66 protein-coding genes (1 of these 66 running past the window's edge) are annotated in these 54527 nt (G+C 70.9%); 54 read left to right on the top strand and 12 right to left on the bottom strand.

Annotated elements, in window-relative coordinates:
- From ACYVOM_RS33760 to ACYVOM_RS33705, 12 genes are all read left to right on the top strand, one after another.
- Positions 1 to 362: the 3' end of a hypothetical protein gene (locus tag ACYVOM_RS33760; RefSeq protein ID WP_460307639.1), read on the top strand. Its footprint begins 481 nt before the window's first position; only the last 362 of its 843 coding nucleotides appear in the window; the start codon falls outside the window, past its left edge; it ends in the stop codon at positions 360 to 362.
- Positions 363 to 397: 35 nt separating this feature from the next.
- Positions 398 to 559: a hypothetical protein gene (locus tag ACYVOM_RS33755; RefSeq protein WP_460307638.1), complete on the top strand. Its 162-nt coding sequence runs from the start codon at positions 398 to 400 to the stop codon at positions 557 to 559.
- Between the two features lie 2 nt (positions 560 to 561).
- The gene (locus ACYVOM_RS33750) at positions 562 to 717 is read left to right on the top strand and encodes a hypothetical protein (protein ID WP_460307637.1); all 156 of its coding nucleotides are present in this window, start codon (positions 562 to 564) and stop codon (positions 715 to 717) included.
- A 63-nt stretch (positions 718 to 780) separates the two neighbouring features.
- Positions 781 to 1425: a helix-turn-helix domain-containing protein gene (locus ACYVOM_RS33745; RefSeq protein ID WP_460307636.1), complete on the top strand. Its 645-nt coding sequence runs from the start codon at positions 781 to 783 to the stop codon at positions 1423 to 1425.
- Positions 1419 to 1964: a hypothetical protein gene (locus ACYVOM_RS33740; RefSeq protein ID WP_460307635.1), complete on the top strand. Its 546-nt coding sequence runs from the start codon at positions 1419 to 1421 to the stop codon at positions 1962 to 1964. Before ACYVOM_RS33745 ends, ACYVOM_RS33740 begins: the two co-directional genes overlap by 7 nt.
- A complete protein-coding gene (locus tag ACYVOM_RS33735) occupies positions 1955 to 2077 on the top strand; it encodes a hypothetical protein (protein WP_460307634.1) in 123 nt (40 codons plus the stop codon). The genes ACYVOM_RS33740 and ACYVOM_RS33735 overlap by 10 nt, the downstream gene beginning before the upstream one ends.
- Positions 2078 to 2154: 77 nt before the next feature.
- Positions 2155 to 2760: a hypothetical protein gene (locus ACYVOM_RS33730; RefSeq protein ID WP_460307633.1), complete on the top strand. Its 606-nt coding sequence runs from the start codon at positions 2155 to 2157 to the stop codon at positions 2758 to 2760.
- A gap of 227 nt (positions 2761 to 2987) precedes the next feature.
- The gene (locus tag ACYVOM_RS33725) at positions 2988 to 3470 is read left to right on the top strand and encodes a helix-turn-helix domain-containing protein (protein ID WP_460307632.1); all 483 of its coding nucleotides are present in this window, start codon (positions 2988 to 2990) and stop codon (positions 3468 to 3470) included.
- Positions 3471 to 3609: 139 nt separating this feature from the next.
- On the top strand, positions 3610 to 4095 hold the full coding sequence (locus ACYVOM_RS33720) for a hypothetical protein (RefSeq protein WP_460307631.1): 486 nt from the start codon (positions 3610 to 3612) through the stop codon (positions 4093 to 4095).
- Positions 4096 to 4213: 118 nt separating this feature from the next.
- Positions 4214 to 4594, top strand: coding sequence for a hypothetical protein (locus ACYVOM_RS33715; protein ID WP_460307630.1), 381 nt, complete (start codon positions 4214 to 4216; stop codon positions 4592 to 4594).
- Positions 4595 to 4660: 66 nt separating this feature from the next.
- On the top strand, positions 4661 to 4795 hold the full coding sequence (locus ACYVOM_RS33710) for a hypothetical protein (RefSeq protein ID WP_460307629.1): 135 nt from the start codon (positions 4661 to 4663) through the stop codon (positions 4793 to 4795).
- A 110-nt stretch (positions 4796 to 4905) separates the two neighbouring features.
- A complete protein-coding gene (locus tag ACYVOM_RS33705; protein WP_460307628.1) occupies positions 4906 to 5595 on the top strand; it encodes a hypothetical protein in 690 nt (229 codons plus the stop codon).
- Between the two features lie 7 nt (positions 5596 to 5602).
- Here ACYVOM_RS33705 and ACYVOM_RS33700 read toward each other — a convergent pair whose 3' ends face one another.
- Together ACYVOM_RS33700 and ACYVOM_RS33695 are read right to left on the bottom strand one after the other, a co-directional pair.
- Positions 5603 to 6661, bottom strand: coding sequence for a hypothetical protein (locus ACYVOM_RS33700; protein ID WP_460307627.1), 1059 nt, complete (start codon positions 6659 to 6661; stop codon positions 5603 to 5605).
- Complete coding sequence (locus ACYVOM_RS33695; RefSeq protein WP_460307626.1) at positions 6661 to 7752, bottom strand: tyrosine-type recombinase/integrase; 1092 nt, start codon at positions 7750 to 7752, stop codon at positions 6661 to 6663. The genes ACYVOM_RS33700 and ACYVOM_RS33695 overlap by 1 nt, the downstream gene beginning before the upstream one ends.
- Positions 7753 to 7980: 228 nt before the next feature.
- On the opposite strand from ACYVOM_RS33695, the gene ACYVOM_RS33690 reads away from it, so the two are divergent.
- The 9 genes from ACYVOM_RS33690 (at position 7981) to ACYVOM_RS33650 (ending at position 15333) form a co-directional block, all read left to right on the top strand.
- Positions 7981 to 8529, top strand: coding sequence for a hypothetical protein (locus ACYVOM_RS33690; protein ID WP_460307625.1), 549 nt, complete (start codon positions 7981 to 7983; stop codon positions 8527 to 8529).
- Positions 8530 to 8531: 2 nt separating this feature from the next.
- Complete coding sequence (locus tag ACYVOM_RS33685) at positions 8532 to 9074, top strand: hypothetical protein (RefSeq protein ID WP_460307624.1); 543 nt, start codon at positions 8532 to 8534, stop codon at positions 9072 to 9074.
- A gap of 151 nt (positions 9075 to 9225) precedes the next feature.
- The gene (locus ACYVOM_RS33680; RefSeq protein WP_460307623.1) at positions 9226 to 9687 is read left to right on the top strand and encodes a hypothetical protein; all 462 of its coding nucleotides are present in this window, start codon (positions 9226 to 9228) and stop codon (positions 9685 to 9687) included.
- A 17-nt stretch (positions 9688 to 9704) separates the two neighbouring features.
- Complete coding sequence (locus tag ACYVOM_RS33675; RefSeq protein ID WP_460307622.1) at positions 9705 to 11444, top strand: hypothetical protein; 1740 nt, start codon at positions 9705 to 9707, stop codon at positions 11442 to 11444.
- 274 nt (positions 11445 to 11718) lie between these two features.
- Positions 11719 to 12066: a hypothetical protein gene (locus ACYVOM_RS33670; protein ID WP_460307621.1), complete on the top strand. Its 348-nt coding sequence runs from the start codon at positions 11719 to 11721 to the stop codon at positions 12064 to 12066.
- 54 nt (positions 12067 to 12120) lie between these two features.
- On the top strand, positions 12121 to 12327 hold the full coding sequence (locus tag ACYVOM_RS33665) for a hypothetical protein (RefSeq protein WP_460307620.1): 207 nt from the start codon (positions 12121 to 12123) through the stop codon (positions 12325 to 12327).
- 13 nt (positions 12328 to 12340) lie between these two features.
- Positions 12341 to 14302 carry a phage portal protein gene (locus ACYVOM_RS33660; protein ID WP_460307619.1) on the top strand — a complete coding sequence of 654 codons (1962 nt, stop codon included), beginning with the start codon at positions 12341 to 12343 and terminating at the stop codon, positions 14300 to 14302.
- 62 nt (positions 14303 to 14364) lie between these two features.
- Positions 14365 to 14787, top strand: a complete 423-nt coding sequence (locus ACYVOM_RS33655) for a hypothetical protein (protein ID WP_460307618.1) — start codon at positions 14365 to 14367, stop codon at positions 14785 to 14787.
- Between the two features lie 12 nt (positions 14788 to 14799).
- Positions 14800 to 15333: an IPT/TIG domain-containing protein gene (locus ACYVOM_RS33650; RefSeq protein ID WP_460307617.1), complete on the top strand. Its 534-nt coding sequence runs from the start codon at positions 14800 to 14802 to the stop codon at positions 15331 to 15333.
- 53 nt (positions 15334 to 15386) lie between these two features.
- On the opposite strand, the gene ACYVOM_RS33645 is transcribed toward ACYVOM_RS33650, so the two are convergent.
- The 3 genes from ACYVOM_RS33645 to mihF all read right to left on the bottom strand — a co-directional run bounded on the left by ACYVOM_RS33645 (position 15387) and on the right by mihF (position 17168).
- Positions 15387 to 15848 (bottom strand): hypothetical protein, encoded by a 462-nt coding sequence (locus ACYVOM_RS33645; protein WP_460307616.1) that lies wholly within the window; start codon positions 15846 to 15848, stop codon positions 15387 to 15389.
- A complete protein-coding gene (locus tag ACYVOM_RS33640; RefSeq protein ID WP_460307615.1) occupies positions 15848 to 16771 on the bottom strand; it encodes a phosphatase domain-containing protein in 924 nt (307 codons plus the stop codon). The genes ACYVOM_RS33645 and ACYVOM_RS33640 overlap by 1 nt, the downstream gene beginning before the upstream one ends.
- A gap of 76 nt (positions 16772 to 16847) precedes the next feature.
- Complete coding sequence (mihF, locus tag ACYVOM_RS33635; RefSeq protein WP_460307614.1) at positions 16848 to 17168, bottom strand: integration host factor, actinobacterial type; 321 nt, start codon at positions 17166 to 17168, stop codon at positions 16848 to 16850.
- 362 nt (positions 17169 to 17530) lie between these two features.
- Between mihF and ACYVOM_RS33630 the strand changes: the two genes are divergently transcribed.
- From ACYVOM_RS33630 to ACYVOM_RS33605, 6 genes are all read left to right on the top strand, one after another.
- On the top strand, positions 17531 to 25936 hold the full coding sequence (locus ACYVOM_RS33630; protein WP_460307613.1) for a hypothetical protein: 8406 nt from the start codon (positions 17531 to 17533) through the stop codon (positions 25934 to 25936).
- Entirely contained in the window at positions 25933 to 26139 is a 207-nt protein-coding gene (locus tag ACYVOM_RS33625; RefSeq protein WP_460307612.1) for a ribosome modulation factor, read from the top strand. Before ACYVOM_RS33630 ends, ACYVOM_RS33625 begins: the two co-directional genes overlap by 4 nt.
- The gene (locus ACYVOM_RS33620) at positions 26136 to 26426 is read left to right on the top strand and encodes a hypothetical protein (protein ID WP_460307611.1); all 291 of its coding nucleotides are present in this window, start codon (positions 26136 to 26138) and stop codon (positions 26424 to 26426) included. The genes ACYVOM_RS33625 and ACYVOM_RS33620 overlap by 4 nt, the downstream gene beginning before the upstream one ends.
- Positions 26427 to 26591: 165 nt before the next feature.
- Positions 26592 to 28442, top strand: a complete 1851-nt coding sequence (locus ACYVOM_RS33615; protein ID WP_460307610.1) for a 2'-5' RNA ligase family protein — start codon at positions 26592 to 26594, stop codon at positions 28440 to 28442.
- Positions 28439 to 29011 carry an XF1762 family protein gene (locus tag ACYVOM_RS33610; protein ID WP_460307609.1) on the top strand — a complete coding sequence of 191 codons (573 nt, stop codon included), beginning with the start codon at positions 28439 to 28441 and terminating at the stop codon, positions 29009 to 29011. Before ACYVOM_RS33615 ends, ACYVOM_RS33610 begins: the two co-directional genes overlap by 4 nt.
- A gap of 167 nt (positions 29012 to 29178) precedes the next feature.
- The gene (locus ACYVOM_RS33605) at positions 29179 to 30513 is read left to right on the top strand and encodes a phage major capsid protein (protein ID WP_460307608.1); all 1335 of its coding nucleotides are present in this window, start codon (positions 29179 to 29181) and stop codon (positions 30511 to 30513) included.
- Between the two features lie 151 nt (positions 30514 to 30664).
- On the opposite strand, the gene ACYVOM_RS33600 is transcribed toward ACYVOM_RS33605, so the two are convergent.
- Entirely contained in the window at positions 30665 to 30928 is a 264-nt protein-coding gene (locus ACYVOM_RS33600) for a hypothetical protein (RefSeq protein WP_460307607.1), read from the bottom strand.
- Positions 30929 to 31093: 165 nt separating this feature from the next.
- Here ACYVOM_RS33600 and ACYVOM_RS33595 point away from each other — a divergent pair, with 165 nt between their 5' ends.
- The 8 genes from ACYVOM_RS33595 to ACYVOM_RS33560 all read left to right on the top strand — a co-directional run bounded on the left by ACYVOM_RS33595 (position 31094) and on the right by ACYVOM_RS33560 (position 35133).
- The gene (locus ACYVOM_RS33595; RefSeq protein ID WP_460307606.1) at positions 31094 to 31624 is read left to right on the top strand and encodes a hypothetical protein; all 531 of its coding nucleotides are present in this window, start codon (positions 31094 to 31096) and stop codon (positions 31622 to 31624) included.
- Positions 31625 to 31852: 228 nt separating this feature from the next.
- On the top strand, positions 31853 to 32494 hold the full coding sequence (locus ACYVOM_RS33590; protein WP_460307605.1) for a hypothetical protein: 642 nt from the start codon (positions 31853 to 31855) through the stop codon (positions 32492 to 32494).
- A gap of 15 nt (positions 32495 to 32509) precedes the next feature.
- The gene (locus ACYVOM_RS33585; protein ID WP_460307604.1) at positions 32510 to 32869 is read left to right on the top strand and encodes a hypothetical protein; all 360 of its coding nucleotides are present in this window, start codon (positions 32510 to 32512) and stop codon (positions 32867 to 32869) included.
- An 88-nt stretch (positions 32870 to 32957) separates the two neighbouring features.
- The gene (locus ACYVOM_RS33580; RefSeq protein WP_460307603.1) at positions 32958 to 33251 is read left to right on the top strand and encodes a hypothetical protein; all 294 of its coding nucleotides are present in this window, start codon (positions 32958 to 32960) and stop codon (positions 33249 to 33251) included.
- A gap of 86 nt (positions 33252 to 33337) precedes the next feature.
- Positions 33338 to 33874, top strand: coding sequence for a hypothetical protein (locus ACYVOM_RS33575; RefSeq protein WP_460307602.1), 537 nt, complete (start codon positions 33338 to 33340; stop codon positions 33872 to 33874).
- A 124-nt stretch (positions 33875 to 33998) separates the two neighbouring features.
- The gene (locus ACYVOM_RS33570) at positions 33999 to 34262 is read left to right on the top strand and encodes a hypothetical protein (RefSeq protein WP_460307601.1); all 264 of its coding nucleotides are present in this window, start codon (positions 33999 to 34001) and stop codon (positions 34260 to 34262) included.
- Positions 34263 to 34342: 80 nt separating this feature from the next.
- Complete coding sequence (locus ACYVOM_RS33565) at positions 34343 to 34651, top strand: hypothetical protein (protein ID WP_460307600.1); 309 nt, start codon at positions 34343 to 34345, stop codon at positions 34649 to 34651.
- Between the two features lie 89 nt (positions 34652 to 34740).
- Complete coding sequence (locus ACYVOM_RS33560; protein ID WP_460307599.1) at positions 34741 to 35133, top strand: hypothetical protein; 393 nt, start codon at positions 34741 to 34743, stop codon at positions 35131 to 35133.
- Between the two features lie 50 nt (positions 35134 to 35183).
- On the opposite strand, the gene ACYVOM_RS33555 is transcribed toward ACYVOM_RS33560, so the two are convergent.
- Positions 35184 to 35480 (bottom strand): 4a-hydroxytetrahydrobiopterin dehydratase, encoded by a 297-nt coding sequence (locus ACYVOM_RS33555; RefSeq protein ID WP_460307598.1) that lies wholly within the window; start codon positions 35478 to 35480, stop codon positions 35184 to 35186.
- 11 nt (positions 35481 to 35491) lie between these two features.
- Positions 35492 to 36874: a hypothetical protein gene (locus tag ACYVOM_RS33550; RefSeq protein WP_460307597.1), complete on the bottom strand. Its 1383-nt coding sequence runs from the start codon at positions 36872 to 36874 to the stop codon at positions 35492 to 35494.
- A gap of 273 nt (positions 36875 to 37147) precedes the next feature.
- Between ACYVOM_RS33550 and ACYVOM_RS33545 the strand changes: the two genes are divergently transcribed.
- The 9 genes from ACYVOM_RS33545 (at position 37148) to ACYVOM_RS33505 (ending at position 44424) form a co-directional block, all read left to right on the top strand.
- Positions 37148 to 37399 carry a hypothetical protein gene (locus ACYVOM_RS33545; RefSeq protein ID WP_460307596.1) on the top strand — a complete coding sequence of 84 codons (252 nt, stop codon included), beginning with the start codon at positions 37148 to 37150 and terminating at the stop codon, positions 37397 to 37399.
- Between the two features lie 44 nt (positions 37400 to 37443).
- Positions 37444 to 37749 carry a hypothetical protein gene (locus ACYVOM_RS33540; RefSeq protein WP_460307595.1) on the top strand — a complete coding sequence of 102 codons (306 nt, stop codon included), beginning with the start codon at positions 37444 to 37446 and terminating at the stop codon, positions 37747 to 37749.
- A 192-nt stretch (positions 37750 to 37941) separates the two neighbouring features.
- Positions 37942 to 38961 (top strand): hypothetical protein, encoded by a 1020-nt coding sequence (locus ACYVOM_RS33535; RefSeq protein WP_460307594.1) that lies wholly within the window; start codon positions 37942 to 37944, stop codon positions 38959 to 38961.
- Positions 38958 to 39857: a lactate/malate family dehydrogenase gene (locus ACYVOM_RS33530; RefSeq protein WP_460307593.1), complete on the top strand. Its 900-nt coding sequence runs from the start codon at positions 38958 to 38960 to the stop codon at positions 39855 to 39857. The genes ACYVOM_RS33535 and ACYVOM_RS33530 overlap by 4 nt, the downstream gene beginning before the upstream one ends.
- Positions 39854 to 40954 carry a hypothetical protein gene (locus ACYVOM_RS33525; protein ID WP_460307592.1) on the top strand — a complete coding sequence of 367 codons (1101 nt, stop codon included), beginning with the start codon at positions 39854 to 39856 and terminating at the stop codon, positions 40952 to 40954. Before ACYVOM_RS33530 ends, ACYVOM_RS33525 begins: the two co-directional genes overlap by 4 nt.
- 75 nt (positions 40955 to 41029) lie before the next feature.
- The gene (locus tag ACYVOM_RS33520; protein ID WP_460307591.1) at positions 41030 to 41446 is read left to right on the top strand and encodes a hypothetical protein; all 417 of its coding nucleotides are present in this window, start codon (positions 41030 to 41032) and stop codon (positions 41444 to 41446) included.
- Positions 41443 to 41862 (top strand): hypothetical protein, encoded by a 420-nt coding sequence (locus ACYVOM_RS33515; RefSeq protein WP_460307590.1) that lies wholly within the window; start codon positions 41443 to 41445, stop codon positions 41860 to 41862. Before ACYVOM_RS33520 ends, ACYVOM_RS33515 begins: the two co-directional genes overlap by 4 nt.
- Before the next feature lie 11 nt (positions 41863 to 41873).
- A complete protein-coding gene (locus ACYVOM_RS33510) occupies positions 41874 to 42974 on the top strand; it encodes a hypothetical protein (RefSeq protein WP_460307589.1) in 1101 nt (366 codons plus the stop codon).
- Between the two features lie 22 nt (positions 42975 to 42996).
- Complete coding sequence (locus ACYVOM_RS33505) at positions 42997 to 44424, top strand: hypothetical protein (RefSeq protein WP_460307588.1); 1428 nt, start codon at positions 42997 to 42999, stop codon at positions 44422 to 44424.
- Positions 44425 to 44490: 66 nt separating this feature from the next.
- On the opposite strand, the gene ACYVOM_RS33500 is transcribed toward ACYVOM_RS33505, so the two are convergent.
- Entirely contained in the window at positions 44491 to 44769 is a 279-nt protein-coding gene (locus ACYVOM_RS33500; protein WP_460307587.1) for a hypothetical protein, read from the bottom strand.
- Positions 44770 to 44999: 230 nt separating this feature from the next.
- Between ACYVOM_RS33500 and ACYVOM_RS33495 the strand changes: the two genes are divergently transcribed.
- The 10 genes from ACYVOM_RS33495 to ACYVOM_RS33450 all read left to right on the top strand — a co-directional run bounded on the left by ACYVOM_RS33495 (position 45000) and on the right by ACYVOM_RS33450 (position 50621).
- Complete coding sequence (locus tag ACYVOM_RS33495; protein ID WP_460307586.1) at positions 45000 to 45527, top strand: hypothetical protein; 528 nt, start codon at positions 45000 to 45002, stop codon at positions 45525 to 45527.
- A 69-nt stretch (positions 45528 to 45596) separates the two neighbouring features.
- Entirely contained in the window at positions 45597 to 46040 is a 444-nt protein-coding gene (locus ACYVOM_RS33490) for a hypothetical protein (protein WP_460307585.1), read from the top strand.
- Between the two features lie 75 nt (positions 46041 to 46115).
- Positions 46116 to 46388 carry a hypothetical protein gene (locus tag ACYVOM_RS33485; protein ID WP_460307584.1) on the top strand — a complete coding sequence of 91 codons (273 nt, stop codon included), beginning with the start codon at positions 46116 to 46118 and terminating at the stop codon, positions 46386 to 46388.
- Positions 46385 to 46735, top strand: coding sequence for a hypothetical protein (locus ACYVOM_RS33480; protein WP_460307583.1), 351 nt, complete (start codon positions 46385 to 46387; stop codon positions 46733 to 46735). Before ACYVOM_RS33485 ends, ACYVOM_RS33480 begins: the two co-directional genes overlap by 4 nt.
- Before the next feature lie 125 nt (positions 46736 to 46860).
- Positions 46861 to 47187 (top strand): hypothetical protein, encoded by a 327-nt coding sequence (locus ACYVOM_RS33475; protein ID WP_460307582.1) that lies wholly within the window; start codon positions 46861 to 46863, stop codon positions 47185 to 47187.
- Between the two features lie 78 nt (positions 47188 to 47265).
- On the top strand, positions 47266 to 47559 hold the full coding sequence (locus tag ACYVOM_RS33470; protein ID WP_460307581.1) for a hypothetical protein: 294 nt from the start codon (positions 47266 to 47268) through the stop codon (positions 47557 to 47559).
- A 293-nt stretch (positions 47560 to 47852) separates the two neighbouring features.
- On the top strand, positions 47853 to 48029 hold the full coding sequence (locus ACYVOM_RS33465) for a hypothetical protein (protein WP_460307580.1): 177 nt from the start codon (positions 47853 to 47855) through the stop codon (positions 48027 to 48029).
- Positions 48030 to 48262: 233 nt separating this feature from the next.
- Entirely contained in the window at positions 48263 to 49750 is a 1488-nt protein-coding gene (locus ACYVOM_RS33460; protein WP_460307579.1) for a hypothetical protein, read from the top strand.
- Between the two features lie 51 nt (positions 49751 to 49801).
- Positions 49802 to 50176, top strand: a complete 375-nt coding sequence (locus ACYVOM_RS33455; RefSeq protein WP_460307578.1) for a hypothetical protein — start codon at positions 49802 to 49804, stop codon at positions 50174 to 50176.
- Between the two features lie 64 nt (positions 50177 to 50240).
- A complete protein-coding gene (locus ACYVOM_RS33450; RefSeq protein WP_460307577.1) occupies positions 50241 to 50621 on the top strand; it encodes a hypothetical protein in 381 nt (126 codons plus the stop codon).
- A 35-nt stretch (positions 50622 to 50656) separates the two neighbouring features.
- Here the strand turns inward: ACYVOM_RS33450 and ACYVOM_RS33445 are convergent, their stop codons facing one another.
- The 3 genes from ACYVOM_RS33445 to ACYVOM_RS33435 all read right to left on the bottom strand — a co-directional run bounded on the left by ACYVOM_RS33445 (position 50657) and on the right by ACYVOM_RS33435 (position 53728).
- Complete coding sequence (locus ACYVOM_RS33445) at positions 50657 to 51352, bottom strand: hypothetical protein (protein WP_460307576.1); 696 nt, start codon at positions 51350 to 51352, stop codon at positions 50657 to 50659.
- A 100-nt stretch (positions 51353 to 51452) separates the two neighbouring features.
- Entirely contained in the window at positions 51453 to 52292 is an 840-nt protein-coding gene (locus tag ACYVOM_RS33440) for a ParA family protein (protein WP_460307575.1), read from the bottom strand.
- Positions 52293 to 52348: 56 nt separating this feature from the next.
- Positions 52349 to 53728, bottom strand: coding sequence for a ParB/RepB/Spo0J family partition protein (locus ACYVOM_RS33435; RefSeq protein WP_460307574.1), 1380 nt, complete (start codon positions 53726 to 53728; stop codon positions 52349 to 52351).
- Positions 53729 to 54527 lie beyond the last annotated feature (799 nt).

The following is a 54527-nucleotide window of genomic DNA, read 5'->3' as shown; positions in this document are numbered from 1 at the left end:
GCGTCCTGGACGCCGACCGGGCCACCGTCGAGACCAGCGAGGCCCTGTCCCGGGCGCTCGCCGACGCGAGCCTGGCCCTGTGCTGGCTGGGCGGCGAGAACGTGCAGGAGTGGCGCGCCCGCATGCGGGTCGTCGCCGACGACATCGAGCGCCTGGAACTCGACCTCGGCGAAGTCCTCGCCGACCCGCCGCTCATCGTCGACTACACCGACGACACCGTCGCCCTCCTCGACACCAACGCCACCCTGCACGGCAAGCTCACCGACGCCGTCGGCGCGCTCACCTCCGCGCAGACCCGCATCCAGGAACTGGAAGCCGAACTGGCGTCCGCGAAGGCCGTCGAGAACGGGGCCCTCCTGTGACCCGTCAACTGTGCAGGGGCTGCAACAGAGCCCCGATGGACACCCGGCTCCCGCTCTGCACGGGCTGCTTCTGGACGCTGCCCTCGCCGACACGCAACAAGGTGAAGGCCGCGCCCGCCGCCAACGCCCAGGCCGTCAACGATCGGCTGTACGCCGCAATCGCCGAGGGCACCGCCCTGCACGAGATCCGGCTGTAGCAGTGGCTGAACAACTGCCTCTGGTCGAGCTGGACGAGGACGCACCGGTCGACGAGCAGGCGCTTGTCGCCGGTGCGGACCTCATCATCGTGTGCTCCAGCGCCGGGAAGGACTCCATGGCGACGCCCACTACACCGCCCACTACGCCGACCGCCTGACCTCCTAACCGACCCCGGTGGGCGAGGCCGCCGCCTCGCCCACCCCCTCCCGAGGAAGTACCCATGCGCGTCCCCGCCGCCAGCCTCTTCTCCGCCAACGCGCGCAAGCTCCAGCGCGCCCAGGGCATCACTAAAGCCGACCTCGCCCGAGCCCTCGGCCTCACCCCCCGCGCCCTCGACGGCGAGTTCTTCGGCCGCGATGAGCTGACGATGGCACGCGCCGACCGGATCGCGCGTGCGCTCGGCACCACCGTGGGCACTCTGCTCGCCAATGGCAGGGAGGACGCGTGTCAGTGCGGCGACCTCGCGCTGATCGAGACGCTCCTGAAGTCCGCCGGGATCGAACAGGACGGAGCCGACGGCGTCGCGGCCGCCATCAACCGGGCGCACCGGCTCGCCCGAATGGCGGCGGCGGCGCGCGCCCAGACCGCCGACATGAAGGCGAAGCTCGACGCGGCCACCGATGGTGCGGCCGGGCCGCCGGAGAGCTGGAGCCACCTGGTCGGCGGGCTCCGCGCGGAGATCACCGCGCTCAAGCGGGAGCTTCGTGCCCGGTACGACGAGACGGCGCTCGGCAAGCAGGCCGCGGCGGCCCGCACCGAACTGGCGGCCGCGTTGGAGCGGATCAGCCGTCTGGAGGCCGAGAAGAAGGCGCTCGCCGCCCGCAACGCCGAAGTCGAGGCCGTGCTGCGGGGTGACCCGTGCTGAAGCGCCGCACCTGCCGGGTGCCTGGTTGCGGTGAGCCGCTCAAGAACCGCGTCTCCCTGATGTACGGGGTCGGCTCGACGTGCCGCACTCGCATGACGGACGACCAACTCGCGGAAGCGCTCGTGCTGACCCGGCAGGAGAACGACCCGAATTACGTGCCGCCGCCCAAGCTGGCGACGGCCGCGGCCCGGGCCACGAACCGGGCCGCCCGCGCGACCGTCTCCGCGGCACTCGCCGAAGTCACCTGCCACCACGGCGGCACCCCGGGCAGGTGCGGCCAGTGCACGCAGGAAGAAGACCCCGCCTACGGCGTGCGCCTGGTGATCGCCGAGATCCAGGACGAGCGCGACGCGGCCATCGACGCGCGGCTGTCCGCCTGGATCGACGCCAACCCCGACCATCCCGCCGTCGGGCGGGCCATCCGCAACCTCAACGCCAGCACCAACCGAAGGAGAACCTCATGGGACGCAAGAGCAGCAGCCGCGACGGCGAGTGGGGGCCGATCCGCGCGATCGCGGCAGCGGCCGGCGTGGGCCTGATCTTCCTCTTCACGCCCGACGACCAGATGGTCACGTGGACCGGCGACTACCTCCAGTCGGACCGGCCCCTGTTGGTGAAGACACCGGTGTCGCTCGTCGCCGACGCCAGCTAGCACCCTCCGCCCGGCGCGCTGCCCTTGTCCGCGCGCCGGGCCTTCCGCTGTTCTTCCACCTGATTGGAAATTGACCCGTGCTCACGCGTTCCGGCGTCCTCATGCTCGACACCTCCCAGCTCGACACCCCGTCGTTCACCGCGTTGCGGGACCAGATCCTTTCCGACCCGTCGCTGCTCGATGAGGAGAAGGCTGCGGTCGGCCTCGCGAACGAACTCGCGCTGGTCTTCTTCCGCGGCATCAATCCGGAGGTCGCCCGGATCCTCACGATCCACCTCGTCGCGCTCGCGATGAGGAACCTCTTCAGGGAGAGCCCGCCGAACGGCTACCTGCCCATGTGGGTGCGCGACGACGGATGCATCTACGTGGCCCCGCCGACGGGTGGGCCGTCGGAGCCGTCCGCGGCATTCAGCGGCGAGTTCCGGGCCCGGGTGATGGCCGAGTTCGGGGAGCTGCTGCCGATGGAGGACGCGGCGCACGCCGTGGATCGCATCGTAGTGGCCGCGCAAGAGGCATCCTCGCGTGTGATGGACCGGCTGTCGGATGAGCTCACCGAGTTGCGTGAGGCCACCCGGCCAGCCTCCCTCCGCGGCAAGATCCTCGACGCGCTCGCGGACCTCGCGACCGACGACCGCGAATCGGCGGTGAACGTCCTGCGGAGTGTTGTGGCGAGCCTGGAATAGCCACCATGTGCCCGAATTCGATACGATTAGATCGTTCGGGTTTGAGACACCCGGTCGGAGACAGGAGGAACCCCACGATGCCCTGGGTCGGAACCGCCGTCCCCCTCGAAGAGTGGACGCAGCTCACGCTCCACCTGCGGAGCCTCGGATATCCGGTGAAATGGCAGCTAGCCAAAGCGGGCCTCACAAGATGGAGGCCACTCCGAGGGGGCGGTGTTTCCCCCGCCGTGTACGTCTCGGTGGTCGCCGTTGCCGTCGCCGTCGGTGACCGCACTGCGGTGCCTGGCCACGACGGGGTGAGCGCGATCGGCTGGGTACTGGCCCAGCGGGCTGCCTACGAGGCCGGGCTGATCGAGGAGCCTCCGTTCACCGAAATGGAGGGGCGGGCCATCGACCGGGCCGAGCGCGAGGAGGAGGCGTCTGAGATCCGTCTCCGGGCGCTATCGCTGGTGCTCATCAACGGCCTCGATGTGGAGGTCGCGGCGCGGCGCTTGGACGTGACGTCGCGGTCGATCTGGCGCTGGCTCGACGCCGTGAAGACGCCGCGTTCGGTCTCTGCGGTGTCCAACCCCGACGTCGTCGAGCGGACCCGGTTCGTCCGCGGGGTGCTGGAGGAGCACCAGCGGCGCGGCGCGGAGGGCGCTCGTGCCGTCGCGGCCCGCCTCGGCCTGCCCCACCGCTCCGGGAAGATCTCGCCCAGTTGCCTTTAGAGCGTACTGTGGTCCACGGTGGGCGCCTTGAACTCCCCTGCCTAGCGAGGTGCCCCCCGTGACCGCTCCGCTCCCCTCCCGTCCGTCAGCCCGTGGCCTGTGGGATTTCCAGGCTGCGCAGCCTCCGGGGCGCCGGTTCATGCGGACCCGGCTCACGCTGGCGTGGATGGTGGAAGGCGGCTCTTATCGCGAGACCGGCGACAGCCCGCGCGAGGCGTTCACCAAGTACGTGCGCGAGGTCGCGCCGCGGGTGAGCCGACAGGCCGGCCTCGGCCGGTACGAGGTGCCGCTGTTGTGGTGGGTGGTGGGCCGGGATGAGCGCGACCACGAGGCGAAGTTGTTCGAGGTGCCTGCGCCGTTCGGCCGGAGGTCCTTCGATGGGGAGCCGGACTTCCTGGAGCAGTACACGGTGCCGCGGTCGTCGGACCGGGGCCTGCCGGTGAACTGGCTGTGCGACGTGCCGGTGGAGCCGGAGGGATTCATGTCTCCGGCGCTCGGCGGGTGGCGGCCGTCGCCGCTGTGCGCGTCGGTGAACCTGCGGCTGTTGGCCGCGGCCGCGGGGCTCCCGCTGCCGGCGGAGGAGCTGCCGCGGCTGAGGCCTCTGGTGCGCCGCCTCGCCTCATAGCCCTACTGGGGGTGTATCCGCGCTGGTCAGGGCATGTTTCCCCCATGCCCGCTTGTCGCAAAGGCGATATGATTCCTATGTTCGGGTTTGAGACACTCGGGCGGACAGGAGAACACCTTTGCGTACGTACGCGCTGGCGCGCCATGCCCAGCCACAAGAGATCGTCCCGCTGCGGGATTGGCGGGCACCCTTCCACATCCTCGCGGCGGTGCCCGTGCTCACCATCTACCGCACCCGCTCGATCAGGCCGCTGCCCTGCGCCACCGACGACGGCCGCCCCGCCGTCATGTGGACGCTGCCCGACAGCGATGACGGCGCGCACCGCGCCGTCATCGTCGCCGCCGCCGTCCGGCGCGGCCGCTTCGAGGTGACCGCCGCCGCCGACGGCCGCCGCATCCTGCGTTCCTCGCCCGTCCGCCGGTCGGCTCTGCACGGCGCGACCCTCGCCGTGATCGTGGAGGCATTCGGCACGCCGGGCCTGCTCCGCTCCGCCGCTTGACGGTCCTCCCGGGCCGCACGGCGGCCCGGGCCCCTCCTCGTCTTCCCCCTGTTCGGAGTGTGTTTCATGCTGCCTGTTTCCGGCATGCCCGACGGCGTCCTGGACGAGTTGCGCCACAAGGGCTCGCCGTTCGGCTGCCGGTCGAACGACCTGCCCGCCGGTTACGGGCACGAGGGCTTTGGAGACAGTGACCAAACCTGATATGATTTCTTCATTCAGATTTGGGCATTCGGTGGGCGGGGGCTGCTGGCTCCTGCCCACCTGGCCCGTACGCCCCAGCGTGAAGGGGGCTTAGACAAGGAGCGATTCCGATGAGCGAAGGCATCGACCTGAGCGCACTGCCCGACCAGATCGCAGAAGCCGCCCGCGAGCTGGTTGCCACGATGCTCGACGAAGCGGGCGTCGCGGGGCCGCGCGCCCAGATCGCCTACGACAACCAGCTCTCCGTCATCCTCGACGACGCGAGCAGCTCGCCCGAGCACGTCGCCCAGGACCTCGCCGCCGTCGTCGACCACCGGCGGTGGGGCATGTCGTGGGCGCGCAACCACATGCTGCACGTCATCATCACGGCCTTCGACCGGGACGGCCTGCGCATCGCCGAACTGGTGAGGATGGGCTTCGGGCTGAACCTGAACTATTGGAACCGGAACATCGCGCCCTACCGGCCCGCCTCGATGTCCTTCTGGGAAGGCGACACCCGGGCCGAAGCGCCGATCGCCTGGGCGTACTTCAAGGAGGCCGAAGCGGCGTACGACCGCGCGATCGAGGCCCGGAACTGGTTCTACTGGTATGCCTGCCGAGACCAGTTCCAGACGGACGAGCCCGTTGCGCCGTCGACGTGGGCGAAGTGGCTCGGCATGCTCGGCCCCGACGGCACCAGCACACGCGCGACCGTCTACCGGATCCAGGCCGCTGACAAGCCGCCGGCCCTGCCCTGGCACCGAATCGGCTGGCCCCTCGCCGAAGCCAAGCCGAAGGCCCGCCGGGCCAAACGCTCCTGACCGCCTTTCACGCCTCGTCGATCCCCATCTGTCCCGGGGCCTGGCCCGCCGGCGCCTCTCGCGCGCCGGCGGGCTTCGTGCGTTCCGGGCCCGCCTCGGTGATCGCCTGGAGCAGTTCGGCACGCATCTGCGCCATGGCCTCGCGTGTCTCTCGGCCCGCGGTGTCGGCCGCCTGCTGCGCTTCGGCGGCCCGCTCCTCGGCCGCGGCGGTCTTCGCCGCCGCTTCGCGCAGCAGGCCTTCAGCCCGGGCCTTGTCCTGCTCGGCGGCGGCCCGCACGGCGGCGAGTTCGCGTTCGACGTCGAGCGCGCGGTCCTGCGCGGCGGACAGGGCGCGGCGCAGCTCGTCGCCTTCGGTGTTCACGGCCGCGATCGCCTGGTCCTTGGCGGCGAGTTGATTGAGCAGGGTGCTGTTGTCGCTGCGGGCGGCGGCGAGGGCGGCCGCGGCTTCGGCTTCTCGCCTTTCGGCTTCGGCCTGGCCGCGCACGGCCGCGGCCGCCATCTGCTCGGCCTGGGTCTTGGCGGCGACGGTGTCGGCGAGCTTCTGCCGCGCTTCCTCGGCGTCGTCGATGATGCGGTCGGCGTCCGCCCAACGCTGGTTCGCGCGGCGCTCGGCTTCTTTTGCGCTCGCGACGATGTCGTCGGCACGCTCTCGGGCGACCCTTGCCTCGGCCCGCGCCGCCTTCGCGGCCTCCTCGGCGGACTGCGCAGCGGCCTCGGCGGCCTGGGTGCGGCGGTGTGCGTCGTTCGCGGAGTCGACGGCGTTCTGCGCGGTGGTCTCCAAACCCGCGACGATCGCTGCCGCCGCGGCGGTCAACTTGTCGGCGGCCTCGGTCGCGAGCTGGGCCGCTGGCGCGGCTTCGGCCCTGACGGTGTCCAGGACGGCGGCGGTCTGGGCGGCGTTGTCGGCCGACGCGTCCTGGTCTGCGCGGGCCTGCAACCGTTCCTTCTTGGCCGCGCTCTGGTGATCGGTGGAGCAGTACTTGGAGGGGCGGCCCGTCCCGGTGTGCGGGGGCAGCGGAGCGCGGCAGTAGGCGCAGACGCGGGCGTCGGGGGTCTGGGTGCTCATCAGGTCGTTCCGTTCTGCAGGTCGGTCAGCAGCGTGTTGAGCTTGTAGGCGAGCGTGCGGTCGAGGTCGCCCAGGTGGCCGTCGTAGCGATCGGTGGTGCGGGCATCGGAGTGGCCCATGAACTCCTGGACGTCGCCCTTGTTGACACCGTCGTCACGTAGGACGGTCACGATGGTGTGGCGCAGGGAGTGCGGCTTGATGTGGTCGGCGATGGGGATCTGGGCGGCCTTGGCGACGCGGCGCAGCAGGCGCCAGATGGCGGGCTCGTCGAGGCGGTTGCCGGTTCGGGTGGGAAACAGCGGGCCGCGGCCGTAGCCGCGCTCGGTCTCCAAGTACCGGTCGAGGGCCTCGACGCCGACCGGCGGCAGGACCATGCGCCGCATGGCTCCGGCAGGGCCCTTCACCGGCAGGTCGAGGACTTCATGGCCGGCGTCGTGGCCGTAGCCCTTCAGGTCGGCGCCGATGATGCCGCCGACGCGGCAGCCGGTGACCACGATGGTGACGAGCAGGGCATGGGTGCGGGCGCTTTCGTGGGCGCGCGCGTAGGCGAGCAGGGTACCGAGCTGCTCCTTGGACAGGGAGCGCGTCGTCGACGTCTGCGGGACGGCGGGTCGGTCCATGCCGGCGAACGGGTTGACGGCCGCTTGGTCGGCGCGCACGAGGTAGGTGTACCAGGAGGAGGCGGCCGCCAGTCGGCGCGCCCTGGTCGACGGCGACAGGGTCGCTTCACGCATCGCCGCGGCGTACTGGTCGGCGTGGACCGGGCGGGCGGCCGCCGCGGTGGTGCCGCGACCGGCGAGGTAGGTCACCCACCAGGCGACGTCGATCATGTAGTCGCGCTGGGTGGAGGGGCTGGTGCGGCGCTCTGAGCCGAGCCAGGCGGCGGTCGCCTCCAGCATGCCCGCGCTGGCGCCGTGCCTCAACAGGAGCTGCGCCAGGGGCGCCGAGAGGTCTGCTGGGGTGCGGCCGCGGATGGGTGCGGGGCCGCGCACGGGCACGGTGGGCGCGATGAGTACGGGTGTGTCGCCTGGTTCGCCGGGGCGGGGGACGACGCGGCCTTCCAGGGCGGGTTCGGGGATGTCGGGAGTCATCACCGGGCAGCCTCGCAGATGCGGGGCGTCGGGGTGGGTGCGACGCGGCGGTCGGGCGCGCGGGGGTGGCGCTGGGGCATGGAGCAGGGCCTTTCGTGATCAAGATCGCGTGGACTACAGGGTAACAGTCATTACCCTGTAGTCCCGGTGAAGGGGCACTTTCTGTTTCTGGAATCTGAATAGTAGTTTCCGTCTTTCTAGAAATGGAATCTCTGGTAGGATTGGATCATGAACACCCCCCATGAGCCCTACCTCGTCAACATCGCCGAATGCCGCATCGAGGACCCCGATGGCCACGACTGCGCGGAGCACGACGAGCCGTTCAGCAGCCTGGCCCCCGCCGTCGAGTACGCGGTCGTCCGCTCGGCCGGGGGCAGCTTCACCGCCGTCTACTCCGTCGACGTCGCCACCGGCGACGCGCAGCGGCTGCTCGCCGAGTACTGGGACGGGGCCGCGCTCACCGCCGAGCCCGAGCCGGAGATCCTCGCGCTGGCGCACCCCGTGCCCACCCGCCCCCTGGACGAGACCCCGCCGACCGGCCACGCCCCTTACCGCGTCCACTCCCTGCGGCCCGGCCTGACCGCCGACGGCCACCCGCACCCGGAGGACCGGCGGCCCTTCCGCAGCAAGGCCGCCGCCACCACATTCGCCGCCGTCCAGGCCCGCCGGTTCGGCCTCGACGCCCGCGTCCTGGCGATCGCCCCGGGCGGCGCGGTCATCAGAACCGTCTCCGCACTCGCCGCCGTCCCGCCCGCTCCGACCGCCTCCGGGAGCTGACCATGTGCGGAGTCCTCCGGGCCCTCACCCCTGCCGAGCCGCGTCCCGACCGGCCCGGCTACGTCGCGTACCGGCACCTCGTGACGTTCGACCACGAGTACTGCTTCAAGGACTACAGGAGCATCGACGGCCCCGCGATCGGCGAGGTCGTCGAGGAGTACGTCGAAAGCGGCGGAGAGCCGTTCGCGCCCGGCACCCTCCTGCTGGTGCACGACAACGTGTGCGACGAGTGCGAGGACTTCCACCACCACGACGAGGCGGTCGTCGACGAGCGCTTCGTGCTCGGTGAGGACGGCACGTGGCGCGACCCCGGCATCTCCTACCTGTGGGTGATGAACGAACCCGGGCCGGTCCGCGAGCGTGCCCGCGTCTCCCTCGACCTCGCGAAGGCCCCCGGCGGTAGCCTGTCGTTCGACTTGGACGATCGCTGGGCCGAGTTCTCCCCGCTGGAGCGCAAGCAGCACCTCGCGGATTTGGTGGAGCAGTTCGCCGCCCAGTGCCTGACCGTGACCGTCCTCGCGCCGGAGGCTGCCCCCCATGAGTGACACCTGGACCATCGACCTGCCCAAGTGGCCGCGGGTCCGCGCAGGGGCATGACGGCCAGGAGCGGCCCGGACTCTCCCATTGGAGGCGTCCGGGCCGTTCGGCGTTCCGACCCCGGGACGCAAAGCGGTGTGGCCTCGCACAATGCGCGGCATGAGCGATCTTCCCCCTTGCGGCGGCTGCCGGGCTCTCCCCCGCACGCCCCACATCGACGGCTGCGCGGTGGCTCGCTGTACCGAGTGCGGTCTTCAGCGGATCGCCTGCGCGCACGGAGACGCCGATGCCGGCTGGGGGCAGCGGTGGACCGGCCGGTACCCCGGGGAGGACGACGTCGAGCGGTTCGGCCTGGCCGACCTCAACGACCTCGCCGACCGGATCGCGGCCGGGATGCTCATGTGGGACCGGAACGGGCAGAGGTGGGAGCTGGACCCTTCCTGGGGACGGGGCGCCGCGGCGCTGCCGGTGCCGGAGCGTCCGGACAGGGTGAGGCCGCTTCCAGCGGAGGGGATGCCTTTCGCTTCCGGCGGTGTCGTGGTCGACGCCGCCGTAGCGGTCGTCCTGGGCGTTGACGTGCTGGCCCGTCTGAACTCGCCGCACCCGCCGCACTTCCTGTGAGCGAGGTTGCGGCGGCCGTGCGGACGGCGACATCGAAGCGGGCGGCGGCCCGCTCGCTGCTGGCTGCCCGGATGCTGGACGACCTGATGTCGATGCGGCCGGCGCTGCGGCGGGCGACCATCGCGGAGATCCCCGCGGACGCGTTGGCGGAGATCCTCGCCGTGTCGTGGGAGAAGCACGGAACCGTCTACCACCTGTGGGTCGACGACCCGGTGGGGTTCGTGACGCTGGTGCTGGGCGAAACGATGTGGTCCAAGCAGCGCGACGTGCTCGCGGCGATCCCCCAGTACTCGCGGATCGCCGTCCCTGCCGGGTTCGGTCTCGGCAAGACGCACCTGGCGGCGCGGGCGGCGACGTGGTTCTGCTGTGTCCGGCCGGTGGGGACGGCGTTGACGGTGACGACGGCGACCCGGTTCCGGCAGGTCCGTCACCAGCTCTGGCCGCATATTCGCAAGGTCCACGCACGCGCCGGCCTGCCGGGTGATTGCGATACAACGCAGTGGAAGATGCCCGACGCCAACGGCGTCGAGACGGTCGTGGCCTACGGGTTCTCCGCGCCGGAGCACGACGAGGCCGCGATGCAGGGCATCCACGCCGCGGCGCTCCTCCTGGTCGTCGACGAGGCCGGCGGTATCGGCAAGCTGGTCGGCCGCTCGACGCGCAACCTGCTGACCGGCGACGCGCGGATGCTGGCGATCGGCAACCCCGCCGCCGACGAGGAAGACACCTGGTTCGAGGAGCTGTGCGCGGACGGGCTGAAGGACGACGAGCCCGACACGGTGCTGGTGAGGATCGCGGCGACGGACTCCCCCAGCGTCACTGGCGAGGCCACCCAGATGTGCACGGACTGCGCGAGCGGGGAGCCGCACCCGCTGTCGAAGCACCTGGTGGACCCGAAGTGGATCGCGGGGGCGATCCGCGACCACGGGGAGAAGGCGCCGTACGTCATCGCGAAGGTGCACGCGGAGTTCCCCAAGGGCGGCTCCCTCCAGATCCTGCCGTCGGCGTGGGTGGACGCCGCCGCCCAGGCCGTCGAGCCCGAAGGGCCCGGGTGGGTGCGGCTGTGCGACCTCGGGCTGGCGGGCGAGGACGAAGCGTGGATGGTGAAGCGGGGCGCGTGGGTGCGGCTCGGCGTCGACGTCGCGGCCGACGGCGGCGACGAACTCGTCATCGCACGTTCCGTCGGCGACCTCGTGACGATCCAGCACATCGCGTCCGGGTCGGCGAACGCGGAAGCGACGGACGTGGCGAAGGCCGTGTGGGAGGAGATGAAGAAAGCGCGTGCGCTGGCGCACGCCCTGGGCACCCGGGCGGTGATCCGGGTGAAGGTCGATGCGAACGGCGTCGGCTGGGGCGTGGTCAGCATCCTGAAGGAACTGGTGAGGACCGACAAGGCGGGGCCCGCCCGCTGGGGTGTGTCGTTCGAGGTGGTGAAGGTGATGGTGTCGGAGTCCCCCGGGCACGAGCCGGACTCGCAGACGATGAGGCCGTACCGCAAGCGCGATGAGATGTGGCTCGCGGTCCGCTCGCTGCTGGCGCCGGCAGCTCCCCAAGGCCTGAGGCTGCGCGTCGACACCAAGGCGCTCGCCCAGCTCCGGACGCCCCGGTACTCGACAAACTCCGGCGGCTTCATCGTGGTCGAGTCCAAGGACTCGATGAAGGCCCGCGGGGTGCCTTCGCCCGACCGGGGCGACGCGGTGTGCCTCCTGGTGTACGAGCCTGAGCCGCTCCAGAAGCGTCCGACCCTCATCGTGTGAGGCGTGCGCAGCGTGACGAGTGCGCGAAATCGCCACGCTGTAGGGGTTTGCGGTGCTTCCGATACCCCCGGGATGGGTTTACTGTAAGCGGACTCAATGCAAGTGTGATTCGACTGGTCGTTCCGGTTTTCGTCTCGCGTCCCCCTGCATGGTGGTGCAGCGGCAGGGTGGCAACGGGTAGCAGGACGAACGGGGTGGCCGTCGCCAGGCTGCGGCCGCACGCGCCCATGAGGGGGGCGCGACGGGCCGCCTCACGGAAGTTGGGCACCGGGCTTTGACCTCCTCCACCACCACCAGTCCCATCGCGGACCACGAATGGCTGCTCGCTGCGCAGATCCCCGCGAGCCACGACTTGATCCAGCAGGCGAACCGCACGGGGTCGGTCTACACGGCCGGAACGTTCGTCGAGGTCACCGGCGTGTACTGCAAGCACTGCCGCCTGGAGTACTCGGCGGCGTTCGACGGGCCGTGCGACGCGCCCCGGGACAACACCCACCTGATCGGCGGCCGCGCCGACGGCTCCCGGGCCAAGCGCAAGCACCGGGGCCACGACTGCTTCGCGCTCGGCTGCAACACCGCCGAGGTCGTCGCGGCTCGCCAGCAGGCCGCCGCGAGACGGTAGCCGCGGCCCGCTCCTAGTCTTCCGGCTCGATCCCCACCCGATGGAGGCGAGCCGGTGAAGACCCACGCAGATCACGGCGGCGAGCGCGTGCCCGCCCATGACACAGGACGGCGATGGCGCGACCTCGCGGCCGTCGGCCTGATGATCCTGGGGGGCAGCATCGTCGCCACGACGCTTTTCGAGATCAGCACCGAGGCCGGCGCGATCTTCTGCGGGCTCGGGCTCGCCGTCGTCGGCGCCGTCATGGCGTTCGCGGACTGAGCGGGGATCGACAGTGCAGTTTCTGCCGTCGCTTCGGCGCAAGGCCCGGCCGATGCCCGCGGAGCCTTCGCCGGACCTCGAAACGAAGGACTTGTACGGGGCGTACTACGCGGCGCTCGCGGCCGTCGGCGGAGGCCTCTACACCGGCGGGCGGGCGAAAGAGTGGCCGCTGGAGCGGGCCGTCACCGAGGGCTACGAGCGGGTCGTGTGGACATTCAAGGCGATCAACACGATCGGGCAGCACCAGGCCGGCCTTCCGTTCCGGGCGATGGACGGCGCCGACGAGGTCAAGGACCACCCGTGGGCGCATCTGCTGAACGTGCAGTCGAATCCTCTGGAATCGGCGCTGATCTTCCGTAAGAGGTTGTCGGCGCAGTTCCTGCTGTCCAAGCGGGGCGTGTTCATCGAGGTGACGCGGTCGCGTGCGGGCACACCGGTTCGGATCGACCTGCTGCCGCCGGGCCGCACCGAGATCATCCCGGGCACCGGCGCCGAGCTGATCAAGTGCTTCCGGGTGACGCGTGCGGACGGCTCCTACGCCTACCTGGATCCCGAGCGGGTGAAGTGGCTGCGCGACCCGCACCCGATCGACCCGTTCGCCGGCACCACCCCGCTGGAGGCGGCGGGCCTGTCGATCGAGCTGGATTACTTCGCGGACTTGTACAACGCGACGTTCATGAAGAACGACGGGCGGCCAGGCGGTGTCCTGTCGCTCGACAAGGATGCCGACCCGGCGTCGATCGAGCGGGTCGTCGAGCGGTTCGGGCCCGGCCCGTATGAGGCGGGCAAGACGACCGTCGTCACCGGGAGCCTGTCCTATGTGGATACGGCGACGACGCCGCGCGACATGGCGTACGGCGAGATGGCGACGTCGACGAAGGAGAAGATCCTTGCCGCGTTCGGCGTCGCCGAATCCGTCCTTGGAAATGCCGCGAATCGGACCTGGGACAATGCTGAGCTGGAGTTGCACAACTTCTGGACGCTGACGATGCGGCCGCACAACGGCGGCATCCTGGACGGCCTGGTCGAGGATGACGGGCTGGACTGGGAGTTCGACACGTCCGGGATCACGGTGCTGGAGCGGCCGAAGCTGCTGCGCCGCCAGGAGGCGCGCGAGGAGGTCGCCGCGGGCCTGCGCACGATCGACGAATACCGGGAGGAAGCGGGCCTGCCGGTGCTGGATCTGCCGCACACCCGGGCGCTGTACCTGCCCGCGGGGCGCACGCCGATCCCGACGCGGGAGGAGGACGCCGAAGCGCTCGGCATGGGCGCGCCCGTCGAGGAGGAGGAACCCGCCGTCGAGGGGGGTGGTGACGCCGCTCTGGAGGAAGGCGGAGACGGTGAGGGCGGCGGTCTGCCGGTCGTCGATGTCGAGGCCGACGCCGATGTGGAGGAGGTGGAGGTGCCGGACGGTGAGACGAAGATGCTGCGGGTCCGGATCATCCGCGAGGACGTCGAGGCCGATCCGCCGGAGGTGAAGGCGCTGGCGGCCGCGGGCGGCGGCGAGGGCGGGCTGGAGGTCGCGGTGGCCGGTGCTCTGGCAGGGTCGATGGAGCGGATGGTGCAGCGGTCCCTGGCGCGGCTGCGGTCGCCGAAGGGCCGCAAGCACACCCGGCACTGGACGCCGCGCGAGGGCGTCCCGGTTGACACGTCCGTCGGCGACCAGGCGCTGGACGCGTCGGCGATCGTGGATCCGGTCCGGTGGGAGGCCGAAGCCGCGGCGGCGGTCATGCCCGTCCTGAAGGCGGCGTCGCTGTCGCCGGCAGCGGTGGCGGCGGCGCTCGGCTACGTCGAGCGGTCGGCCGCGGCCTCTGCCCGGGAGGTGACGGCGGTCATCACCAGGGGCGATCGCGGCGGCGCGGACGTCGATACGATCTCTTCGGAGATCCGCGACGCTGCGGCCGCGCTGCTCGACTCGCTGCCTGAGGCGGCGTTCGCCGTGCTCGGCGCGGCCCGGCGCGGCGCCGACCGCTAACCCCCGGCACTTCCCCCTTCTCCCCTTCTGGCGGCTTTCGGGCCCTTCCCCCTTGGACGATCATGCACATCGACGTCGGCGGCTCTCATGCGCTTTTGGAGGCCGCCCGGGACACCGTGCGGGCGTGGGCGGCGCGCGATGTCGCCGAACTCGCCGCCGGGCTGGCCCGGGCGGGCTGGGCGGTCGTGGAGATCGACACCGCGAGCGGAGAGGACTGGACGGGCGAGGTGTCCGACGGGGTCGTGGTCGCCGTCGACGGGGCGCGGGTGTGGAGGGTGACCGCGCGGCCCGGCGGCGAGGGCCGCCGGTGGGTGTGGCACTTCACCGTCGAGCCCCGCCCGGCGACGTCCATCGTGCCGCTGGTGGACGACGGCAGCCTGCCGTGCGGGGACGGGCATCCGCCGCGCGACGTGGTCGCCGCGCTGATCGCCCAGGCGCGGAGCTTGCGCGGCGGCGTCGCCGACACCGCGCTCGTGGGACGTTAGGCGAACCAGGATGTGAGCATCGGCGCCGTCGAGCCCGATCCTGCGGGCTCCCAGCACGCGGGGGTGTGCATGCATCTGTACCGGGGCAGCAACGGTGTCCAGCTCAAGAAGACCGACGTAACCGTGGTGACGGACCCTGTCGTCGACACCGACCCGCTGCTGAAGGTCGTCGAAGACGTGTGGGTTGAGGAGTTCTGGGACGGGACGGGCCCGAAGTTCCCCGAGACGCGCCGGTCCCTGATGTTCGCGAAGAACACCTACATCCGCACGTCGGCGTGGGACGCCGCCTTCCCTGCGGCGGAGATCCTCAGCATCACCCCGGCGACGGCCGTGGTGGCCGGCGGCGGCACGTTCACGGTGCGCGGCAAGAGGTTCACCAAGGGCATGACCATCAACGTCGGCGGCACCAACGCCACCGGGGTGACGGTCGTCGGCACCGAGGAGGCCACTGCCACGTTCCCGGCGCACGCGGCCGGCGCGGTCGCGGTCGTGGTGACGACGGACGCGGGCGCGGTCACGAAGAACGCCGCCGTCACCTACGCCTGAGCATGAAAGAAGGGCCCGCCGCGGTGCAGTGCGGCGGGCCCTTCGGCTCTTCCTTATTCGGGCAGCGGCGGAAGCCTGTAGCCGTCCTCGGGGAGGTTTTCGAGCAAGATGATCTCGAAGTCCCGGAAGACGCGGCTCAAGTTTCCAGAGGAGGCGTTGGAGACGTAGCTGGCACGCTGGCCAGGGAGGTCTTCGCCCCGGACGGCATCGTTGAGGAAGTCGACGACCCAGCCGTCGACGACCTCTTCGCGTTCGGGGTCGGTCACGGGCGCACCGTAGAAGGTGATCGCGTCGAGGCCTTCGTCCCGCCGGTCCTCCAGGTTCAGCACGACGGTCTGCGCCCAGCGGGCGAGGACTTCCCCGAGCACAAAGGATTCGGCCGCCCACTCGAAGCACAGGTGGGCGACCTCGCGCTCTCCCCGGCGCAGGCACAGCAGGGCGGTGTCGGCCTGGGCGCATGCCTGCTGGGCCGACACGAAACCGAACTTGACGGTGAAGGGGCTCGGGGCGGGCATCAGAAGTCCCCCGGAGCGACCTGCAGAACGGTCAGGCCGAGGCTGCGCCACATGTCGACGACCTGCTGGCGGTCGTCCAGGACGGCGGTGACGCTGTACCAGCGGCGGACGTGCTCCTCGAACAGGTGGAGCTTGACGTCGACGTCGGGCCGGTGGTCGGCGGCAGGGCGCATGAGGAGCGTGCAGTTCGCGGGATGCTCGAAGACGGAGGGGATGTTGGCGAGGAGCCACGCGGAGGTGTCGGCGCGGCACACCTCGCTGCGGCCGGACAAGAACACGATGTGGTGGCCGGCGCGGTGGAGGGCGTCGACGGTGTCGATGACGGGCTGGTTGGGGAGGTCTTCGCGGACGCGGGACCAGTCGTAGGGGTTGCGCCCGTTGCGCAGGGCGACGGTCCCGTCGATGTCGACCAGTGCCGCCTTCGGCGCGCCCGGCAGGGGCATGTAGGGCTCGGGTGCGGGCCGGGCGGCGCCGATGTCGTCGGGCAGTCCGCCGCCGTGGGTGAGCCGGTGCCACATCCGGGTGAGTTCCTTGACGCCGACGGGCCGCTCGCGGTGCTCGTCGCGTCGGATGCACTGGCTCAGGGACACGCCGGTGAAGTCCCGGACGGCGAATCCTGAGCCAGAGCGGGTAGCGAGCGTGGCCAGGTGCCGGACGTCTTTGAACGGTAGATGGGTGTCGACCACGATGACGTCGAGGCCCTTGCCGAGCAGGAGGGCGCAGATCTTGTCGCGGGTGGCCAGGACGGTCGGTTCCGGGCCGTGGTTCAACATGCCCACGGCGGGGAGGACGCCCTTGAAGATCCGGCGGATCCGGTCGGTTTCCAGGACGGCGCGTGACTCGGGGGCCTTCGAGCGCCAGCGGTGAGCCCACTTGGCCTTCCCTGCTCCGGGCAGGCCGCGGGTGATGGTGAGGGTGGACATCGTGCCTTTTCGGGGAGAAGGGGGCCGGGGCCGGTGGTGTGCCGGTCCCCGGCGGAAGTGGGGGCCTGCTGGGAGGTCAGGCGTCGGTCTTCGGGGCGGGCAGTTCGTCGAGCAGCCTCTGGCGTGCGGCCTTGCTGAGGCCGCCCACGCGGCGGCGGTCGAGGGTGATTCCAGCCGCTTCGAGGATCTTCTGGGCCTTAACGTCGCCGATGCCGGGCAGTGCCTTGAGCGCGGTGAGGACAGGGATGCGCTGGGCGTCGGCGTGGTCGAGGAAGTCGGCGAAGGTGAGTTCGCCGGTCTTGAGGCGGGCGCGGACGGCGCTGCGGGCCAGGCGGACTTCGCGGGCCTTGTTGAGGGCGGCGGTGCGCTGTTCGGGCGTGAACTCGGGGAGGGCCATGGGGGCGCCTTTCGTAGGTCAGGGCACGGGATCTTGCCCGACGATGGGGGTTAGTGGCTGCGAGCTGGGGCGAAGCGGCTTATCCGGCACCGCCGTGGGAAGTTTTGATATCAGAACTTCCATAGCGGCTGGTGTTCCTGCTGGTGGTGGCCGGTTTTCTGGTGGGGTTCGACGGTAGGTCTTCGCAGGCATCCGCCACGTGTGACCGTTCCTGAACATCAGAATCATATCGTGTTTGGGACATGCGGGTTAGGTGGTGTGCCTGTGTGCGGCGGGATGTAGGCGGCCGGACGGGACGTTAGCGGGGGGCTTTTGCGAAGCTCCGCCCCGTTTCGCCGGACGTCTCGGGGGGAGCCCGCACGGTGCCCAACCATCACAGCCACCACAGGTTCACGACTGAATTCGCCGGGCCACTACCGCCCGACCTCCAGCAGAAGGCCGCCCGCCGGTTCCGCACCGACCTGCACCCGCGTGACGCACGCGGCCGGTTCATCGAGACGGGCGCGACCGTCATCCTGTGGGGCGGCGGGAGGGGCACGGTCGAGGGGCAGGACCGCAACGGGCGCATCCTCGTGCGGCGCAGCGACGGCAAGCTCGTCGCAGCGCACCGCCGCTACGTGACCGTCACCAGCCGTCCCGGCGGCGGAACCCCGACGGCCGACCAGGCCGACGAGCCCGCCGAGGTCGCCAAGCCGCCCGCGCGCCGGCCCCGTGCCGAAGCGACCGCGCCGGGCCGTTCCGGGCGCGGGCGGCGCGCGGCTGAGCCGGAAGAGGAGGAGGCCGAGCTTCTCGACCCGTCGCTCGATCCGGGCGAGCCCGACCACATCCGCGTCACCGAGGTGGCGGCCGGCGACCGTGTCCGTGGAAGCGGCGAAAGCGCCGTGGGCGGCCGCCGGGACTTCGAAGGTGTCGTCGTTCAGGTCGACGACCTCATGCGCGGCACTCCCAAGCGGCCGATGCGACGGCTTATCGTGGACGACAACGGCCGCCACGTCGACGTGTTCATCGACTCCGACGATGCCGTCACCCGCCTGGACGACGGCTCCGACGCCGAGGAAGGCGCGGGCGCGAGCGAGACGGCGGCGGGTGCGGGGCTGCGCCGCTCCCCCACCCTTCCCGCCGCTCAGGACCTTAGGGCGTCCCTTCGCACGCGCTCCTACAACGGAATCGGCGTCGACGGCTGGGCGGTCTACGCGACCACGCCGGACGACCCGAACGGGTGGAAGGTCGGCGAGGTCGAAGAGGCTCCCCGAGGGGGCTTCTACGCGATCCGCGGCAGCGGCCGCCGGATGCGGCAGCGGTACACGACCGCGCAGGGCGCCGCCGACGCGCTGCTCGCCGAGCGCTCCCCGCTGATCGAGCAGCCGCCGCTGCCCGCGGGCTTCGCCTGGACAGAGCCATCCGAGCTGCGCGTCGGCGACACCGTCTCTCTCCCCTACAACCGGGTCCAGTCGCGCGGCCGCACTGTGAACCAGGAGTGGGGCCGCCCCGTCCGGGTGACGGCCGTCAACCGCGATCCCGTCATCGGCGTCCTCAGCATCGAGTACGACGACTCGGTCGCCGGACGGACCCGAGAGTTTCGCTGGAACGAGTGGGACCTGGCCGTAGGCGTCGGCCGCCGCGAGAACACCGCGGCTCAGCCCGGTCGCCGAGACGAGTCGGCCGCTGCACCGGAGGCACCTGAAGAGCCTGCCGTTGCGCAGGCCGCGGCACCGGAGTCCGCGCCGTCGCCGGAAGTCGAGCCGGAGGCCTCTGCCGACGGCGAGCAGATCGAGATCGGTGACGCCCGGGCGGGCGACCGCGTCACCTTCACCATCCCGGCATCTCGCCTCCCGGCCGGCGAGCGCGTCGGCGCGAACCCTCCCGAGGGGGAGGAGCCGGTCACCATCCGCGCCGTCCTGGACCGGGCGCCCGAGGTCGACATGATGGGGCAGGCCGACGTGTCGGCCCGGCCCGGCATGGAATGGTCGGCGGGCGGCAGGTCCGGCGCCTACACCGGCACGGCCGTGGTGAGAGTGGACGCCGAGCAGCCGGTGTCGCGGACGTCGAACGCCGGGCGCGCCCAGCAGGGCCGCGGCCGCGGCGGCGACGGCACCCAAGGCGGCCTGTTCATCGAGCCCGACACTGTCGGGACGATGGACATCCTCGACGTCCTGGATGACGAGGAGGACGGTCCCGACGCCGGTCAGGCTGGCGAGCCCACCGAGGATGTGGCGTGGGTCGAGGACGAGGACGGGGTGCTGCGCGCCAGCGGGGAGGGCTGGGAGGCGGAGATCAGGGCGTTCCCGTCCGGTGAGCACCGGTGGTCGGTCAACGTCGGCGGCCTCAACGTTCCCCGCGACGGCGAGACCTACCGCGCGGGCAACGCCCGCCGGAACGTCCGTCTGGCGGTCGAGTCCGCCCGGGCCGCGGGGAGCATCCCGGGCACGTCTGCGCTTCCCGAGGCCGATCCGATTCCCGAGCTGGGCATCGAGGACGTCCGTGATCATGCCAGCCTCATCGACTACTGGGGCTACAACCTGCCGGAAGTGTTGCCGGGGGTCCCTGACCGCATGCAGGTGTCGCACCACGAGGCGCTGCGGTCGCACGTCAACCGGGCCGCGAAGGTCGAGTTGTCGCCGGGCGGGCGGCTCGCGCTCGTCCAGAACCGCAACACCAAGACGTGGGACGTGTGCGACCTGAGCGGTTTCGTGGTCGCCAGGCATCTGAGCAGCCGCAAGCGCGCCCTGGCCATCGCGGATCGGGTGGAGACCGAGGTCGTGGACGCCGACGGCGTCCCGTTCCCGCTAAACACGCCGGACCTGCAAGAACTCCGGCAGACCTGGCGGTCGAAGTACGGGGAGACGTTCAGCGAGGCGATGCAGCGCGCCGTCGACGGGCGTGAACCTCCCGCTGCACCCGAGCCCGAACCTTCGGACGGGCCGGATGCCGCCGCGGCGCCGCAGAACTCTCCCGACCCTGGCGTGGCGGAGACGGAATCGACGTCGGCGTGGCTGCTCCGCCCGGGCGACGAGATCGTCGAGATGCGCCACTACCTCGAACACGCCGGCGGCACGGTGACCGTGTCCGGCGTCGTGGAGGAGAACGGGCTGCGCAGCGAGAGCGGCATGGCACCCGTCTACCTGAACGGCGGGCGGTGGCGCAGCGATGACGGCCGAGAAGGTCCCGTCGTCGGCATGCAGGTGCTCGGCAGTGCGAACGTCCAGGTCAGGCGTGCCAGCGAAGACAGGCGGCAGGAGGCGGCGGACAGCGGAGGCGGACAGGAGGCGGCAGCCGATCGCGAGGTCGCGCGGGCGCTGCCGGACACTCCCGACTCGGGCCGCCGGTTCTCCTCTGTGGAAGAGGCGCTGGAGCACTTGCGGACGACGCCGGATGCGCCCGGTGCGGGCGCGGCCGACATGGGGCTGCGTGAGCGCAGCGCGAGCGAGCTGACCCTGTCGGAGGACGGCCGGTTCCTGGTCGGGAAGCTCCGGTCAGGGTGGATGGTGTGGCACGCCGGGAGCGGCCGCCGTCTGGACTCCGGTGGCCAGCACCGGTCGAAGCGGGACGCGCTGGAGTTCGCCAACGGTTTGGGCGAGGTGAAGGGCACAAACGGGCAGCCGTTCGACTGGGACGCCCCCGCGCTGGGGGATCGGATCCGTGAAGTCCAGGCGCAGATGAGGGCGCTCAAGGGCGGTCGGCGCATCGGCGGGGACGGAAGCCCGCGGCGGGCAGCGATCGGGTCCCGGGGCGGCCGGCAGCGCCCGTCGGCGGAGATCTCCGACGCGCGCACAGCCGCCCGGGATCGGGCGCGCGCCCAGGAGGCCGACCGGCAGGCGGCGACGGAGCGGCACGAGGCAGCGCAGCAGGCGTGGGCCGACGAGCGGGGCCTTGCCGGGTACCAGCGGCGGGAGGTGTTCGCTGCGGCTCGCGGGGAGGCGCGGAGGCGGGCCGCGGCCGCGAACCGGGCGAACGCCGACCGGCAGCGCGCATCCGGCATGGACCGGATGTGGGTGGACAGGCGCGGCGAATGGAACGGCCGCCCGGCGGACGACGGGCCCGGCTACGTCGTGTACTCCGACCGGCGGGGCAGGGCCGCCACGCAGGAGGAGATCGGCACGGAGCCCGCGGTGGACCTGCTGCGCGAGGACGGCCTGATGTGGGACGGCCGCGACCCCGCCCAGATTCCCGCCCCGCTCGACCTCAGGCCGGACGGGCGCGGCGGCACCGAGGTGTACCAGCCCGACAACCCCGCGTGGGGGGAGCGTCCGTTCGGCACGATCCGGCGCGAGCGCCACGGCTGGTACTACGAGTTCGACGGGGAACGGTCGCAGACCTTCCCGCCCGAGGCCACGCTCGACGACGTCGTCCAGGCGCTCATCGACCGCCGCAACGGCGGGGACGGCGAGGATTCGGGCGGCGAGGAGCCGACCCAGCAGGCAGGCGGCAGCGACGGCGGAGGGGGCGGCGGCGAGGAGCCGCCCGGGCCGCCGTTCGAACCCGAGTCGGGCGGCGCCGACCGGCGGCAGATCATGCGGGACCTGGAGGCGATGCCGCGCAACGCCAGCGCGACGATCGCGGGCCGGCAGGTCCGCAGGCGGCTGCGCCAGCCGATGCAGCCTCGCCGCCAGCGGTCGGCCGCCGTCGCGTCCTACGACGTGTGGGAGATCGACGGCGTCGACGTCCCGCCGGACCTGGCACGCAGCCGGCGATTCGTCGCCGACTATCTGGCCGGCGACCCCGACGCGGTCGCCCAGTTGGACCGGCCGAGCCGGGAGGAGCGGGACCGGGCCGACACGCAGCGGCTGATCGACTCGCGGATCGCGAACGCGCGGCCGCGGCCGGAACGCCCGGCGCCCGAGCGGGTGCCCGACGACGCCGGGACGCCGCAGGAGAGGGCGGGCCGGTTCGGCATCGACCTGCGGATGATGCGGCGGGACGAGACGCGCACCGTGGCGGGCCGCACCGTGGTGCGCAGGTGGGAGCAGGCCGAAAGCGGCGGCCGCGACTGGTGGGAGGTCGACGGGGACGACTCCCCCGAGGCGCGCGGACGCTCGCACCAGGACGTCGCCGACATGCTCGCCGGATACGAGCGCGAGGCGCGGCCGCCGGGCCCGGTGCCCGCGGCGGACCTGCGCGGCGGCGACCAGGTGATGGTTCCCGATGGGAACGGCGGCCTCACCGACGGGACCGTCGAGGAGGTCGACACCTCCGGGCCGATGGTCACCGCGGTGGTCCGCGGCGACGACGACCAGCGGACACCGGTCGGGTTCGACGCCGACGCCGATGTCGTGCGGCTTCCGGATCCGCCCCGGGTGGAGCCGTGGCAGGCGCGGGAGGCGACCGCCCGGAAGCTGCGCGCGGGCGACCGGGTGCTGCTGCCCGGGGACTCCGAACCGGTCACGGTCGCCAGCAACCCCCAGCCTGGTGGAGGCGATGCGATCGAGCTGGATGTGCAGCGGCCCGACGGGAGCGTCGAGACGGTCGTGATGGACCGGGGCGAGCTGTTGACGCGGCTCGTCGACGTCGACGAGACAGGCGGAGTCCTGCCGGTCGACGCCGCCGACCCCGACGCGGCGCCGCCCGCACCCGAGCCTTCGCCGGCCCCTGACGCGGCACCGCCGCGGCGGCGGGCACGGCGTGCTGCGCGGCCTCGCAACACCGACTACCCGACCGGTACCCGCACCGGCCGTCCGGCCCTGTACACCTACCAGCGGCGCGCCCTGGTGGAACTCGGCCTGGAGGGTTCGGCCGACCCGGTGGTGGCGCGTGCTGCGCGGCGGCTTCGGGATCGCCAGGCCCTGTCTGGGCAGGACGCGGCCGCGCTCGCCGAAGCGGTGCGGACCGCCTCGACCGGGGAGGGGATCAAGCCGGTCCGTCAGCGGGCGCTGGCGCGGATGGCCGATCGGATCGGTGCGCTCGGCGCGGAACTCCAAGGCCTGCCGGAGCCGCCCGCGGCGCCGGGCCGGGACCGGGCCGAGAAGACCCGCCCGGCGAACCTGGGGCCGGGCGACACCATCGCAGTGCCGGACGGATCGGGCGGCGCGGCCGTTCTTCGCGTGCACGGGGTCAGGTCGGTGATGGGCGGGCGTCTGGTGGAGGTCGAGGTCGAACGGGAGGACGGACGCCGCGAGACGCGGCTGATGACCCGCGACACCGACACCTACCTGCTGCCCGACCCACCCGCCGACGAGCCCGTGCCCGAGCCGGAACCGGACTGGGAGCCGGTGCCAGCCGGTGAGCTGCGGCCGATGGACGAGGCCGCCGTGCCGACCCTGGACGGGGAGACGGTGCGCGGCACCGTCACCGGGGTGCGGCCCCTGCTGGTCGATGGCGAGCCCGTTGACGACCAGTACGTGGTGACCGTGCGGCAGGACGACGGGACGGCCACGCCGGTGCTCGTCGACGCCTCCGGCCCGCAGGCCGACCGGATGGTGGCGGGCAGTCCGTCCGCCCGTGCCCGGGTGCGGGCTCAGCGCATCGAGGACTTCGACGTCGACCAGTACCGCGGCTACCTCGACCAGTCGCTGGCGGAGATGGAGGAGGACTACGGCATCCGAATCCTGGAGATGATCGCGGCGGGCATGACGCTGGATGAGGTGCTGGCAGACAGCGAACGCATCGTCCTCGACGAGGACCTGGGCGGCTACCAGGCGAAGTTCGTCGACAGCGTCACCCACTCCATCGCCGGTCTGGCGCCCGACCAGGGCGACGTCGCCGCGCTTTCGGAGCCGCTGCGCGAGATGGCGGCGAACCTCGCGGCCCGGGTCCTGACCGACCTCCACACCGCCATGCTGGAGAACGAGCCTCTTGAAGGCGAGACGCGAGAGGACGCGGCGTACCGGCTGGTGGGGGCGGCGCTGGACAACCCGGCGCGCCGGAACCTGACCGGGCCCGCCCGGTTCCTCGCCCAGGCACGCGCTGGCACCTACACGATCGACGACCCGGCACCGGGACAGGTGGGACAGGTCGAGGAGCCGTCAACGTGGGTGCTGCCGGACCGGATAGGCGAGTACCGGGCGTTGCTGCCGGACGACGGCGCGAACTTCGGCCGCCGCCAAGTCATCCGGTCCAGCTTCGAGACGCCGACCATGGAGGAACTGGACTCCGGGGCCGCACCGCGCTGGACCACCCGGACGGTGTGGATCGACGACGTCGCCGAGGACGGCGGGCCAGGTGCGCGCACCATGGCCAATCACGAAGTCGTCATGGCCGCCGGTCGTGACCTTCAGCGCGTGCTGGAAGACCGGCTGGACACCGTTGACAGGGCCGAGCAGCGGCTGGCCATGCTGGAGGCCTTCCGGCGGGTGGCGCCGCTGCGTCAGCGGGCGCTCGAATACCGGGCCGCGAACGGCGGAGCCGACGACCCGGAGATCAAGGAGGAGCTGGAGCAGCGGATGGTCGAGTTCCTGGAAGCCAGCGTTGCCTTCACAGCCGCGCGGCGGGAACTGACCATGGAGCTGCTGCGCGAGGTCCGCCCCGACGGGTTCGGCGGTGTCCCGCTCGACTTCGACCCGGTGTCGGACCCCGAGGTGGTCGCGGGGCTGGAGGCCGCGACGAACTGGTACCCGGACATGTGGCTGGAGTGGGCGGCCGCCGCTGGCCCTTACATCGCGATCCAAAGCGATGCGCCCGACAGCTATTTCCAGCGGGCATTCAACCTGTTCTCGCTTGGGCAGGCCCACAGCAGGGTGCCGGGCACCTACCCGCAGTCCGCGCCGTTCGAGCACATCTCGGTCCACGAACTCGGCCACGCCATGGAATACGCCGTGCCCGGTCTGGTCTCGGCGGAATCGGCGATGCTGTGGTCGAGGACATCCACCGGCGCGATCGGCTCGCGGGTCCTGGAGGACCCCGTCGACTACGAGGGCGCCGGAACCGTCCGGGCGGACGAGTTCCCGTTCCCGTACACCGGCCGTGACTACGGGGGCGTCGCCTACGAGGCGTTCACCACGGCGTGGGAAGGCATCGTTTCTGGCCGCCCCTACACCGATGAGCGGCTGGAGGCGTGGGTGCTGGGGACGCTAGCGCTGCTGGGCCGCGACGGCGACCGGTCGTCGGCGCGCGAGGTCGCGACCGACAACATCCCGGACCAGGACGGGGAGCCGCTCGCCGGTGTGGAGCTGTCGAGCCTGTCGAACGACGAGCTGTTCGCCGCGATTCAGAACTACCCGGAGTACGACGGGCTGATCGACCGTCTGCTGAACGAGATGGAGCAGCGCGAGAACGACGGGGCGTTGGCCGGCTGGAACCCCGACGGCGGCCAGGGCGCCGAACCGGACGGCGGCCCGGAGCGCGAGCAGTGGTCGTTCGACGAGGTCGAGCTGACCGACCAGGACCGAGCGATCGACGGCCTCGTCGCCCAGGGTTGGCAGTGGCGCGACGCCTACGCCGAGGTGAACGACATCAGCCCGGAGCAGATGGAGCGGGAGGAGCGCCGGGCCGCGGTCCGCTCGCAGCAGATGACGGGCGAGTCCGCCGACGCCGCGGTGCGCCGCCTGTACGCCGAGTTCGTGGACGAGCAGTACGTCGACGCCGAGGCGGTGACGCGCGGGAACCTGCTGTCGCCGGAGGGCCGGGCGGCCGGGATCGACCCGCGTAGCCTGTTCTCCGGTCCGGCCTCGCGTGCCCGCCTGTACGCGTCGGAGGAGCTGAAGCGGTACTGGCAGGACGTCCATCCGAGGATGACGGCAACGGAGTGGAGGGCAATGATGCTGGGCCGGGAGGCTGACATCCGGGCCGCCGAGAACATCGGCGCCGGTGGCAACGGTAGGGAGTTCGGACTGTGAGCGTGCATCCGGAATCAGGGCAGCGACTGGCGAAGGCGCTGGGCGTCCTCGCGGCCCGCCAGAGCGTGCCCGTCGAGAAGTGCCCTTACCGTAGGAGCGAGCAGAAGACGATGCGGATGCTGTGGCTGCGCGGCTACCGCTCGATCACGCCGCTGCCTGAGGGTGCGGTTGACCACGACGACGTCCCGGAAGGCGGCGAGTGAAGGTGTTCCAGGTGTTCGGGTACTCGCCCGGTGACGAAGACGACAGCCAGATCGCCTACCGGGTGCAGGTCGACGACGACGGCACCGTGACCGGAAGCGACCGCGTCCGTCTCCTCCTCGAACTCGCTGAAGGCAGCGACGTGCAGGTCCGCACCGGTCTCCACAAGGTGAGGGCAGGAGACCCGGCGTCGATCCTCGCCGGGCTGGTCGCACTCACCGACGTCCGCCAGGTGAGCGGGGACGCGCCGCGGCTCGGCGGGCCGGGGGTCATCGGCGCCGTCGAGTAAGACCGCTCCTCTCCCAGTTTGAGGCCTCCGCACTCATGTGCGGAGGCCTCTCGCGTTCCTGCCCGAGGCGCAGGCAGGGACGTTAGGCGGCCGCCTTTCCTACGTTTCGAGGCGGGCGGTCCGGGTGGCCCGGACCTCACGGGGACTTAGGGGGCTGGGGCCGAGATGGTCGCTGTTCTGGAGCGCAAGAGCATGACGTCGCCCGCTATGCCGGCGGCCGGGCAGCCGGAAGAGGGCGTCGTCGAGGCGATCGTGTCGGTGACGGGAGTCGTCGACCTCGACAACGACATCATCGAGCCGGGCGCGTTCACCAAGACGCTGAAGAAGATGCGGCCGAAGGTCGTCTCCCACCACAACCTGAAGGAGCCGGTCGGCAAGGTCCTGGAGATCGAGGAGCTGATGCCGGGCGACCCGCGGTTGCCGACGCACACCAAGGACGGTCTGCCGTGGCCGGCCGAGGCCGGGGCGCTGCGCGTCCTCATCCAGTTCAACCTCGCCACTGCGGAGGGCCGCCGGGCCTACCAGGACGTCAAGTTCTACTCGGCGACGGCGGAGGCCGAGTACTCGATCGGGTATGCGGTGCCGCCCGGCAAGGCCCGCAAGGACCGGTCGGGAGTCCAGCGGATTTCCGAGGTCATGCTGGTGGAGGTGTCTCCGGTGTTGTTCGGCGCGAACAGCCTGTCGGGGACTCTGTCGGTGAAGGCGGCGGCGCCGGACTACTCCGGGTCGGTGATGCTGGCGCTGTATCCGCCGTCGGAGGTGGCGCAGCGGCTCGCCGTCCCGGACGGCCTCGATCCCGAAGACCTGCACGTGACGGTCGCCTATCTGGGGAAGGCGTCGGAGATCGACGCCGACCTCGTCGAGCAACTCGCCGAGGAGCTCGCGGCCGCCGGGCCGATCCGCGCCCAGATCTCCGGGATCGCCCGCTTCAACTCCGAGACGGGCGAGGAGGACGTGGCGGTCGCGCTCGTCGACTCCCCCGACCTGGAGGAGTTGCGGCGCCGCGTCGTCGACGCCCTGGACGCCGCCGGAGTGCAGTGGCCGCGCAACCACGGGTACACGCCGCACATGACCCTCACCTATCTCGGTGAGGCCGAGGAGTTCGACCCGGCGCTGACCGTGCACCGGCCGCCTGAGCCGGTCGAGTTCGACTTCGTCGCCGCGGTGCACGGCGACGACCGGGTCGATGTGCCGTTCACCGGCGACCTGCCCGACGGCCCGGGCGAGCCCGTCGAGACGGGAGAGGGGGATGCGGCCACCTCGGGGAGCAAGGCCTTCCCTCTCGCCTCCTCCCCGTCCGGTGGCGGCGAGGGCGCGCCGATGGGCTCGTGGGAGGAGCGCCGCGACGTGCTGCGCGGTGCTCTGGAGGAGTTCTTCCTGGACCCCTCCCCGGGGGGCGATGATGACGGCGGCGGCGCCTCGGTGTGGACGTACTTGGAGATCAACGGGACGTGGGATGACCACGTCCTGGTGACGCGCTTCCAGGCCGGTATGCGCGCCCCGGAGTCCTACGAGGTGTATTACGCCGTCGGCTCGAACGGGCAGGTCGAGATCGGCGAGGTCGTGCGGGTGCGGATCACCGTCGCCACCGTGCCGGTCGACGGCCAGGACGCGCTCGGGGAGGCGTCGCCGCTCCCGGGGATGCTCGACGCGGCCGCGGCCGTCGTCAAGAGCCACCTCTCCGCGGGTCGCGAGGTCAAGGCGGGCCGGGTGCTGTCGGGCCTGAACCAGCGGCGTCTGCGCGAGGCGTTCCAGCATCTCGTCGACGTCCTCCAGGCCGCCGGGGTCACCCTGCCTCTCGGCGACGGCAAGGAGGAGAAGGACGACGATGAGGAGCGGGAGGAGATCCCGCTGGACGGTGCCGGCGTCGAGATCGACGCGGCCCTCGCCGGCGAACTCGACTCGACGGCGCCGTCGGCCCGCCGCCCTCAGGAGAAGGCATTGACCGTCCTGAAGGACGTTCCCGACCCGCGCTCCTACGCCGACTCGCTGGCCGGCTTCCTTGCCGGGCTGTGACGGTGGCGGCTGCGGACCGTCTGTCGGTGATCGCGGTGCCGTTCTCGCTGGCGTGTGCGTTCGTCGACGCTCACCACCGGCATCATGCGGCACCGCAAGGCCACCGGTTCTCTCTCGGCGCCGCTACTGGCCGGGGCGTCTTGGTGGGGGTGGCGATCGTCGGGCGGCCGGTGGCGCGGAAGTTCGACGACGGGGCGACGGTCGAGGTGACGCGGGTGGCGACGGACGGGACGCCGAACGCGTGCTCGCTGCTGTACGGGGCCGCGTGGCGAACGGCGAAGGCGGCGGGGTACCGGCGTGCGATCACCTACACGCAGGACGGGGAGAGCGGGGCGAGCCTTCGCGGCGCGGGTTGGCTGCCAGCGGGAAGTCGGCGGGCACGGCCTGGGTGGGATCGGCCGAGCCGCCCGCGTACGGACCGCGGCACCGACCATGTCGCCCGCTTCCTGTGGGAGGTCACGAACGACCGTGTGGCCGTGGTTCTGCCGTGCGACCTGACCTGGCATGCGGCTCCCCGAGATGGTGCGGAGCAACTCGCCATCGACCTCCCGAAGCCGACAGGACACTAACGCTTCCGGTTTTCTACGTTTCGCCGTGATCGTGTCGTCCCGGTGCTGACCGGGCGAGCGGACGTGTCCGATCAGCCCGCGCCTCGCGCTGGCAGGCCGCGCGCAAACCCGTCGGGGGACGGGGCGGCCGCCGGGAGCGAAGGCGCACCAGCATCACCGGGGGAAACATGCCGAGGACCGCCGAGCTGCACCAGGAACGCATCAGCGAACTGACCGCGGCTCTGAAGACCAAGTCCGCCGAGATCGCGCAGTTCTCCAACGCGCTGCGGGACGAGACCGGCAACGGCCAGTACGTCATGTCGCGGGAGTCCTACACCTCCTACAAGACGGCCATCGGCGAGGCCGAGGAGATCAAGGCCGCGATCGTCACCGAGCAGAAGGCCGCCGGCCTGTTCGACTTCCTGGAGAAGCCCGAGGGGGTGCCGTACGCGTCGGTCGACGCCGCGATGGCGGCGGGCATGCAGGTGAAGAACCAGAGCCTGGCGGACCTGTGGCTGAAGTCGCCGGCCTGGGCCGACATGGTCGAGTCGCGCTACAACCGGCTCGGCCAGGTCACCGACATCGACGCCTCGATCTTCGGTCTCCAGACCAAGGCGCAGGGCGACGTCTACTCGGCCATGGCGGGGACGATCACCCGCAACGCTTTGGGCACCGTTGAGGATGTCGGCCTGCTGCCGCGCATGATCCGGTCGGCGCGGGTGCGGGACCTGTTCCCGAAGGAGACCACGACCGCGCACACCCTGTGGGGCATCCGGCAGACCGGCTTCATCAACCGGGCCGCGATGATGGCCGAGCGGGTCGCGGCCGACGGGGTGTCGCCGGCGACCGGCGGCCCGACCGACACGTGGCCCAGCCCGCCCCGCTCCGACATCACGATCGCGCCCTTCAGCGTGAACGTGAAGTCGATCCGGCACGTGATGTACGTCCACCGCGACACCCTCGCCGACGAGGGCCGCATCCGTGCCCTCATCGACCGGGACCTGGTCGACGGCATCAAGCGCAAGGAGGACGAGCAGCTCCTGTACGGCGACGGCGAGGGCGAGAACATCCTCGGCCTCACCAACACGCAGGGCATTCAGGAGTACGGCGGCATCGCCGAGCCGCGCACCGCGCAGCTCCGCCGGGCCGCGACACGCGTCCTGCTCGCCGAATTCGAGAGCACCGGTGTGATCATGCACCCCCTGGACTGGGAGGAGCTCGAACTCGAAACGGACGAAAACGGCGTGTACGTGCTCGCCGTGTCGATCGCGATGGGTGGCGAGAAGAAGGTGTGGCGGCAGCCCGTCGTCGACACCCCCGCCTGCCAGCAGGGCACCTACGTGATGGGCGCCTGGGGGCAGGCCGCGAAGGTGTTCGACCGCGAATCGGTGTCCCTCCAGGTGTCGACGGAGAACCGGGACCTCTGGGAGAAGAAGGTGGTGTCGATCATGGCGGACGAGCGGGTCGCGCTGCTCGTCGAGCGGCCCGAGGCCATGGTCAACGGCACCTTCCACGCCCCCTGATCCGCACAAGCGGGCGAGGCCCCACCCCGGGCGTTGGGGTGGGGCCTCGCTCCGTTCTACGGCCTGGCGGCCCCCCGTACGCGTACGCGACCGGGGGTGGTCGGTGGCCTGGCGGCCGTCTCCACCCCCCGTGCGCGTACGCGACTGGGGGTCAGGCCCAGTCGGACCACCAGGTGCGCACCTTGTCGGCGGACTCGAAGTAGTGGCGGCCGATCACCTCTTCGAGGGTGACCTGGCGCGGGCCCTCGTCGGGGCCGGTGTCCGGCCGCTGGAGAAGGGCCTGGACGACGTGACCGAACAGCTTCAGGAAGTCTCTGTCCCGCTCGGAGAGTTCCGTGAGTTCGTTGTCGAGGATGGCCGTGGCCTCCTCGAAGGCGTCGGCGACGTCGGCGCTGCTGTGAGCGGGCGTGCTCATGGGTGTTTCCTCCTGTCGTGCCCGGGCGTCTCAAACCCGAACGACAAAACCCTATCAGGTTTGGGCACCTTGTGGGGGTGTGGGCCGACACAACCCTGCGAAAGCGCCTAGCGTCTGCATCACGGTCCGGCGAACGCCAGACCGCGCACAGCATCGGAGGAACCCGTGGCCGAGCCGACCACCCGAAAGCCCCGCGTCCGCCGGACGGAAGCCGCGGCGCCCGAGGTGGCCGTCGACCTGGCCGAGGTCACCCTCACCGGCTCGCCCGAGCCGGCCACCAAGCCCGTTCAGCCCGCCGAGTCGGCCGAGCCCGTCCAGGACGACGCCGACAGTGAGGCGGAGGCCTTCACGCCGCCGCCCGCCGCGACGGCACCGCTGGAGCCCGCGCCGCCCGCGACGCCGGCCACGCCCTCCCTCGTTGTGCTGCCGCTGGCGGTCATCGACCCGCGCCTGGTCGGCGCGGAGTTGGTGAACGTCGACGGGGAGCTGTTCACCGACCCGGACGACCTGTTCGACGAGATCGGGCCGCACGCCACCGTCGTGACCGTCCGGCACCGCATGCGAGTCCGGACCGTCCCGGAGAACGCCAAGACGCCCGTGGCGCAGCTTTTCGCGACGGCGCGCTCGACCGTGCCGCGGTCCGTCGCCGAGCAGGTCAAGGCCCTCGTCGCCGCCCAGGGGGCCGCGACGCACTAGAGACGTGCGGCCCGCGCAGGGACGCGGCGCCCGCCCTTGAAGTCGGGGGGCTGGGGCCGGGCTCCGCACACGACCCGGCGGGCCGCGCACGACCTCGACGCGGAAGGGACTTCGGTCCTTCCACCTTCCGCGTCGAGCCCGGGGGGCGGGGTGGTGGGGCCGGACGGTTACGGGGGTGACGTCCGAACCACCCCGCCCCCCTTTTCATCGCAACGCGAGGAGGAACAGGTGCCGCCCACGCTGATAGCGACCGTCGAGGAGATCGCCATCCTGGCCGGCCTTCCGCTGCCGTTGGACGCCGCCGACGAAGCCGCGGTGACGATGGCGATCCGCGACGCCCAGGCCGATCTCGTCGCCTACCTGGGCCGCCCCGTCACCCCTCAGGACCGCGTCGACCACAACGTGTCCCAGAACTGGGACGGCACGTGGACGCTCACGCACTCGCCGGTCCTTGAAGTGACCGCGGTCGAGGCGGAGTACCTTCCCTCAGGCGCAGGAAGCGGGCTGTACACAGTAAGGTACCGGGCGGGTTTGGACGCCTCCGATCTGGAGGATGAGGACGTGGAGCCGCTGCGGCGGTTCGTGCGCGAGCACGCGCGGCTCGGCGACGTCGTGCAGCGTCTCGTGCGCAAGCTCTCCCCGGGCTCCGGCCGGAAGGTCACCTCCGCGTCGACCGAGGGGCAGTCAGTGTCGTACGCCGACACCGTGTCGGCGGGTTCTGCCGGCTCCGGCGCGGCCGGGGCGCCGCCGACGCTGGCTTCGTGCGACCGGTGGCGGATGGTGCCGGGGACCGTCTACCAGAGGCCGGGCGTGAACCAGCCGTGGCCGTACGGGCCGCCGCCGGCGGGCAGTCCGGCCTGGCGGCTGTAGGGCGGGGGCGAAGCGGTGGGGGTTCTGCTGGCCGATCGGGAGCTCGGCGTGCGCAAGGTGGGGCCCGGGCAGGTCGGGCCGCACGGCGACGTCATCGCGGGTGATCCGGGGCCGATGCTCGGGCCGTGGCCGGGCGGCGGGAACGAGCTGCCGGACGTCGACGGGCAGGTCGATGCGGAGCGGTCGCGGTCGTGGGCGCTGGCGCTCGATCCGGCCTGTTGGCCGCTGCGCCGCGGTGACCTCGTCGTCGAGCCGTCGACGGGCGTGGAGTGGCTGGTGATGTCGGCCGACCTCATCACGTGCGCACCGGCGCCGGAACTCGACTGGGTAAAGGTTCAGGCGCACGTGCTCCTCGACGGCGGGACCAGGCCGTGACGCTCCCCTAGACCCCGATGCCCAAAGGCGATAGGTTTATGTTGTTCGGGTTTGAGACACCCGGGCTCGACAGGGAGGAAACACACCCATGGACACCACGAGCACGGCGGCCGCCGCGGAGACCTCGGACGACGCCGACGCGGTCAAGCTGGTCGCGTTCCTCGACATGGACGGCGAGTTCCGCGTGCACCGCGAGGGCTGTGCGGATCTGCGGAGGATGGACGTGCGCCAGGCGGACTTCGACATCCCGGTCAAGGGCTCGGCGTTCGCGATCGCCGAGGACCTGATGAGCGACATCATCGACGAGGGCGGCATCAGCCGCGACGAGGCGATCGCCTTCGTGCGGTTCTTCCCGTGCTGCGGGAGCCTCCCCCAGGACTGACCCCCGCCTGTGGGGCCCCGGCCGCGCCTGGCCGGGGCCCTTCTGCGTGGGACGCAATCGGGCCTCGCTGCGTACCGTCCGCGCCCATGACGACTCACGACACGATTCCTGACTTCTCCCCTCCCATCGGCACGTTCGGCCTCGCGAGGATCGGCGGCTTCGTCGGCTTCCTGGTCTCGCTCGGGCAGCTCCTGATCGGTGACGCCTCCCGCTACACGCACGCCTTCGTCGTCGTGGGGGACGGCAAGGTGATCGAGGCGATGCCGTCGGGCGCGCGGCTCGCGCCGCTGTCCCGGTTCGACGGCCAGCCGGTCGCCTACTCGTGGGCGGTGCCGCTCGACGACGGGCAGCGCAAGGCGATCACGCGGGCCGCGATCGACCTGGTGGGCACCCCGTACGGGTTCGGCGACTACGTGGCGCTCGCGCTGGCGCGGTGCGGGGTGTCGTGGGGGTGGCTCGATCGCTTCCTGGCCAGCAACCGCACGCTGATCTGCTCGCAGCTCGTGGCGCTCACCTACGCACAGGCCGGCGTCGACCTGTTCGCCGACGGCCGGCCGATGCACACGGTGACTCCCGGAGATCTGGCGAACGTGCTGATCGAGCGGGAGTGGAACCGGGTCTGACCGTTGCGCCGGGTGCCGTGTTCTCGCAGGTCGGAGTACCCGGCATCCCACCCACAGGATGCCCATTCATGATATGATTCTGTCGTTCGGGTTTGAGACACCCGGACGGACGGGAGACATCATCATGGTTTTCGCCATCAAGTCCAGGTGCGGCGCGTGCGCGCGGCCGGTGCGCGTCGAGATCACCGAAGCAGACTTGCGGTCGTGGCTGCGGAGCGGGCTGTCGGACGCCTCGCTGTTCCAGCGGCTGCCCGAGGTGGAGGGTTCGGTGACCGCCTACGGCTGGTGCGGGCCCGCCGCCTGCGTGGGCGTTGGGGTGCCGACGACCGTCAGGCTCCGCTCCTGGGTTCGTGCCCGGCTCGGCCTGCGGGTCGGCGCGCACCGCTGAAACCGGTGGCGGGCCGACCACCCGGGCGGCCCGCCCCTTCTCTCCCGTTCTCCTGCCCCCTATCCGGAAGGTTCCCCACCATGGCCCTGATCGCGCTCGACCCGCCCGGCTGCGGCTGCACCGAGTGCCTGACCGGCGAGTACAAGCGGATCGACCACGCCGACGCCTCCGAGGTCCTCGCGATGCTGCGCGGCCGCCTCGGCGACAACACCGGCCTGACGTTCCGGGTCAGCCTCACCCTGGAGTTCTCGGCCCGCACCGGCGCGCCCGGCGCGCTGCTCGACGACCTCGGCGAGTCCACGATCGTGTGCGACCGCGAAGACCTGTCGTGGAAGGTCCCCAACCTCCTGCTCGGTCCCCTGCTCGTCCAGCCGCCGTCCGGCTTCTAACCCCTGAAACAGGGCCACTGTGGGGAGGTTTTGATATCAGAACTTTCCCCGGCGGCCGTAAAAGACCAGCTAGAAGGGCCTTTTTTCCAATGCCGAACCGAGTCATCACCAACACCGACCGGGCCGCCTGGGCGGCGCTCGCCGTCGACGCCTTCAAGGCGGCCGGGACGGGCGCGTCCCTGATCGGCCACTACATGACCGTGCACGAGGCGGACGCCGACACCGTGCTGCCCGACCTGCTCTGCGACCTCAACCACCTCGCCTACCGCAGCGGCTCGTCGTGGGAAGCCCTCCTGGAAGAGGCCGACCGGATCTCCGCCGGGGGCGACGTCATGCACACCGACATCATCGCCTGCGCGCTTTCCTCGCTGCGCGAATGGGCCGACAGCCCCGACAACACCGAGGGCCCGGCCTGGGATGACGCTCTCGTTGACGGCGCCGTCCACTTCGCCGTCGAGATCGACAACCCCGAGGGCGAGTAGCACAGGTGAGGCCCCCGCGCCGATGTGGTGCGGGGGCCTCGCGTTCCCGATTAGGCGCCGTGATCGGTCGCCGCTTGGTCGATCTTCTCGGCCAGGTCGAAGTCCAAGGCGGTCAGGGCGTTGCCAGCGTCGTGGGTGGTGAGGGTGAACGTGACGTCGCGCCAGCGGATGTCGATGTCGGGGTGATGGCCGGCCTCTTCGGCGGCGTGCGCGACCGCGGTGACGATCTCGACACCCTTGAGGAACGATGGGGCGGTGACGGTGCGGGTGATCGTGTCGCCGTTGCGGGTCCAGTGCGGGACCCCGTCGAGACGAGCGGAGATTTCGTCTTCGGTGAGCCGTGCCATGGTGGTCCTCCTCATCGTGACGCGTGGAAGGCGAGTACATCACGCATGCGGGTGAATTCGGCGGTTGTACGTGCGCTGGCAGGGATGTGGGAGGCGGCGTCGCTGGCGCGCCTGAGGACCATCGTGGTGCGGCACCTGAGCGGCAGTTCGAGGACCGCACCGCTGATGACGGTCGCCGCTTCGCCGTGGTCACCGTTCACGGCGTGGCCGCGTGCCTGGGAGAACCAGGCAAGCGCGTAGTCGAGGCATCCGTCGGGCTGGAGGCATCCGTCGGCGGAGTGGCCGGCGAACCGGCTGAGCACCGCCGAGTTGTAGGTCTCCGCCTTCTCGACCTCGCCCAGGGTGGTGTAGACCTCTCCGAGGTAGGAGGCGACTTGCAGCCGGGTGATCCCAAGGATGCCGTCGGTGGTCTCTTCCAGCGGGAGGCGCTGGTGCAGGGCTTCGGCGTTGGCGAGATCCGCGAGGACTTGCGGGCGGGAGCCTGGGTGGGAGGCCATTGCCCGGGCTCGCACGGTGAGGGCGCGCACGCTCGCGGCTGATGGGGCCGGGCCGGCGAATGCAAGCGCCTGGTTGGCGTGTTTGACGGCGTCCGCGACGTTTCCGTAGTAGAGCGGGGTGAGCGCGCGGCGTGCAGCGATCCAGGCTCGTAGGTCGCGTCTTTCGGTCTGTTCGGCTGCGAGCTGGCCGGACAGAAACCATCTGTCGGCACCGCGCTGGTTTCCGAGGTGCAGCATCAGAATCCCGAGCGTGCCCGAGAGCCGGGAAATGACTGCGAGGAGGCGCGTGCTGACCGACGGGGTGCGGGTCCGATTGAGCAGGTCGAACGCGGCCTGGATGTCTTGTGCGACGTCAGCGACCACCTCTCCGCTCGTCCCGGTGATGAGGGCGGCGTCGTAATTGCGGACGCGTTCCTCCAGGTAGCCGATCGCAGTCTCAGACAATTCGGATGCGAGTGCCTTTTCGAGTCGGTCTCGCACTTCGTCGAGTTCGCGGGCGGTGGCCGGGTCGATTCGGTCGAATCCATCGGGGAAGTTCCCGTAGGCCCCGCTGGGTGCATCGGTGATCCGGGTGGTGCCGACGGTGGAGTAGTCGCCGCCGTAGCCGATGAGGTCGGGCCGGGTCTCGTAGTAGCGGCACAGCAGGTCGACGGTCTCGCGCCCGGGCTCCTTGCGTGCGAGCTCCCAATCCGACAACTGCTGTTTGGTCACCGTGGCCCCTCGGAGCCTGGTCAGGTCGTCGGCGGCTCGTTGGAGTGTCACGCCTTTGGCAAGGCGGCGCGCGCGCAGACGGCCTACGCCGGTTCGATCGACGATGGTGTCGACGAGCGTTTCGGGGCTCCAGCCTCGTTCGGTGGCTTCTTTCCGGAGCTGCCTTGCAATCTGGTCCTGGTTCATCGGGGTGACTCTCCCTCGTGGGCCTTGTCTCCACGGTAACCGCCATTTTCGGCTGTTGAGCAGGGGGAAACCGATTTCGGTACTACGCCGGTGTGACCGAGGGGTGCACCGTCACGCCCTTGGGTGACAGAACGGGCCTTGTCCTACCGCTTTGGCATTGCGGGACGTGAGAATCCCGGGCACTGTGCGGTCACCGCTCGTATCTGTCAGTCGCACAGCGAGGTAGCGATGACCCCTAGCCCTGATGAACTGAGTTCCGGCCAGCCTTCCAATATGCCCCGTGAGAGCCTCGATCTCGCCCAAGTGCGTGCGAAGTACGGGGAAACCTGGAACGTCAGCGAATCCTCCCCGGACGCGAGGGACCGGACGCACTTCTACGGGTCCCGGCGCTCGACTCTGCCACCCGGGGTGGGCATGTACCGCGTCTTCCCCACGGTCCACGGCGAGTCCCCCGAGCAGTTGGCCGCCGTCCTGTCCGAGCAGGAGGCGCACGAGGAGCACGCGCGGATGCTGGGGTACCTGTGATGGCCCAGCGCGGAGCGATGCTTCGGCCGAAAGTCGCCGAAGCGATGCAGGCAGACGCCGTTGCGCGGCGGACGGCCCGGGCGCTCGACGCGGCCTTCCCCTGGTGGGAAGTCATCTACAGCGGGCACTGGCAGACCTACACGGCTTTCCCCCGCCATTCTGCGCCCGTTGGCGTCAACGGTCCGCAGGTCGAGCACCGCAAGGACCCGCGCGAACTCGCCTCCCGCATGCGGGAGGTCGACGCGGCGCTCCTCCCCCACGGCTCCTCGGCCGTCACCGTACCGGCGCGGCCCGGTGACGGCCGAGGACCTTTCCTCGCGCGGCAGGGCCAGCCCTCCGCGCTTTCGTGACCGGGCGCGGCGACCGCCTGGACCACGACGGCGATCGCCGCGCCCACCACCCCCCAACGATCAGGGAGCACGGCTTTGAGTGGGAACCCAACGCTTGAAGGTTTGCAAGGGCCGCTTGACGCGGCGATCGAGACTGCTGCGGGCATGCTGTGGCCCGGCACGACGTTGGAGTTCGGCCGACAGGTCCCGAGCGTGACCAGCTACGTCAGGAAGGTGCGGGCGGGGCAGAAACCGATGTACGCCAAGGTGTCGGTGCTGGGTGCGTCGCTGGTGTCGGTGGCGCGGGGCCGCTGCGGCGATCTGTCTCACGTCCTCAAGTTGCTGCCCGGCTATTTGGAAGCCGCCGACGGCGTGGTGGCGAGGGAGTCGTCGCAGTTGCTGATGCTGCGGAGCATGAACGTCCCGGTGTGCACGGTCGCCGGTTTCCGTCGCGGAGTCCTGTTCACCCACGCGGTGGCCGGCCCCACCCTGCCCACGCTGTTCGCGGAGGCGCCCAACCGGTCGGGGGAGCTGTTGGCCAAGCTGGCGCAAGAGCTGCCAAGGATTGAGAAACCGTCGTACCGGTCGCCGGTGATGAGGTCTGCGATCCCGGAGCGGGACATTCCCACGATCTTCGAGCGGAAGTTCGAGCGAGGCCACGGCCGGGAGTACCTCGACGCGACCGGGTTCGGGCCAGGCCTGACGCCGGTGGTGGAGCGTCTCAGCGCGCTCCGCGGAGTCCTGGACGATGTGCCGCGCAAGCTTCAGTACGGGGACCTCAAGCCCGAGCATGTGCTGTTCCCGAAGGGGCCCAGCAAGCGCCTGGTGCTCGTCGACCCCGGGCTGACGGAGGCGCACCCGTCGAGCGACCTCGCCCGGTTGGCTTCGCGGGTCGCCCTGCTGGTGATGGCCGGGCGCCTGCCCGCCGAAGCGCGGGCCGCCGTCACGGACGATCTCGTCGAGCACCTGCACGTCTTCGGCCCCGGCGAGGTTGACGGCGGACTGCGGGATCTGGTGCTGCTGTGGCTGATGGACGCGGTCAACATCCTCACGACCTACTGCACGGCCCCCGAAGGGCTGCCGATCGGGCAGCACGCGTTCGAGGTCCGCAAGGCTGCCGAGTCGGTGGCCGCATTCCTTGAGGAGGCCTCACAGGCGCTGGTGTCGAAGCGTCGGTCCGCGGACCTGTTCGGCGCGGTCGTCGCGGCTTTGGACCGGGGAACGCGGCTGTGAGCGGCCTGCACGTCGGGATCGTCGGTGCGGGCGCGGTGGGCCAGATGGTCGCGGCGCTGCTCGCCTCCGGCGGGTGGTGCGATCGCCTCAGCATCGCCTCGGGTTCGGCGGCCTCGGCCGACGCACTCGTGGCCGACCTGGAGGACATGCTCTTCCAGATGGGAGCCGGGCCTGAGGTCCAGGCGGTCGAGGTCGAGGCGATGCGGGAGGCCGACGCCGTCGTCCTGCGCCCGCGGGCACGATTCACCAACGACGCGAGCGTCGATGTGCGGATGGCGGGCACCCAGGCGAACGCTCCGGTGATCGCGGCCTTGGGCCGGGCGCTGGCCGGCTACTCCGGCGCCGTCATGGTGGTGACGAACCCCGTCGACGTGATGGCGGCGCTGTTCGCCCGTGTGTCCGGCGCTCCGAGCGTTTTCGGAATCGGGTCCTCGACGGACACAGCGCGTTACCGTGGGGCGCTCGCCCGACGGCTGCGCGTACCGGTCGGGGAGGTGAGCGGACGCGTTATCGGAGAGCACGGCGACTGCGCGGTGGTGTGCGTCCAGTCCACGCGGGTCCGCGGCAACCGCGTCGAGGTGCCGCTTGCGGATATCCGCGCGGAACTGCGTGAGCGTCCGGCACGCATCAGCAGGGGCATCGGCCGCACCCGCATCGGCCCGGCCGGTGCCGTCGTGCTGGCGCTGCGCGCTGCCCTCGGCCTCGCCGACGGGGTCGTCGAACTGTCCGTGCCGGCCGAAGGGGTCGGTGTGCCGGTGCGGTTCACGGGCGGGACCGCGTCCGTCCAGGCGGCCGATCTGTCGCCCGGGGAGGTGCGCGAGCTTGCCAGGGCGCGGACCAAGCAGCGGCGTGCCCTGGGCGAGTTGTCCACATACCTACAAGGAGGAATGGCATGACGAAGTCAGCACACATCGAGGCGGGCGGTCGCAGTGTCACGGTGTCTAGCGCGACGTCGGGCGTGGCCGATTGGTCGATCCGGTACTTCGGGGACTGGTGGTCAGCGACCAGTAGCGACCGGCCGGTCGAGCTGCTCGTGTCGGCCAATGTCAGCCCGTTTGACGCGCCGGGCCAGGTCGAGTTCGTGCACATGCTGGCGACCGACAGTGTGGAGTACGCGGGTGAGCCGATGGAGTACGTCCGCGACGAAGAGGGCGTCGTGCGCGCAGCGCAGGGCCTCACCAGCTACCGGTACACGCCCGGCAGGTCGCTGCAGATCGTCGGCGCGCAGGAGACCGAGGTAGCGGCTGCGGCGGCCCGGCTCGCGCGGGAGATGCTGCGCGGGCGGCTGCTGGGGGACGGGTGGCTGATCCTGCATGCCTCGGCGGCGGTCGGCCCGGACGGGCAGACGGTGCTGGCGCTCGGAGACAAGGGGGCCGGCAAGACCACCACGGCGTTCTCGCTCGCCCAGTGCCCGGGCTGGTCGCTGCTCGCCAACGACCGGGTGTTCGTGCGGCCCGACAACGACGGCGGGGTCGAGGTCCTGCCGTGGCCGTCTGCGGCGGCGATCGGGTTCGGGCTGCTGGAGGCAAGCAACTGGTACGAGTCCGTCGCCTCGCGGGTGCGGCGCGGGGAGCAGATGCACCCGACGCAGAAGCAGGCGGTGACCGACGCGCTGATCGCCGGGGACAGGACGCCGCTGCGCAAGCCGAACGGGCACGAGCTCAAGCCGCAGTTCTGGCCCGACCAGCTCCGCGACTGGCTCGGTCTTCCACTGGCCACCCGGGGGACTGCGACAAACGTGCTGTTCCCGACGGTCCGGCCGAACTCCCACCCGGGCACGCTCTCCGGCGTCCGCGACGTCGGCGCCTCGGACATGTTCACGGCGGAGCAGGACGACCGCTACCCCGACGTGTTCGGCATCTGCCCGGACAGCTTGGCGTCGTGCGACGAGGTGTTGAAGCGGCTCAACATGCTGGAGAAGGCGAGCGTGCTCCTCGGCCATGACGTGCGCGCTAACCGGGCGTTCCTGACGGACCTGATTGAGCGGCCCTGACCGGTGCGGCGGCCGCTTGACCGACCCCTGCGGCCGCCGCGCCTCCGTTCCCCTCATCGTGAAGAGGTTCCCCCCATGTCTGAGAGCGACCCGCGTGAGAGCGGGATCCGTGTCCCGTCCAGCGTGGTCATGTTGACCGCCGTCGCTGCGCTGGGTGGAGCCGCCCAGCGCGCGCGGCTCCTGCCGGGCACGGTGAAGGATCTCACCGCGAAGTACGAGGCGGCGTTGCGGCCCCTGCTGGAGCCGGTTACCGAACTGGACGCGGCGGCCGCGACGGTGTTCGTCCAGCAGGTCGCCGATCGGCTGCTGCAAAACTTCGGGGGCATCGGCTTCACCGCGACGATGCGCGGCGTGCTGCTGGAGTCGATGCGGTCCGGCCTGGCGCCCTTGGCCGACTACCGGGTGGAGCGTGAGCGGCCCAGGCCGCTGGTGGCGCGGCCGCGGATGGCGCAGCGGCGCCGTCGGGGCGGCCGGATCCGGCGGTTCGGATGATGCGCCCCAACGCCGTGTACGACGCGTCGTACAGGTTCGCGCCGCGCACGCCGGGCCCGGAGGCGATACCGCTGAACGCGCAGGCCGTTCCGCGCGTGCAGGAGCTGCTGGAGGACACCGCGAAGGACGCCGGGCACCCCTGGCGGGCGTTCGCGCTGATCATGGCTGCCGAAACGCTCGTGCCGCTGGTGGTCGGAATGGAGCCGCGGACCGGGTGGGCAACCTGCTGGGTGAACCCGTCCCCGCCGTGGTCCCTGCACCTGGCCGTCTTCGCGGACGGGGGTGCTGCGGGCCCGCTCGGTCCGAACGTGTTCACCGAACTCCACCCGGGTGTGCGCTTCCGCCAGTTCGTCAGCCCCGCGCGGCTGGGGCTGGTCCTGTTCCGTACCTCGCCGGTCCGCGCGGCGAGCAGATGATGGAGGTCGTCATGGAGTACCTCGCCCAGGCCCGCGCCGTCGACGGCGCGGGCCTTCGGAGCGACACCGAGAGCGTCACCCGGTGGGCGCGGCGGGTGTTCGACCCGTGGTGGCCGGCCGCGGACGCCCAGGCGGACGCGATCCCTAGCGTCCCCGTCGTCCAGGCCACCGTCGACGAGAGCTTCCCGGCCGCGTTCATGGCGCTGGTCGAGGGCAAACGGCCGACGGAAGGCGTGTTCGGCGGTCGGCCGGTGTGGTTCCGGTGGGACGGCAAGGCTGTCGTGGCGACCACACGCACGGTCGGGATGCTCCGGGTGGAAGGGCATCCCGTCCAGGTGTTCGGCGCGAATCCCGACCGGGTGGCGGTAGTGGCCTACCGGGTGCTGCGCGAGGTCGCGCGGGCCCGGCTCGTCGACGCCGGGTGGACGCTCATCCGCGCTTCCGCCGCGGTCGGCGACGACGGCGGCGCCGTCCTGTTCGTCGGCGCAGGCCAAAGGAGCATGTCGGCGGCGGCGCTCATGCTCGCGGCGGCGCCTGGCTGGAAACTGCTGGCAAGTGAGCGCGTCTTCGCCCGGCACGCCGGCGAGGACCGTGTGGAGCTGCTGCCGTGGCCTGGACCCGTCACGGTGGGCATCAGCGCGCTGAGGGCGCTCGGCCTCCGCGCGCAGGTCACCGGAAAGCTGACCGACGGTATCGCCCCGTACCCGGTGCAGGAAGGCAGCGGCGTCCAGTTCCTGCAGGAGCGGCGGATGTCGGGGATGTGGAGCCACCACGACCCCGTGGTGGCGCTGTGGCCCGACCAGATACCAGATTGGCTGGGCGTCGGATTGGGGACGTCGGAGGCTCACGTCGACTGCATCGTCCACCCCGTGTACGCACCGATGGAGACGCCGACCGCGCGGCCGTTCGGGGTGACGTTGCCGGACGATCTGGAGCTCACGGCACAGACCGACCCTCGCTATCAGGACGTCCTCGGCCTGTCCCCCCGGGCGTCCTTCGATGCGCGCACAGCAGGGGAGGCGTTGGCGGGCCTGCGGCGGTGGCGGGCGACGCTCGGCGCGCACGGCGAAGCGAACGCCGCGTTGCTCGCCAGCCTGGCCGACGGCCGATAGCCCACCATCAGAAAGGCAGCGCATGACAGAGTTGGAGGTGCCGTTTCGCCTCACCCCAGGGGCAGCGGCGATCCTCGATGCCCAGTACGTGGATTTCCGCGGGTCGAGTGACGGTGATGAGTCGGACGCGGTGGCGCTCGACGCCGTCCGGGCGGCCATCAGCGCGGAGGGGACCGCGGCCGTGGTGCGGGCCCTGTTCGGCCATTTGCAGAACTACGCGAATGTCTGCCACGAAGGAACGAAGACGCTGCCCGCGGTCGCGTTGGCGTGGCTGGAGGAGGCCTACGAGCGGCGCCAGGCCCCCACGGACGGCCTGTCGTGGTTGTTCATGGGGATCGAGGTCGGGCGGCCGCTGGAGGCGATGCTGGAGCTGAGGGGCGAGGCGGCGGAAAGTTTCGTCTTCGACCTGGGGCGGCTGGTGTTCCTGGTCGAGTCGATCGCCCGCACCGGCAGGCTCGGCGCCTGGCTTGCCGGATCCGATGTTTCCGCGCCGCCGTTGCGCGGCCTCATGAGGGACCTGAGCCCGCTGCGCGACCTCCTGGAAAGCGCCGGGGCCTCCTCCGCCTACGGGTGGGATTCCGATTGCGCGCGGCACCTGGGTGCTGCGGTGAGCCGGTGGGGGGCGCGGCTGTGCGCCACCGCGTTCGTAGGCCTCATCGCCCTCTGCCTGCACCGGGTGGAGGAGGAACGCCGGGACCGGACGCTGCATGAGGCGGTCTCGGTCGCGCAGAAGTGGACCGGCGGCCAGCAGGTGCTGGGCTGGCTGGAGGCTGAACTGGGCGGCGCGCAAGGGGACTGGCCCGAGCCTGCGGGCAGGGAAACGCTCGTCGCCACCCTCGCGGTGACGAGCGAGCTGGTGCGCGCGGAGGCCGGTCTGTCCGCCCGCGAAGCCAGCAGGCTGCTACACAGGGCCGATGTGCTCGCGCTGCTGGAGGAGGTGAAGGACTGGGGCGTCAGCCGCTGGGACGAGTTCAGCGATGGAGTTTGGCCGGAGAACGCCGGGAACGAACTCAAGGCGGCGACGGCCGCCGGCTCCGACTTGCACAGCGAGGCGAAAGCGGTCGTGGTGCGGTGGGGCGGCGAGGCGCTAGGGGTCATGTTCCGCATGGTTGCCGGGATGGTCGACGGGGACGTCAACGGCCACAACGAGCTTCTGCCATTCCTGGTTGACGCGGTGAACAGCGTGAGCACGGGCGAAGGCGTGGTCGCTCGCTCGACCGAGTGGCTGGCCGAGGCCGCCAGGCACCCGCTTGGCGCGCCGCCCGCGCCCAGCCGAGCCGATGACGCCGCAACGCTCGCCCTCGCCCTCGCCGTCAGCATCGTGGTCGCCCAGGCGCGGTCGGCATCCAGGCCTGCCGCCAAGGGGCCGCGCAAGGACTTCACGCACCGTGGAGCCCGGGAGCGTCGCAGGCGCAATCCCGGCGGCGGAGAGCGCCGTCGGCGCAGGTAGCCGCGCGACGCCGAAGGCTCCCGCAGGGTGCGTGTGTGCGGGGGCCTTCTTGATCTTCGGGCGAGGTCAGTTCGCTTGCGGGCTCGCGCTGCGCGATCCCACTTGCAGGCGGGTGCTGACCAAGCGGGGGTGCATCCAGTCCATTTGCAGTTCGTCGCCGCCGGCAGTCGGTGCGCAGTAGATCGGGTACCTGCGGAGGTCTCGGGAGTTCAGGCGGTCGAACCGCCCAGCGGCTTCGAGGGTGAGGAACCAGGCCATGAGGGCGCGTTCGCTCTCGAACCAGGTGTCGTCGCCTTCGCCGCCGACCCGGTAGCGGGCTTCTCCGATCTTGGGGTAGATGCTCACGCTGGAACCCTTCCCGTCGTGAGGCACACCGTGCAGGTGGCCTTGCCGTCTCCGCCCCCGCATACGGGGCACGTCACCGTCTCGGCTTCGTGCTTCCCACGCTCGGCAGGGGTGGGGTTTCCTCCTCGTGGCATACCGCTGACTGTACCCCCGGGGTGGCGTGTCGCTCGGGGAGATGCCGGTTCAGGCCGGAAGACAGAAGCCTCTACCGGTGGTGAGGATGCGCGGCTATGACGAGGGTGGAGTTGGCGGCGGACCTGGAGGAGAGGATTGCGGCGCTCATCGCGCCGCGCGTCCAGGAGGTGGTTGATGAGGTCGCGGTGCGGGCCCGGGAGAACGCGCCGGACGCCAAGGTGTGGGCGCATTCGGGAGACGGCCGGGTGCGGCCGTCGCACCGGGAGGCGGCGGGGGCGGCGATCCCGGCGAATCTGCGGTTCCAGTTGCCGAAGATGGTCCACCAGTCGGGTGCGGCCGGCGGGTGGCGGGTCGTCGCGGGGTTCGACCTGGCGCGGAGGCCGCGGGACCCTGCCCTGCCCCAGCACCAGAGAGACATGTGCCGGTGCACGGTCGTGGTCGTGCCGCGCGGCGTCGCGGCCGGGGTTCGGCCCATCCCTGTGGTGCAGACGGGGCCGCGCGTTGTCGGGGCGGTGGTGGTGGAGTTCGTGCGGGTCGCGGAGTCGGAGTTCCCGTCGGGGGAGGACGGCGGTGGCGGCTGGCTGCGCGAGGCCGGACGGCAGGCGTTGCGCGGCGGCGGCTGAGGAGCCCGTTCTGCCAGCGGGCGGCCGTGGCCAGTGGAAGAGTGAAGTCCCCTACAGAGAGGTCCCATCGTGGCTGATGAGGAACTGAGCGCGCAGGAGAAGCGTGGGATCGAGTTGCTGCTGGCGGCCTACGAGCGGTGGGCGGACATGCCGCCAACCGCCCTCACGTTGGAAGCCGAGATCGTCGCGCCGATCGAGGCGGGGATCCAGTTGATGCTGAACGGCGGCCCTACCTCGACGGGGATGCAAGCCGCCCTGATGCGGATGCATCCCGACTTCCTCGGCACCGCCGACACGTCCGAGCCTGTGCGGATCGAGATGTCCCGGCGCGACGCGTTCGAGCTGCTCGGCGCGTTCCAGGCCCTGCTCCTGCACCCCGGGGTGGCCGGGACGGTTCTGGCGGAGCTGTATGAGCAGGTGGGCCGGTCGATTCAGGACGGCGTCGTCGACGACCCCGAGCTGTACGCGCTGATGGAGACAGGGTGGGATCCCGACCTGGCAGTCGAGATGTAGGGGCAGACGGCTGCACACCTACAGTTGGTGTCACGTATGTTGACATCTTTTCAGGCGCGGGCATAAGATGTCATCATGCGTGACACCAACTCCTGCGAAGTCCTCCCCGCCCCCCTCGCCGACAACCCGTGGGCCGTCGGCCACCTGGCCGTGGAGGGCGAACTCCAGGACGGCATTGATCCCGCCGTCTGGTCTTCGGTCGTCGCCTCCGAGTACGCCTTCGACCCGCCCCGCCCGTGCACGTGCGGTGGCACCACCTACTTCAAGGCGACCGTCGGCACCTACAAGTGCCCCGACTGCGACGCGCTCGGCAGGCCCGTCCTGGCCGTCGCGGAGGCAGGCCGATGAACCTCTCCGAGTCGAACACCCTCAACTTCCTGCTCCGGTGGCTGCTCGGCGGCGGCCGGTTCCCCTCTGACGCGGCGCGCGACGCCGCCGGAGTCCTGGCCGCGCGGTCCTACCACACGCTCAAGGCCGGGCTCACCCCCGATGAGGTCACCGCGCAGTGGCCTGGCGACCTGCCCGGAGAGGTCGAGCGGATGCGCGCCGGAATCGGCGAGCTCGTCGCCGAGTGGGAGGGCGCGCTGAAACGCGACGCGATCGCCGGTTCGGAGTGGGGCGAGTGCCTGCGCAGCAATCTGCCCCGCCTGAGGGCGCTCCTGCCCACCCCCCAGGACGCCGCTCCCGGTTCCTGACCGCACTGCCCGCCCCTTCCCGGGGGCGGGCCCTACAACTCCACAGTGGAACGCCCCCATGGCGGGCGTGGGACCTCCAGGACCGGCGTCGAGCCGGGGCCACCGCTCCCTACAAAGGAGGTCCCATGTCCACCACCTTCGGTGCCGCTTTCGACGGTGCTCCGGAGATCAACCTGAACGGCTCCAACGCCGCCCAGGTCCTGCGGGTCCTCGGGTTCACCGACCCGTACGACCTGATCGGAGGCGAGGCCGACGCCGGGGACTTCCTCGGCCGCGTCCTCATCGCCCAGGGGATGCTCGACGTCGTCGGCGACGTCGGGCGACCGGACGTCACCGACGGCCGGTTCTTCTACGGCGGCCAGGAGCCCGGCTACCTCGCCAGGCGGCTCTCCGAACTCCGCAGCATCGCCGAGCAGGCGCACGCTATGGGGGCCGCCGTCCGGTGGGGGTGACCCGCCTGGGCGGCGCCGGGCCCGCCCCATCCTCGCGGTGGGCGGGCCCGGGGTCCCCGGCGGGGAGAATGAGGACCCATGAGCGAGCAGAACCCCGAAGCCGCGCCCGCCGAACACCGGCCGATCGTGTACGTCGACATGGCCGGCGTCGCGGAATGGTTCGGCGTGTCCCGGGCCGCGGTCGCGCAATGGCGCAGCAGGTACGCCGGCAGCAGCGTCGAGGCCGGCAGGCCGGGACCGTGCCCGGAACCCGACGCGATGACGGGCTCGACGCCGGGCTGGCTGCCGGAGAGGGAAGCGGAGTGGCGTCGGTGGGAAGCGAGCCGGTTGGGGAGCGGGCACGGGAAGGGCGGGCCGAAGCCGAAGCCGTAGTTTCGGCGGGCTCGCGGCGACCGGATCGTTATCCACAACCTGTGCGGAAGTTCCGGCGCGTCCGGCCATTTCCACTTCCCGGACGGTGTAGCGTCTTGGAGTGATCGGTCCCACGGGACCGGTCACCCACACACTTACACATGGGCTGAAAAGGAAAGACGGCGACTCGTTCGCTCCGGAGCTGGTAACTCCGATATCGAGCGACTCGCCGCCGTCCCCCAGCACGGAGCGCTGCGACCTGCTCCTGTGCCAGTCCCTCACGACGGCCCCACTACAGGCCGAAGGAGATTGGTATGAGCGTACCCGCTCTGTCTGCGTGGTTGAGCGTCCAGACACGCATCCCGCGCGATTTCTTCACGAACTTCCGGCCGATGACCACTCTCGGACGGCCCTTCGACACTGCACGCGTTCACGCCGTCACGGCTCTGCCGGTCGGTGCCTTCGGCGTGTCCGGGATGCCCCTGGAATGAGAAAAGCGCCCCAGGAGGGCGCTTCTCACGTCACGAATAGTGCTTCCTGATCCGCCTGGTCGTCCTCGCCAAAGTACTGACCCAGGTGGCTGGAAGAGGCACGCCTTTTGCGTGCTCGAACCGATGGAGATAGTACCTTGCCGCCAACGGTTAGGCCAGTCGCGCCCGAAAACAGATGCGCGAGTTTCCGCCTCACACCGCCCCTCCCTCGCGCCGTCGCGAAGGACCGCCGCTTGTCCCGCCGCGCGCGGGCCCTCGTCATCGAGCAGTGGACGCACGAGCCCGGCTGGACGTTCACCGCGGACGGGATCTGGAGGGCGACCCGCGACGACGACGAGACCGCCGACGACCGCCGAGCGAAGGCCATCGAGGGCCGCGATGCGATCTGCGCCGCGTTCGCCGAAGCACGTGACCTCGGCTACTTCGTGCCCGTCCCGTACATGACGCCCGAAGGCCTAGTCATCCTGTTCACGCTCGACCGCGACGTGGCGCCCGACGACGGCCGCGGCTTCGTCTACATCCCGTGGGAACTCCTCCGCTCCCCTGCCCTGTCGTACCGGGCGCGCGGGCTCCTGGCCGAGCGCCTCGCTGACGGCGACACGGCGGCCGGCCGGACCGTCGCGACGTTCCGCGGCGGCATCGCCGACCTCGCCCTGGCGCGCCCCGACGGCCGCGACGCCACCCGCACCGCCCTGGCCGAGCTCGAACTCCTCGGCTACTGCCTGCGCTCGCAGACCCGCAAAGCGTTCGGCATGCGCGCCACGATGACGTTCCGCTCCTGGGGCTCCGACGACGCCGACACCCCTGTGGACAACGCGCCCGCGGACCAGCCCGTCGACGGGTTTCCCGTGGCGGATTATCAGGGACACCGTGTGAGCTGGGACGATGACGTGTTTCTGCTGGTCAGGACCGGTGACGGCTTCCCAGACCTCATGAAGGACAGCCGGGATAGCTTTGAGGAGAACAACCTTCCTGGCGCTCGCTCCGTTAGGAGCGTTCACCTAGGTGACGCGCGCGAGGGCGAAACGCCTCCGGCGAGCGAACAAGATCACGACTCTCGGGAGATGCCCGAGGGGTCGGCCGCTGAAACCTCCGCCGACAGCCCTGAGATCAACGACAAGGCGGGGGAGCGCACCGGCCCATCCCGCAAGGCCTGGGCGCTCCTCGCATCCCTGCCGCGCGTCTTCCGCGACGGCGCGCCGGGCTGGGTGCGCGGCCGCGCCGCCGAACTACTCGACCGGATGCTCACCGAAGGCCTCCCCGCGGCCGCCATCGTCGCCGCCGGTCACGACCACACCCGGGACCTGTCCGCGCCCGTGGAACGCCACCACCTCGCCGCGCTCCGCCAGGTCCGCCGCATGGTCATCCGCGACCTCATGGCGGGCGATCTGTGCCGCGGCTGCGGCGCACGCCGCGACGGCCACCCCTGCCTGCACTGCACCCAACCCGAACCGCCCGCAGACCAGCACGGGCCGTGCTGCGACCCCGCCGACGGGGGAGAAGCCTGCCCGGGCTGCACCGTCCTCGACCCGACCCCCGAGCAGCTCGCCCGCATCGCCGCGTTCCTCGACAGCGGCCCCGCCGACTCGCCCACCCTGTGGGACGTCCTCGACGGCGTCGACAGCCGAACCCCAGCGCAGGCCCGGGGGAGCCGCGCCGCCCGCATGAACGACGAACGCAACCGGCAGAGCCTCGCCCTGGCCGGACAGCTCCCCGGATGAGCCGGGCCCCGCGACGCGACGGAAACCCCGCCGTGAAACGACACTCCGACCATGACCGGATGCCGTCTCCACGGGCAGCACTGCCGCGTGCCCTGGGGATACGACCCAGCCCACACCGACAGGCGACGCCCCTACACCCTCGACGAGCTCGCCGACCGGAACGAACCTCCGCACCGCTACGCCTACCCGGACACCGCCGCCTACCTGGACGCCTGGCACCTGTGGCGGGCACTGCGCCGCGACGGCCGGCTCAACCCGCAAGAGGCCGCCGCCCGCCTGGACGGCATCGCGCTGCGCCTCACCGGACGCACATACGACGACTTCATGAGGGACGAGCCCGCCGCAGCACGCGCCCGCTGGGACGCCTTCCCAGGCCTCCAGCGCGAGCACGCACCCTCCGACGGCCCACCCGACCGAACGGGCTGACCATGCTAGATATGATTTACCTGTTCGGGTTTGAGACATCCGGGCAGACAGGAGAACACACCCCATGTCCTCAACCACAGCCAAACTCGCCTACGGCTACGACCTCGACGGCGTCGACGACAAATGGAACCTCGCCGAGTACAACGCCGACACCTACGAAGTCGACGTGCCGTGGTGCGACGCTGACGCCGACCTGGCCGACCTCCTCGACGAGCGGCTGCCCGACGGCCTCGGCGTCACGCTGGAGTGCTATGGGTCGCTCTACGAAGGCTGGTCCGGGCACGTGCTCGCCGCCCACGTCGTCGGGGCCGACGAAGGCTCCTCACTCGTCGACCTCGCCGACACCGAAGACTGGAACGCCAAGCTCGCCGCGGCGATCGCCGCCCTCGGCATCACCCCGACCCAGGAGAAGCCAGGCTGGATCCTCTGCGCCCTGGAAAGCTGACCCACCGTGGGACCGCCTCGCACCAAGACCACGGCTCAGGCTTCAGCGGTCTCGATCGCCAGGGCGACCTCGACGGCTGCTTCGAGAGCGGCCGCCGCCTCTTGGCGGAGATGTCCGGGCGGATCACCGATGTGCCGGACGGCACGAATCACCGCGCCAGCGACAGACTCCCAATCGCCCGTCATGTTGTCGGCGTCGACGAGGGTGTCCGCGAGGTCTTCGAGCCAGAACAGGTCCGCATGCCCAGCAAACGCCGGCGTCGCGTCGACGAGCGCCCGCGCGGTCTTCTCCAAGACCGGGCGGTACTCACTTAGCCATGCCCGCAGACCCCGCACTTTGCGTTCCTCGGCTCGCAACTCGGCGCCATTTCGGCTACCTCGCCGCGCCCGGCCCTCGGCGGTCTGCTCGCTTCCCGCGAGGGCAGCACGAAGCCGCTCCCGCTCCTGTCCGGACGCCTGCCGAGACGTCATGCCCATAGCGCGGCTCATCTCGATCCCGAGGCCCTTGATGCGCTGACCGGCGAGAAGCGCATGGAGCTTTTCCCGCGCTAGCAGGTCCTCAAGGAACGAGATGATGACGAGCCGGTCGACGATGTCGCGATCATGACCGGGCCCGGCGTGGTTGCGCTCGCGAACGAACCGGATCCACCCGAAGAGGTCCGCCTCATCGGGGATGTCCAGCAGCTCGCCTTCACCGGCACACTCGACATGCCGGCTCCGCAGGCGGACCACTGCATCTCGCGCTTCCTTCGCCGACGGCACCGTGCGGCGCGGCCCAGCCCCAGCCGGACGGCGCGACCTGTCACCCACGGTTCTGCCAGAACCGGCGGCGTCAGGCCGCGGACTTGTCGGGGAACCCGAGGATCTCCGCGAGTTCGCGGATCGGCGGAAGCGCCGCCGACTTCGGGTCCCAGATCGGCAACGGCTCCTGAGCTTCGTACGCTTCCGGCACCGTCACCACCCGCGGGATGTGCGGCAGCATCAGATCGGCGCCCCACGTCTCACGGGAAAGCTCCTGCATCCGCTGATAGAACTTCCCCTGGCTCTCCGTCTTCGTCGCCTCGTTCGTCATGTACCCGAACACCTTCGGCGTCGCGTGGTACCGGCTGTACCGGCCCGCTACTCCTTCGACGAACTCGGTCAGCCGCACTGCACCGCGGAACTCCTTGAACGTCGGCTTGATGGCGCACAGCACCTCCGAAGCCGCGACCAAGACCGACGTCGTCAACCGGCCCTGCGACGCAGGACAGTCGACGAAAACAAGGTCGTAGTCGTCCTTGGTGATCTCGCGCTCCAAGGTTTCCTGAAGCCACATCACCGCCATGGCGTCCTGCGCCAGCTCAGAGTCAGCCTGTTCCATGTCACGGTGCCCGCGGGCGACGAACACCCCGGGCAGCGCCTCGAACGCATCGTCGTCATCGCCCGCTCCGACACGGGTACGGGCCTGCACGATCGCCGCTGACAGGGGAGCCTTCCCCAGCATCACATCGTGGATCGTCTTGTCCCCGGGCGGCACGACGTCGCCGTCATACGTCGCCCAGTAGGAGAGATCCGACTGGAGGTCAGCGTCGATCACCAGGACGCGATAGCCGTACTGGCCGACCACGACCGCAGTGTTGTACGCGATGGTCGTCTTGCCGACGGAACCCGCGCGGTTCAAGAACGCCACCACTGGCGGCAAGTTCCCGTAGGTGGGGGTAGTGAGTGCTCTCATGATCCTTCCCAGGGTCAGGGGGCAGCGGCAGGGGTGGCCGCGCCGAGTTCCCAAGCCATCGGCTCGTAGCCGTTGGCCGCAAGAAACTTCACGTGCTCGATCGTCGTCCGGTCCCCGCGTCGGCGCTTGTCGGCGGCCCGCAACTCAGGGGCGGCGAGAGACAGCGCGAACGCGAACCTCATCAGCTCCTCAGCATGGCCCGCCGCGAGGACGGCCGCTCGGAACTCGCCCGGTGTCTTCCCCGACGCGTCCGCCACCTCGGCCTTGACAAGCCACGCGTGCGCCCGGGTCACCGCGTTGTCCGCCGCGTTCGAGATCGCCGACACCGCGATCCGGACCATGCTTGGATCTGGGGCGCAGGAGAAGTTGCGGACCAGACGCAGGCAGATGTTTGCCCGCACCGCGGCCGCCTTCGACACCTCAGCCGGAGACGGGCCGTCCTCAGTCGGGGCAGGAGAACCGTTGCGCACGGGCTTCGTCGCTGACGCGCGAGGCTGGGGCACCTCGGCCGGACCCGCCCCGGCGCTGGCCCCTTCGCTTCCACTGGAAGCAACACCGTCGGGCTCACCCCCGCCGCCGCTGCGGCCGCCACCCTCACCGGGGGAGGCCGTGCCCGCATCGGCCGGTTCTGCCAGAACCGAGGAGGAAGCGCCGGAGCCGTCTTCTGCAGGAGGGCTGTCCGACGACGGGTCGTCGGGCACGTCCGCGTTCAGCAAGGCCTGCTGCGCCGCGTCCCTAGGAGACAGACGCTGACCCCGTGGCTTGGACGCGGCAGACTCCTCCAGGAGACGGGCAGCCTCGACCACCAACTGCGGCCCCCCCAGGGCCGACAGAAGGGTCACAGCCGTGTCGATCCCGAGCCGCCCATCCAGGACGAGCGCGCGTGCCTCGTCATCGAGGTCGAGCAACTGCACCCTCTTGATCACGTGGGACTTGGACACCCCACGCTTCTCCGCGATCTTCTCGTAGCTGAGCCCGGGCTTGTCCCCGCGCGGCTCCCGCAACCGCCGGAAGCCCTCAGCCTCCTGGAACACCGTCAGGTCGTTCCGCACCTGGTTCTCATCCAGGAACACACCCGTCAAGTCGGGGATATGCCGGTTCTGAACGTCGATCTTGAGAGTGGTCAGGCCCGCATCCGGCGCCGCGTCGAGCCGACGGTGCCCAGTAAGAAGTACGTACTTGACCTCCGGCGCGAAGGCGCCCTTGTACTCCGGGTACTCCTCGAGGAAGGGCTTGACGTCCGCCACGACGAGGGCCTGGATGACACCGCGCTCCCGCAATGACGCCACCAGCTCGGCCCTCTTACTGCCAGGCCCCAAGTCGGCACCGCGGAGGTTCAGCGGGTTGGGCGCGAGCTCTCCGAGCGGCACTTCGAAACCGTCACTCTCAGGCAAAAGCGGCTTCGCCTTGAGCGTACGCGTCTCCGTGTTCGTTGAGCCACCGGCCTGTCCTCGGGGCACGCTTCTCCTCCCAATGCTCCTGCTACTGGAAGGGGACACTAGCGGTTCTGGCAGAACCAGGGGGGGACCCAGCACTGTTTCAGTCCAGGTTCACATCGGTTCTGGCAGAACCGGCAAGCCCCGGCCCGGTTCTGCCAGAACCGGCAAGCCGCAAACCAGATGGCGCGGCAGCGTCGAGAAACCGCAGGTCAGCGCACGGTCAGCGCAGGTGACAACAGATTGTTGTCACCTTTCGCGCGGCAGCACCCCGTACATCAAGAGGTAGCCCATCAAGTCGACGTGGCCAGCACGCGCCGCCGAGCGATCCCGATGCCTGAACACTCGCCCGCTCCACGTCCTTTCCCCCTCTACACGCGCCGCCGACTCGTACAGGAACCCCTCGTCAGCACCCCGCGGCCACACCTCCGAATAGCCGCAGAACCTCGTACGTACCTCCCAACGCTCCCCACCCGGCCCCTCCACCACGTTCCGCGCCAACTCACGAGCGCGCGACCGCCGCGCATAAGCGCGCGCCGCGCCCTCCAGGATCGGGAGCCCCTCGGGCCCACAGAACAACTCGACCTGGCGAGGCGACGGGCCCGTCGGCCGGACGTGCGACAGCCCGAGACATGACCGCTCACCCTCGACCCACACGACAGCCGTGTGCCCACCGAGAACCCACGCCTCCGCGAGCGTCGGACCCTTCCGCCCCGGCCCTTCGTGGAAGCCCGTCCAGAAGGTGACAGGAGTCCCC

The organism is Actinocorallia aurea (genome assembly GCF_054783995.1).
Note: the sequence above shows the minus strand (reverse complement) of the source record. Positions and strands in the feature narration are given on the sequence as shown.

Coding starts and splice junctions, on each gene's coding strand:
- ACYVOM_RS33450 (WP_460307577.1), top strand. CDS start 50,241: ATGTCCTCAACCACAGCCAAACTCGCCTACGGCTACGACCTCGACGGC.
- ACYVOM_RS33695 (WP_460307626.1), bottom strand. CDS start 7,752: ATGACTCCCGACATCCCCGAACCCGCCCTGGAAGGCCGCGTCGTCCCC.
- ACYVOM_RS33505 (WP_460307588.1), top strand. CDS start 42,997: ATGACAGAGTTGGAGGTGCCGTTTCGCCTCACCCCAGGGGCAGCGGCG.
- ACYVOM_RS33685 (WP_460307624.1), top strand. CDS start 8,532: ATGTGCGGAGTCCTCCGGGCCCTCACCCCTGCCGAGCCGCGTCCCGAC.
- ACYVOM_RS33690 (WP_460307625.1), top strand. CDS start 7,981: ATGAACACCCCCCATGAGCCCTACCTCGTCAACATCGCCGAATGCCGC.
- ACYVOM_RS33515 (WP_460307590.1), top strand. CDS start 41,443: ATGATGCGCCCCAACGCCGTGTACGACGCGTCGTACAGGTTCGCGCCG.
- ACYVOM_RS33525 (WP_460307592.1), top strand. CDS start 39,854: ATGACGAAGTCAGCACACATCGAGGCGGGCGGTCGCAGTGTCACGGTG.
- ACYVOM_RS33745 (WP_460307636.1), top strand. CDS start 781: ATGCGCGTCCCCGCCGCCAGCCTCTTCTCCGCCAACGCGCGCAAGCTC.
- ACYVOM_RS33485 (WP_460307584.1), top strand. CDS start 46,116: ATGCGTGACACCAACTCCTGCGAAGTCCTCCCCGCCCCCCTCGCCGAC.
- ACYVOM_RS33465 (WP_460307580.1), top strand. CDS start 47,853: ATGAGCGTACCCGCTCTGTCTGCGTGGTTGAGCGTCCAGACACGCATC.
- mihF (WP_460307614.1), bottom strand. CDS start 17,168: ATGGCCCTCCCCGAGTTCACGCCCGAACAGCGCACCGCCGCCCTCAAC.
- ACYVOM_RS33570 (WP_460307601.1), top strand. CDS start 33,999: ATGGTTTTCGCCATCAAGTCCAGGTGCGGCGCGTGCGCGCGGCCGGTG.
- ACYVOM_RS33705 (WP_460307628.1), top strand. CDS start 4,906: ATGAGCGAAGGCATCGACCTGAGCGCACTGCCCGACCAGATCGCAGAA.
- ACYVOM_RS33580 (WP_460307603.1), top strand. CDS start 32,958: ATGGACACCACGAGCACGGCGGCCGCCGCGGAGACCTCGGACGACGCC.
- ACYVOM_RS33545 (WP_460307596.1), top strand. CDS start 37,148: ATGCCCCGTGAGAGCCTCGATCTCGCCCAAGTGCGTGCGAAGTACGGG.
- ACYVOM_RS33600 (WP_460307607.1), bottom strand. CDS start 30,928: ATGAGCACGCCCGCTCACAGCAGCGCCGACGTCGCCGACGCCTTCGAG.
- ACYVOM_RS33615 (WP_460307610.1), top strand. CDS start 26,592: ATGGTCGCTGTTCTGGAGCGCAAGAGCATGACGTCGCCCGCTATGCCG.
- ACYVOM_RS33495 (WP_460307586.1), top strand. CDS start 45,000: ATGACGAGGGTGGAGTTGGCGGCGGACCTGGAGGAGAGGATTGCGGCG.
- ACYVOM_RS33455 (WP_460307578.1), top strand. CDS start 49,802: ATGACCGGATGCCGTCTCCACGGGCAGCACTGCCGCGTGCCCTGGGGA.
- ACYVOM_RS33755 (WP_460307638.1), top strand. CDS start 398: ATGGACACCCGGCTCCCGCTCTGCACGGGCTGCTTCTGGACGCTGCCC.
- ACYVOM_RS33555 (WP_460307598.1), bottom strand. CDS start 35,480: ATGGCACGGCTCACCGAAGACGAAATCTCCGCTCGTCTCGACGGGGTC.
- ACYVOM_RS33510 (WP_460307589.1), top strand. CDS start 41,874: ATGGAGTACCTCGCCCAGGCCCGCGCCGTCGACGGCGCGGGCCTTCGG.
- ACYVOM_RS33720 (WP_460307631.1), top strand. CDS start 3,610: ATGCGGACCCGGCTCACGCTGGCGTGGATGGTGGAAGGCGGCTCTTAT.
- ACYVOM_RS33655 (WP_460307618.1), top strand. CDS start 14,365: ATGCACATCGACGTCGGCGGCTCTCATGCGCTTTTGGAGGCCGCCCGG.
- ACYVOM_RS33480 (WP_460307583.1), top strand. CDS start 46,385: ATGAACCTCTCCGAGTCGAACACCCTCAACTTCCTGCTCCGGTGGCTG.
- ACYVOM_RS33565 (WP_460307600.1), top strand. CDS start 34,343: ATGGCCCTGATCGCGCTCGACCCGCCCGGCTGCGGCTGCACCGAGTGC.
- ACYVOM_RS33700 (WP_460307627.1), bottom strand. CDS start 6,661: ATGAGCACCCAGACCCCCGACGCCCGCGTCTGCGCCTACTGCCGCGCT.
- ACYVOM_RS33520 (WP_460307591.1), top strand. CDS start 41,030: ATGTCTGAGAGCGACCCGCGTGAGAGCGGGATCCGTGTCCCGTCCAGC.
- ACYVOM_RS33540 (WP_460307595.1), top strand. CDS start 37,444: ATGCAGGCAGACGCCGTTGCGCGGCGGACGGCCCGGGCGCTCGACGCG.
- ACYVOM_RS33575 (WP_460307602.1), top strand. CDS start 33,338: ATGACGACTCACGACACGATTCCTGACTTCTCCCCTCCCATCGGCACG.
- ACYVOM_RS33470 (WP_460307581.1), top strand. CDS start 47,266: ATGAGCGAGCAGAACCCCGAAGCCGCGCCCGCCGAACACCGGCCGATC.
- ACYVOM_RS33475 (WP_460307582.1), top strand. CDS start 46,861: ATGTCCACCACCTTCGGTGCCGCTTTCGACGGTGCTCCGGAGATCAAC.
- ACYVOM_RS33550 (WP_460307597.1), bottom strand. CDS start 36,874: ATGAACCAGGACCAGATTGCAAGGCAGCTCCGGAAAGAAGCCACCGAA.
- ACYVOM_RS33710 (WP_460307629.1), top strand. CDS start 4,661: ATGCTGCCTGTTTCCGGCATGCCCGACGGCGTCCTGGACGAGTTGCGC.
- ACYVOM_RS33640 (WP_460307615.1), bottom strand. CDS start 16,771: ATGTCCACCCTCACCATCACCCGCGGCCTGCCCGGAGCAGGGAAGGCC.
- ACYVOM_RS33645 (WP_460307616.1), bottom strand. CDS start 15,848: ATGCCCGCCCCGAGCCCCTTCACCGTCAAGTTCGGTTTCGTGTCGGCC.
- ACYVOM_RS33560 (WP_460307599.1), top strand. CDS start 34,741: ATGCCGAACCGAGTCATCACCAACACCGACCGGGCCGCCTGGGCGGCG.
- ACYVOM_RS33680 (WP_460307623.1), top strand. CDS start 9,226: ATGAGCGATCTTCCCCCTTGCGGCGGCTGCCGGGCTCTCCCCCGCACG.
- ACYVOM_RS33605 (WP_460307608.1), top strand. CDS start 29,179: ATGCCGAGGACCGCCGAGCTGCACCAGGAACGCATCAGCGAACTGACC.